Origin of the sequence: Pseudoalteromonas sp. NSLLW24, assembly GCF_015864725.1 — a bacterium.
GTDB lineage: Bacteria > Pseudomonadota > Gammaproteobacteria > Enterobacterales > Alteromonadaceae > Pseudoalteromonas > Pseudoalteromonas arctica.
In genome coordinates, this window is record NZ_JADYWQ010000012.1 from 57,672 (window position 1) to 115,342 (window position 57,671).

The following is a 57,671-nucleotide window of genomic DNA, read 5'->3' on the forward strand; positions in this document are numbered from 1 at the left end:
ATAATAATGAAAACTTCTACATTAACAATTGCAATTCTTTTAGCGGCAGCTAGCCAATCGACTATGGCCGCAGAATTAGACCTAAAAGTTACTAACCTAACCAAGGGTATTCACTTCACTCCACTGTTAATTACAGCACACAACAGCGAAGACACACTATTTGAAGTAGCAACGCAAGCATCTACAGCATTACAAACAATGGCTGAAGGCGGCAATATTGCAGAGCTAGTTGCACAAGCAACTGCAGCGGGCAGTGATATGGCTGCAAATCCAGCTGAAGGCTTACTTGCACCAGCCGCATCTACAACGGCAACACTTACCACTACCGACGGTAACGAGTACCTATCTTTAACTGCAATGATGCTACCAACTAATGATGGCTTTGTAGGCTTAAACAGCTGGAAAATCCCAACAGAAGCGGGTACTTACACAATTAATTTAAATGCTTACGATGCAGGCACAGAACAAAACAATGAGCTTGTAGTTGAAGGCTCTGGCGCTCCAGGTACTCCGGGTATTCCTGCGGCTCCAGGTGGCGACGCTGGCACTGGCGGTACAGGTATATTAAGTGGTGATACAAATACAAGCATCCATATTCACCCAGGTAGCTTAGGTGATGACGATTTAGAAGCGGGAAATAGCGATTTAAGTAATACAGTACACAGATGGTTAAACCCAGTAGCGCAATTAACCGTTACAGTTAAGTAGGAGCATGATTATGTCATCTGCTAACAACCTTAAAAAAAGTCTACTAGTGCTTGCACTTGCAACCACACTTGCAGCGTGTAGCGATAATGATAACGACCCAGTTGTTGAAGAGCCGGTCGTTGTTGAGCCAATTGTTGTAGAACCTGTGATCAGTGAGTTTACTATTACTTTTAGTAACTTAACTGCAGGACAGCCTTTATCACCACTCTCTGTCATTGCTTTTCAAGATGAAGCACCTTGGGAATTCGGCACCACAGCTTCTGTTGGTTTAGAAATGCTTGCAGAAAGCGGTGCAAATGAAGAATACCTCAGCTACGAAAGTGCACTTGCTGCAGTTTCAGCCGAAGGCGCTATTGGCCCTGGTGAAACCACCACAGTAATCATTACTGTTGAAGAGCAAGAAACGCTTAATTTGTCATTTGCTGCCATGCTTGGGAATACAAATGATGCTTTTACCGGTCTTAGTTCTTTAGATGTATCAACATTAGAAGTTGGCGGTTCGTTATCACGCACTACGACTGCTTATGATGCGGGTACGGAAGCAAATACAGAAACAGCTGAAACTGTGCCAGGTCCTGCCGCTAGCGGTGAAGGGTTCAACGAAATACGTGACGATACAGCCGATATAATAACGATGCATCCAGGCATTGTTTCAAATCAAGATGGATTATCTACATCAGCACTTGGTGTTGAACATAAGTTTGATAACCCAGTATCGAAAATAGTAATTACGCGCACGCAGTAACGTTCCAGCTTGTAATGGGGAAGTAAGGGAGCACGGATGCCCCCCTTTTTACGAGGTAATACATGCGTCACGAAAAAATATTAGTAGTAGAAGATGACAGAGAAATAGGTAAGTTAATTACCACGCAGCTAACGTCGCTTAACTTACATGTTGATCATGTTGTAAGCGCAGAACTTGCCTTAAAAAAAATAGCTAAGCATCCCTACGGACTTATTTTACTCGATATAAACTTACCCCAAATGGATGGTTTGAGCTTATGCCGAAAAATAAAAGAGCATTACCCTACTACCTCCGTTATTTTACTCACCGCGCTTAGTAGCGATATGGACAGAGTTATTGGCCTTGAAATGGGCGCCGATGATTATATTTGTAAACCCTTTTTTGCACGCGAATTACAAGCCAGAGTAAAAACCCAATTACGCCACAGAGCACAACTACTCGCTAGCCAAAACAACGACAACTCCCCCGTTGATAGCGAACAAACACTAAATGTAGGCTCACTCCACATTGAGTTTAGCTCTCACCAAGTGTATTTAGGCAAACAAGCTCTTAACCTTACTGCCACCGAATTTGATTTACTCGTTTACTTTGCACGCCACCCTAACCATGTTTTTAGCCGTCAGCAGTTACTCGATAAAGTCTGGGGATACCAACACAGTGGCTACGAGCACACGGTTAATTCACATATCAACCGCTTACGTGCCAAGCTAGAAGAACACCAACAAGCGCCTATCATCGAAACTGTTTGGGGTGTTGGTTACAAGCTAAACCCTAGCCTACTAAATTAAGACACCTATTATGAAATTATCTTTGTATCAAAAGTTAGCTATATCGCTAGTCGTGATTTTTTGTTTTATTTGCGCCCTCGTTTATGGCTGGAGCAAGCAATTAGAGCTCACCTCAAAACACCACGCCGAACAAAACCTGCATTTAGCGTTAGCGGAGCACTTAGTACAAGATAACCCATTAATAAAAGAAGGAGTTTACGACTATAAAGCGCTTGAAAATCTCTTTCATACGTTAATGTTATTAGGGCCTGCGTTTGAGTTTTATTTTGTAGACGAAGCCGGAAAAATTCTTACTTACTCAGCAAAGCCGGGTAAAGTTAAACGCACGCATATTAGTTTAACGCCTTTAAAAAGGCTAATTAACGACCCAAGCGCTGCACCTATTTATGGTGATAATCCTCGTAATAAAGAGCAACAAAAAATATTTTCAGCCGCGCCAGTATTTAATCAAGATAAGCTACAAGGTTATTTATATGTAATTATTGGTGGTGAGGCTTACGATACCTCACTAAGCACTGTAAAAAATAATGATACGTTATGGCTAGCTGCTTTATGGCTTGGCTCTGCACTCGCATTTTTATTTATTGCGATGCTAATTTTACTACGTTTTTTTACCAACCCAATTCAGCGCTTAGCACGCGATGTTAGTAATATTGAAGCCGCTAACTACAGCCTTACCGACACCAAGCTAAGTAATTACTCAACGCAAAAAAGTAACGAAGTGCATAGTTTAGGGCGAAGTATTCAAGCCATGCTTACCCGTATTAACGAGCAGTTTAAAGCGCTTGAACAAGGCGATAAACAACGCAAAGAGTTGCTGACCCATCTATCGCACGACCTACGTACACCACTTGCTTCACTGCAGGGGTTTTTAGAAGTATTAAATCAGTCAGGCGAGCAACTAAGCAAACAAGAGCAAAAAGAATACTTACAAGTATCGCTTAATAATTGCGGGCAATTAAAGCTACTTATAGAGCAAATATTTGAGCTTGCTCACTTGGAAAATGGCGAAATACACATGAATACAGAAACCTTTAATTTAGGCGAACTTATTTACGATTGTATTGCTAAGTTTAGTTTAGCGGTTCAAACAAAAGGTATCAGTTTGTCGGTAGAGCCTGCAATTTGTGATTTTCCTGTGGTTGCCGATATAGCTAAATTAGAGCGCGTGTTAAGTAACTTAATTGACAATGCAATTAGGCACACCCCTCGCGGCGGCAGCATTGCAGTACATGTAAAACGCAGTGACGATAATCAGCTATTTGTGCATGTATCAGACACAGGCGTAGGCATAAAAGAAGATGAGCTGAATGCTATTTTTGACCCGCACTACCAAGCAAGTAATTCTAATAAAGAAGGGCGCCAGCAAGGTGGTTTAGGATTGGCTATTTGCAGAGGGTTATTAAAACTGATGGATAGCGAAATTTACGTACAAAGTGAAATTGGTAAAGGCACTATGTTTAGCTTTAACTTGCCACAAAAAAAGGTGCTTTCTTAAAAAGCACCTTATTGAGTTAAATCTATTTAAATATTAATTACTTCTTAATACCCGCTAAATCAAGCATAAATGCATAGTTTAGCGCGGTATCTTCTAAGCGTTTAAAGCGACCCGATGCGCCGCCGTGCCCTGCTTCCATATCTATTTTAAACAGTAACTTATTGTCATCAGTTTTATAGTCACGCAGCTTAGCAACCCATTTTGCAGGTTCAAAGTATTGAACTTGTGAATCGTGCAAGCCAGTAGTAACTAACATATTAGGATATGCTTGCTTAGATACTTGGTCGTATGGCGAGTAAGACAGCATGTAATCGTAATACGCTTTTTCGTTCGGATTACCCCATTCGCCGTATTCATTTGTTGTAAGCGGAATACTCGCATCAAGCATCGTTGTTACTACATCTACAAACGGTACCGCAGCAACCATGCCTTTATAAAGCTCAGGCGCTTGGTTTGCTACTGCGCCCATTAATAAGCCACCAGCACTGCCACCTAACGCAAATATTTCATCTTTTGCACCATACTTTTGAGAAACCAGTGCTTTAGTTACGTCAACAAAGTCGTTAAATGTATTCTTTTTAGTGAGTAGCTTACCGTCTTCGTACCAAGGACGACCTAGCATTTGCGAGCCACGTACATGGGCAATTGCAAATACAAAACCACGGTCTAACAAGCTCAAGCGCGTGCTTGAAAAAGTTGGATCCATGGTTGCGCCATAAGAACCGTAACCATATTGCAGTAGCGGGTTAGTGCCATCTTTTTTAAACGCATCTTTACGGTAAACTAAACTTACCGGTACTTTTATGCCATCGCGTGCTGTTACAAAAATACGCTCTGAAGCGTAATTGTCAGCATCAAAATCACCTAACACAACCTGTTGCTTAAGAAGCGTTTTATCGCCAGTCGCTAAATCTACATCGTACGATGAGCTTGGAGTGGTCATGCTTGTGTAGTAAACACGTAACGTGCTGCTATCTATGTCGTTATTGCCATAAGTACCAATTGTATAAGCGCTATCGTTAAAGCTCAGTGGTAACTCTTTGCCTGTTTTTAAATTACGCGCAATCAACTTTGATTGGCCCATTTCACGTTCTTGGTAAACTAAGTAGTCATTAAATAAATCAATGCCTTCGAGTTTAATATCATCGCGCGCAGGGATCACACTTTGCCAATTAGCCTTGTCGCCTGCTTTATCAATATCAACTTTCATCAGCTGAAAATTTACAGCATTTAAGTTAGTTACAATGTAGTAAGTATTCCCTAGCTTCGAAATATCATATTCAAGCCCTGCTTCGCGCTCAATTAAACGCTTAGGCATTGCTTTAGCATCATCAGCACTTAATACAGATACGCCTGATGCAGCCGTGCTACTGTGCCAAATATAAATCTCTGACTCGTCTTTACTCTTACTCATACCCATGTAATAGCTGGTATCAGTTTCTTCGTAAATTAGCTCATCATCAGCTTGCGGTGTACCTAACGTATGACGATACACTTGGTAACCTAACAAGGTTTGTAAATCTTTTTTAATGTAGTAAATCGTTTTATTATCGTTTGCCCACACAATGCCACCGTTGGTGCCTTCAAGTGTGTCTTCGAGTAATTTACCGGTAGTTAAATCTTTTATTTTTACGCTATAAATACGACGGCTAACAGTATCTTCGCCATAAGCCATTAAATTGCCATTTGGGCTTACATCTAAACCACTTACTGCATAATAATCATGACCTTTAGCAAGCTCATTTACATCTAAAATAACTTGCTGATCGGTACCTGAAAAATCGCTGCTGCGTAAGTAAGTAGTGTACTCGTTATCGCCACGTGTTTGCGTTGAGTAAAAATAATCACCGTTTTTAACTGGGACTGAATCATCGTCTTTTTGAATACGCCCTTTTAGCTCTTCAAACAACTCGCTTTGCAGTGTTTTAGTATGTGCGAGCATTGCATCAGTATACGTGTTTTCAGCTTCTAAGTAGTTAATTACCTCTGGTGCTTTACGTTCATCATCACGCAGCCAATAGTAATCATCTATACGTGTGTCACCATGAATAGTCATTTCATGTGGCACTTTTTTAGCAACCGGGGCAACAGCTTGGACTACTTGAACCGTTTTAACTTGTGTATTACTTTTTTTGGTTTCTTCAGGGGCTTGATTACAGCCACTTAAAATAGCGAGTGATAGTGCTGCGAGTGCGAATGGAGTACGTTTCATCAGTCAAAGTCCTTGTTGTATTTTTATTTTTTATTAAGTAATTAAATATACCTATAAATTAGAGTTTGTAGTTGTTTAGTTTGTGAAGCAATGTAAAAAGGGAGCCGTAGCTCCCTTTGTATAACTATTAAGTTATAAAATTACTTTTGTTTACGACGACGTATAAATGCAAATGGCGCTACTAGTAATGTTAACCATGCAAGTGAGCCAGATGAGCTCTTTTTGCTTTCTGGTGCTACAGTCTCTACTACTGGTGGTACAACTTTAGTAATACTTACAGTAACTACAGCAGGAGCAGATACATTACCGCGTACATCAATTGCAACAACTTGAAGTTCAGCTGATGAATCACCAGTTAACAATTCAGTATTAGTTACAACCACTTGTCCATCCGCATCAATACCAAAACCTTGGTGAGTACTTGATTGAACGTAGTATTCTGACACATCTAAGTCTTGCTCAGACTCAGTGATAGTTAGTGCACCAACAACCGTTCCGTTAGCAGCATCTTCTGAAACACTAAACTCACCACCAACTAGCATTGGGGCGTCGATTGCAGGAAGCTCTAACTCAGTACTACTCATCACTTTAACAATATCCAAACCAGATGTTTGTGATAATGCAAATGGACCGCTTGCTTCAACAATTGCTTTTTCACCCGGTTTAAGTGAAGTAACTGCTTCGCCAGTTTCCATAGAAGTAAGCGTTACACTTGGAGATGCTCCAAATGTAGTTGAGCCTTCAATACTATCGGTCTGAGTGAATACACCGGTAACATATGAAGGGTAACCCACAGATGCTTTAAAGTTCATATTCTCACCAAGCAATGAACCATCAACGTTTAGTAGCTCACTACAAGTTGAGAAGGTAATAGTATCTTCACCGGCTGAGTGATAAAGCGGAGTAACCCATGCTAACGAATCGTTACCAGCGCCATCAGTTTCACCAATTACTGTACGGCTTCGGCCAGGGAATGCTGTTTCACGACCGCGGTCGTTATAGTTTTGCATAACTTGATCATAAACACCGTCATTATCAGTATCAACTTCTAATCTGTAGCCTGCTTGGAATACATGCGTTAACGGGTCACGTAATTGAATTGATGACGTTACAAAAATACCAGAGTCACAAGAGCTATCTGCAAATGCAGAGAAAGTAGTCGCTAAAATATTAAACTCAGCTTCTTCTCGTGTTTTCTCTGTGCCTGTTGCAACAATGCTTTCTGCAAAAGGAGTAATATCTGTTTGGCCGCTATTTTCAACAATAAGTGCCATTTCGTTATCAATGATTTGAGACGAAACGCTTAATTCTGTCGCAGCTTTTGGCATTGCATGATATACAACGTGTAAATCGTGGTCTGTATCAGTGCTTGCGTCATTAAATACCAATGCACCATCAAACTCTACTGAAGTAAGAGCAGCGCTTCTTGCAGCAATGTCGTCTGCACTAAATGGGTTTTCTAATTCCCACGCTGGTAGTTTTGTTGGATCAACAGTTAGCGTCACATCAAAGTTAATTGACTGACCTGCAGGGATTGTTACCGACTCAGGGAAATCCCAGCTAATTGCAGCTGTATCGTCATCATTTTGGTAGCGAGCTTCAGTACGCAGCGCATACGTTTTAGCATCTGATGAGAAGTTCTTAACAGTCACTGTTTTAGTTAGAGACTCTGTTCCAGCCATTGACACAAGGCCGAATGAAAGAGCCGCTTGTTTAGTATTAAACTGTGTATTATTAACCCATGCAGCAACTGGTAAGTTGACTGCTTTAGTTACATCAACCAAGCCTGAACCAATCATACTAATTGGAGCCAGTTCTGAGTCAGGACTGCTTGCTAAAGGCTCATTTGTTACATTTAAGTCAGCTGCATTCATTATTGTAGCTTTAATCTCAAATGCATTACGTTCAGGGTGAGCTTCACGTACCATTGCAACAGCACCGGCTGTAATAGGGCCTGAAAAAGATGTTCCAGATACAGGAGCTAGCTGATCTTGCGTGCCTGCTGCTGCAACTAATATACTAGTACCAGGGGCAGTAATTTCTGGTTTTAATAAACCATCCATCGAAGGGCCACGAGAAGAGAACGTAGCTACTGCACCTGCTGTAGTTTTAATTTTTACATCAATATCAAATGTTGCCGTATCGCCTGCAGCTAATTGAGCTTTTAAAGCAGCACCTGCAGCAAAATTAATACCTACACTTTTAATAGTTACATTGTCATCACTGCCACCCATTGGTGCAGGAGTGCCATCATCTGTGTTATTTGCAATCAGTACAAATTCAGCACCTTTCTTCTGTGCACTAAGTACTTTAACTGTAAATGCACATGCACCACGGTCAATTAAAACCGCTTTACCAGTAAAATCAACATCATCAGCAAAATCAACACAACCATCTTGGTTTGTGTCAGGGTACACTAAATCAATATCTGCACCTGTAATTACAAAGTCAGTTTGCGGACCAAAGCCTGATGCTTGAATATTACCTTCGATACCAGCAATAGTACCTGTAGCAGTACCAACTTCAGTTGTAGGATGAGTCATTGCGCCTACTGATAACGCATTTGGTGTCGTGCTTGGGCCACCAATACGGAATGGATGATCACCATCATTACCAGCTGAAATAACCATATTCACACCTAAATCAACAGCACGTTGAATTAGGTATTGCGCACCACCACCTGTATATGTATCGCCAAACTCGCCACCTAATGACATGTTCATAACATCTACGCGGTCTGAAATATCACCATCGCCATTTGGATCCATTGCAGCTTCTAATGCCGCAGCTTGAGCGGCACTTGGACAGCCACCACCACAAACAGAGTAAACATATAATTCAACATCTGGTGCAATACCATTTACTGAGTTTGAAGAAGACGTACCATGATTCGTTGCATCACCTGTAGAAGGAGAATTTGCAGCATCATTTTCAATTGGATCAGCATCGTCACGAATAAAATCGTAACCGCCTTGTACAATACCTTGTGGCCAATCAACCGTTGTAGGATCAGCTTGAGCAGCCTCGTATGCTTCTACAGTACCCTCACCACCAAATGCTTTGTGGGTATAGTCAATACCAGTATCTAGAACAGCCACACGCTGACCTTTACCAGTTACAATACCATCAACAATTAAAGGCTTAGCATTAATATATTCAGACGTTGCAGCTACATGTAATTCGTAGTCAAACATCGGTAATACTTTAGCCACTCGTGAATCTTTAGCTATTTTAGCTAAGGCTTCTGGTGTCGCCTGCACAATTAATGTTGGTGCTAATATTTTTGTTTTACCAATTATTTTTGCATCAAAGTCTAAGCTACTAAGCTCGTTGGCCATCGTGTTTTGAAGCAGCTCAACGTTAGCAATCATTTCACGACTGCTTGACGCTTCATAAGTGCCAGAAGCCACAGCATCAACAGAAGTTGCTGCACGTAAAACAATCATATGTGCTGAAGGCTGTTTTTGCTCAGATGCTAATTCTTTCAGCTGCTCTGCAGCTTGAGGTGCAATCGTTGCATTAGGTAAAGTTGCCGCATTAACAAAAGTAGCAAGAAATGCACTTGAGACTGCCGTAGCTATAGCAGTTTTTTTTATTATATTTTTAGCCATGAGTTCCCCTTGGATAGGTTATGTATTATTGTATTTGTATTAATCAAAATGATTATATTGTTGTACTGAATATAAAACTTTTGGTACAACCCAAGCAACACCTTGGTTACAAACACATGACATCAAATCCAAAAAACAAGAAAACACCACCTCAGCAAATTGATTTAAAACAATAAAGTTAAAAAATCATATTTGTGAACTAATGTAAACAACTCTAACTTTTTCTTGAGAAATGAATGAATAACGAAGTAATTAACATTTTAACCATGGCTAAAGTAATTCAAACGGCCGTTGCCCCTGTATTCTTAATCACGGGTATTGCTGCTACTTTAGGTGTTTTATCTAATCGTTTAGCACGAATTACCGATAGGGCACGTCAGCTAGAACGCAGACTAAAAGTAAGTACTGACGAGGACTTTAATAAATCACTCGCTACAGAGCTGCGCGCCCTTTTAAAGCGTTCTCGATGTATACATATTGCTTTTAGTTTAAGTGTATTAAGCGCACTACTTGTATGCGCTGTGGTTATGTTGTTATTTTTATCGCATATTCAATCTATAAACTTAGGCGTTACAATTGCCTGTTGTTTTGTAGCAGCAATGGCATTACTTATATGTGCATTTATGTCGTTACTTGGTGAGGTATTCTTAGCAACTAGAAGCATGCGTCGCGGGATGATATTTGCAGATATTGATATAAACGATTAAGTTTTAGTTAAATCTATCGTATTCACTTGAATAAATACGATGTTAGATACAAGATACCGAATTAAGAATTACAATTTTCAACAGGGGCAAACATGAAATTAAAAAAAGTATTAGCAACAATAGCACTGGCAACGTGTGCATTTAGCGTATCGGCAAATTCTGCATTTAAAGAGCCAAGTGACGCGATTGAATACCGCCAAGCTGCGTTTTCAATGATCTCAGTGCAAATTGGTGACATGGGCGCAATGCTAAAAGGTAAAGTACCTTTTGACGCAGAGCAATTTAAAATGCGTGCTAACAACGCTGCTGCACTTTCAAAAATGCCATGGGAAGCGTTTTACGAAGGAACAGATAAAGGCGACACAGCTGCACTTGCTGCTGTTTGGGCCGAAAATGCAACCTTTGTTGAAAAAGCGAATGCTTTTGCAGCAAATGCAGATAAGCTAGCGTTAGCTGCTCAATCGGGCGATAAAGCCGTAATTGGTAAAGCTTTTGGTGCATGGGCTAAAGGCTGTAAAGATTGCCATAAGCAATTTAAAGATTAATTATTGTTGTAGCCAGTTTAACAACAATAAATAGATAATAAAAAAGCACTGAGCGTTAATAACGGTCAGTGCTTTTTTTATGCTTTATATTTACGAGACTTTAGCAGCTCGGCTTTTAAAAGGGCGCTTAAATAACGCACCAATATCGCCTAGAATAATATATAAACACGGTACTAATATAAGCGTTATTAACGTTGCAAACATAACAGCAAAGCCAAGTGCTACTGCCATAGGTATTACAAACTTAGCCTGCAGGCTTGTTTCAAACATAATAGGTAATACACCAGCAAAGGTTGTTATAGACGTTAATAGTATTGCTCTAAAGCGGGCACAACCAGCTTCTATTACTGCATTTTTAACGCTAACACCTTCGCGGCGAACTTGGTTTACATAATCTGTCATTACAAGTGAATCATTTATAACAACACCTGCTGCGGCAATTAAGCCAAATCCCGACATTAAGCTCATATCTAAATCAAACCAGTAATGACCCCAAATAGCCCCGGTTAAACTAAACGGAATAACCGACATTACAATAAGCGGTTGTGAATAGCTTTTAAGCGGCACAGCTAGCAGTATGTATACTAAAATCATTCCGCCAATAAAAAACATTATTTGCTCATTAGCTTGAGCTTGCTGCTCTTCTATTGCGCCACCAAGCTCTGATTTAACACTTGGGAATTCTTCTATTAGCTGTGGCAGTAGATTTTCTTTTACTTGCTTAACCACTTCGCCTGGCTCAATTTGCTCTTCATCAATATTGCCATAAACATACACGGTACGGTAACCACCTTCGCGGCGTATATAGCTAATACCTGGCGTTTCTGTTAGCTCTACTACATCACCAAGAAGTACTTCTCGCCCTTGTGGGGTAGTAACAACGGTGTGTTTAAGCGATGAAAATGCCTCACGAGTCAGCTTAGGGTAACGTACCATTACGCGTACTTCTTCGCCGTTTCGGATTACACGCTGTGCCTCGCCACCATAAAAACTAGCACCCACTTGATTTGCAATACCGGCTAAATCTAAGCCTAAATCGTAAGCAACAGGTTTAAGGCTCATTTGCACTTCTTTGCTCGCAGGATCTATGGTTGAGCTAATATCAAACAATCCTTTTTGCTGTTGAAGTAATTGAATAAAACGACGACCCGCTTGATTTAAAGTATCTATGTCTGAGCCATACAGTAAATAGCCAAACTCGCCGCCGCCATTACCACCGCCGCCACCAACATCGTCTTGAATAGTTAACGACTTAATACCAGCAATAGTCGGCATAGCCTCACGCCACCGTCGAGAAAGCTCAAATGCATTGTATGGACGTGAATCTTCGTCAACTAATGGAGCTAGTAACTGCGACTCGGTTCTGCCTTGATTAAATACCAATACATCACGAATAATTTTTTGACCAAACTCACGTTCAGTCTCTTCATCGACTCTAAGTACCATAGCTTCTATTTCACGAATAGCAGCAATGGTTTGTAAGTCAGAAACGTTGTCGTTCATTTCTACTTGAATTTGTGGAAAGTCGTGCGGCACTTTAGGAGTTGGAACTGTACGTACTTTATTAGACGTAATAAGTGCAATACTGATTATAAACATTGCAATAAAAGCAAACAAAACAGTCCAGCGCCAATCAATACACTTAGCAATAAAACGTTTGTATGGGCCATTTACGAAACCAAAAAAGCGTGTATTGAAGCGATCGCGCCAGCCACCTTTTTTAATCGGCGAAAAGTGCGTATGAGCAATGTGAGCTGGCAGTATCAGCTTTGATTCAATCAAACTAAATACTAAACACAGCATTACCACAACGGCTATACCATAAAAGAAGGCACTTTCTGGCCCGCTCGACATTGTGAATGGTGCAAATACAGCAATCGTTGTTAACACACCAAAGGTCGCAGGGGTCGCAACTCTGTTAGCACCACGCACAACATTTTCTACACCACCGCCGCTTTTTTCAACTTCGGTGTAGGCAGCTTCCCCTATCACTATGGCATCATCCACCACTATGCCGAGCACCATTATAAAAGCGAATAACGAAATAATATTAATGCTAATGCCAAATAGTGGCATCATCATCATGGCCCCTAAAAAACAAACAGGTAAGCCAATCATTACCCAAAGCGCTAGTTTAAAACGTAAGAATAACGACAACATAATTGCCACCAAAATTGCACCTTGAAACAGGTTAGCTTTCATCATATCAAGGCGAGCATTTAGGTAGTAGGTCATATCCATTAATGGCTCTAATCGAATACCCGGCGGTAGTTGCTTATTTTTTTGATCAATAAACGCTTTAACCGAATCCGCAACGGGAATCATGTTTTGCTCTTGCGTTGCTTTAACCGATAAATACACCGCGTTTTCGCCATTAAACTTAAAGTAGCGCTCACCTTCGATAAATTGATCTTTAATCACGGCAATATCTTGCAGTAAAACTTTAGCGCCATACTCGCCAATTTTTACCGGAATTTGCCTAAACTCTTCACCCGAGTAAAACTGATTCTCGACGCGAACAGAAATAACACCTGCGTCTGTTTTTAGCTGCCCCGCCGAAAAGTTAGCTGAATAACGACGCACTGCATTCATTACATCACTAAGGGTTAGGTTATATTGACGCAGCGTATCGGGCTCTATTTCAATTGCTATTTCATCAAGAGGAACATCGTTTACCACTAACGACACGTTAGATAACTGTAGTAACTCATCCTCTATTTGGTTTGCTATAGGCTTAAGCTCTGTAAGTGGTAAGTCAGCAACGAGCGTCATACCTATTACGTCTTGCCTAAACTCAACCTGACTTATGGTGACCGGTTCCATACCCGCCGGAAAAGTCGCAATGCCATCAACACGCAACTTTACTTTATCAAGCACATCGGTAAGTTTTGCATCGGTATTTATTTCCAGGCTTGCTGTACCGCCATTTCTAAATGCGCGATACACGCCTTTTTTAATTTCGGTTATATCTTTAAGTGACTCTTCAACTTTTATAAGAATACTTTCTTCTATTTCCTGAGGAGAGGCACCTGGGTAATTAGCCTCAATATTAATGTAGTTAATCTCTACATTAGGAAACATTTGACGCTGAATCGTAAAGTAACTTATAGCCCCCATAATAATGATAAAAAACATCATTAAATTAGCGGCTACTGAATTATTAGCAAAGTAGGCAATTAGCCCTGTTTGTTTTTGTTGTATTGACTCGCTCATAACTATTACACCCTACAGCTGTTGCGTGTTTGAAGTGCTCGTTTCTGAGCTTTCAGGTTTTGCAGCTACACCTGCAATTTTAACCTGCATTCCTTTTTGCGGGTATTCAGGTAAAGTAATAACGAGTTTGTCATCGGCATTTAAACCACTGCTAATATAAAAATACTCACCCTCTTCACGAATAACCGTTACTTTACGTGGCTCTAGCTCTTGGTTTTCGTTTACTACCCACACAGTTTGGTTGTTAACCAAAGCTTGCGGTAAACGGTAAATATTATTAAGCATTGCACCTGCAAAATTCACCTGTACGTAGCTGCCAAACTTAATGGCTGGTTGTATATTCTTAAGACCGTATGGGTCTTCTATACGCACTACTAGACTGCTCATACGCGTAGCGTTATCAACAATCCCTAGGTCGCGGTCAATTACACCTTCACGCGTGAAGCTGTTTAGACCTTTTTGAATAATCGTTGCGGTAATGCCTTTAATACGTTCTGGCAAAAAAACGCTATCGAACCCTGCTATAGGAATAATCACTTCAGCAGTTTCAATATTATTGAGCTCAGCAACTTGCGAACCCATAGTGACAAATTGACCAACACCTACATTTCGGCTAATAACCAATGCATCGTAAGGGGCTGTTACTTCACAATTATCTAAGTCACGTTGTGCACGTTTTAATGCAGCTTGCGCCGACTTTACAGATGCCTGCGCACTTAACACTTGAGGCTTACGTAAAAATAAGTCGGTACGAGCTTTACTTGGAAAACGCTTTGCTTCATCTGCGGCTACTTGAGCTTGGGCCTGCTCTTCAATTAAGCCTGCTTGTGCACGAGCAATTTCTGCCTCTGCAACAAGTACTGCTGCTTCGTAGTTGTCTTTTTCGATAGTGAATAACGTTTCACCGCGAGCAACGATGCCGCCGGCTACAAAATTAGGATGCCAACTTAACACTTCACCCGACACCTGCGCCGAAAGCTGTGTACTTTCAAGAGGCTTTACTTCACCGTAGCTATTAATAATAACTTGATGATCGTTTGCAGCCACTGGCTCAACTTGCACTGTTGGACGAGTATCAATTACTTCTTTTTTTTCTGGCTCTTGTGCAATGGCATTTATTCCCATAAAGCCAACAACACCAACAATTAGCGCTACAAATGGAAAAACCCATCTAAGTGAATTTGTTTGCATATCCTATTATCCCCAAAATTCTATTAACGTCATAATACCAGAGCCATATGAAACATTAAGGTGACATTTGTAAGCAACTGTTGCAAATACATATAAACCACTGCTATTTAGGGCTATAAAAATAACTTTGCATGCAGCTCACCTCATTCGTTATATTTTGTTACAAACTTTTGTTTATTAATATCAGTTAATTAGCGTTGTACACTTAAATTTCGTCGCGAAGATGTGCGAAATTAAATTAATTTACGTACAGTCCAATTAAATTAACAAATATTAAAAGTCTCAAAATGAAATTAACGACCATCACCCTTGCGCTTAGCTTAGCGTTTGGCAGCCATGCATTTGCAGCCGATAAAAAAGACGAAAAAGAGCCAAAAACACTTAGCGAAATGATCAAAGGACAAACCGAATTTGCCGGTATATTTAGCCTTTATCAAGATGAAAAAACCGGTAAGCACCTTATGGTGATTAACGAGTCCCAACTTAATACGCCGTTTGTATATTTTGCGCACACTGTCGATGGCGTTACAGATGCAGGCCATTATCGTGGTTCGTACCGTGAAACTAAGTTAATTGAATTTAGAAAATACTTTGATCGTATCGATATCATTAGCAAAACACCTCGCTATAAATTTGACGAAAACAGTGCAATTTCAAAAGCGAGTGATGCCAATATTAGTGAAGCGGTACTTGCGAGCATTAAAATAGAAAAAGAAGAAGACGGTAAAATAGCATTCAACGTAAATAAGTTATTTTTAAGCGAAGCACTTCATAAAGTATCACCTACGCCAAATCCAGCTGATAAAAACGCTAAAAAGCGCTTTAAAGTAGGCAAGTTAGACGATAAAAAATCACGCATTATTAAACAGCGTCCATACCCTAATAATTTAGACGTGGTTGTTGATTACGTATTTACTAACCCAAGCCCAACGGTACGTGGCTCAAATGCAGTAAGCGACCCACGTAGCGTATCTGTAAAAGTTCAGCACTCGTTTGTTGCTCTACCTAGCAATAACTACGCACCACGTATGGACGATGCGCGCATTGGTTATTTTACAAATCAATTTGATCAAATGACATCTACCGATTGGGCACCTTATGAAGATGTTATAAAACGTTGGGATCTACAAAAGAAAGATCCTAGTGCAGCACTTTCAGAGCCAGTAAAACCAATTACTTGGTGGATAGAAAACACCACACCTATCCAATGGCGCGATACTATTCGTGACGCTGTTTTAACGTGGAATACTTCTTTTGAAAAAGCCGGTTTTAAAAATGCCTTAGAGGTAAAAGTACAACCTGATGATGCAGACTGGGATGCGGGCGATATTAATTACAACGTACTGCGTTGGACTTCGTCACCTAAGCCTCCATTTGGCGGATACGGTCCAGCACTTGCTAACCCATTAACAGGCGAAATACTGGGCTCAGACATTATGCTTGAGTTTGTATTTATGAAAAACCGTTGGATTTACGACACACTTTTCACTCAAGGAACAATGAGCCACGGTGAAACAACAAATACCGGTGAGCTAAATTGCTCACTAGGGCATGAGATTCAACAAAATCTAATGCTTGCCAAAGGTCTTGCTAGCGGCGACAAAATTGAAGATAAAGAAATGCTTCGCCAAGGTCTAACGCAATTGGTACTTCACGAAGTTGGCCATACTTTAGGTCTTAACCACAATATGAAATCATCTATTTTGTGGGATGAAAAAGAAGTACACGACAAAAACAAAACCCAAGGCATAGTAACCGGTTCTGTTATGGATTATGCACCGGCTAACATTGCCCCAATTGGTATGCAGCAAGGTGATATTTTTCAAACAAAACCAGGTCCTTACGATGATTGGGCAATTAACTACGGCTACAGCGTAGCACTTGCAGATGAAGCTGCTGAGCAAGCTAGACTTGAAAAAATACTTGCTCGCTCAAGTGAACATGCCCTTGCCTTTGGTAACGATGCAGACGATATGCGCGCACCAGGTCGCCATATCGATCCACGTGTAATGATTGGTGATTTGTCGTCAAACCCTGCTGCCTATGGCGCAGATCGTATGGCGCTAATTAATAAACTATTTACTGAGCTAAAAGATAAAGCAACAGTTAAAGGCGAGTCTTACCAACAGCTTGTTACCTCTGCTAATAGCTTGTTTGGTCAGTACCGAGCTCAAGCGGGTGTTGTTTCTCGCCAGATTGGTGGTGTGTACGTTGAGCGTGCTGTAGTGGGTGATGCAAACGCAGATAAACCATTTACACCGGTATCTCTTGAGCGTCAAACACAAGCGATGGATATACTCGCAAAGTTTGTATTTGCACCAGACGTACTACAAAACATGCAACCTCTATATAGCTACTTGCAACTGCAACGTCGTGGCTTTAATCACTTTGGTAAAAATGAAGACCCTAAAGCACACAAAATGATTTTAGGTATGCAAAAATCTGTACTTGCGCAGCTATTACACCCAGCCGTATTACTGCGTATTTCTGATACTGCTTTGTACGGCAATGAATATAGCCTAACTCAGTTTATGCAAGATTTAACCGCTAATATTTTTGTGAAAAGCAAAGACACAAATTCTATTAGTCACAACTTACAAATTGAGTATGTTAATCAGCTAATCGCAATTGCAGGTCTTGGCAAAGCAAGTAAATACGATAACTTAGCTAAAACAGCTGCGTTATATCAGCTAACTCAAATAGCCGATACCAGTGTTGCTTGGGGTGCAGATACTGCGACTAAAGCGCATAAAAAATATATTGATCGCTTAATTGCAAAAGCGCTAGAAGCGTAAAATATCTCTGCTAATTGAGTAAACCAAGGCCACGTTTAACGTGGCCTTTTTTATAACTTAATTCACAGATCAAATATAAATAGTGCCTTTTAAATACCTTACAGCATGCCCCGTTAAGGTGACGGTTGTATCACCCACTTCACATAGTAAATGCCCGCCTCTGCTTGAAGCCTGATAAGCGCTTAACGTAGTTTTACCCAATTGCTGCGCCCAGTAAGGTGCTAAGCCAGTATGAATAGAGCCTGTTACATAATCTTCGTCGCCACCGCTTGCAGGCCAAAAATAACGAGATATAAAATCATATTCAGCACTTGGAGCAGTGGCCACTACATCAAGTGGATAAAGTGTTTTTAAAAGCTCTGAGCTAGTCTTTAATTCAAGTATTTGATCGGCGTTTTCATAAATAACAAAATAGGCTTGGCGATTTTTAAGCACTTTACTCGGTTGTATAGACAGGCCGTCAAGTAGTTGCTGAGGCACATTTTGCACTTCAACCGGTGCTTGTTTTGGAAAGGTCATTGCAAAGCTACCATCAGCGTTTTTATTAACGATTAGCTCGCCCACCGCATCAGCAATAAAGCGAATTTGCGATATGTTATGCTCTTCACATAAAACATAGGCAGCCGCAAGTGTGGCGTGACCACAAAAATCGATTTCCATTAACGGCGAAAACCAACGAATAGCAAAACTGCCATCGTCTTGCAGGCAAGTAAAAGCAGTTTCAGATACGTTATTCTCAGCGCCAATCTTTAGCATTAAATCGTCACTTAACCACGATTCTAGTGGGATCACTGCCGCATAGTTACCTTTAAATAACTCATTCGTAAACGCATCAATTTGATGAATAGCTAATTGCATTGTTTAAACTTTGTAATGATTAGTAGCTTAAAACTGCCATACCTAAACTAAATTAGCACTTTTATTTTGGCTTTAAGCCATTACAGGCCGCATTCTATAATATTGCATACAACCAAATTGCACAGCATTGGTAAGCAACAGCATAATAAACATAAGTAAGTGCGCCGTGCTTGGAGCCGCTGTTGTAAGCTCAACAACTAAGCCGCAAATACCAGCAATAAACTGCAAGCTAAAGTAGCGCGCGCTTAAATTACTCACATTACCCGTACGCAATGTTTTATAAGTTTGCGGCATAACACGTACCGAACTCATCACAAGGCCAACATACGTTAAAGCGCTTAATACCGTTGCAGTATCAAGGCTTGAATTTAAAAGCAGTGAAAAAGGCAGTAACGAAAAACCTAGCATAGTAACCAGCTGTACACGTTCTCGTTTAGCTGCGTTATAACGTGCAAAAAAATATAAAATAAGCCCGCTTAACGCACCGGTTACAATAAATGGTAACGCAATATAAAAACGCTCAAAATAAATATTGTAGGTTATAAAATAAAGGCTTTGTGCTAACCCAAACGTCATCATCAATAGTGATAAACCTGAGACACTACGATTTTTTCGAATTTTGTTTAGTAATGGTAAAAAACTAAAAACCAGAATAAATGAAGACAATATAGGCAAATAATGCGCCAAAGCAACCTCGCTCGTTACATAAATGTTAATTAAAAGCAGAAATAAAAACATTTAATAAACATTTGTTTTAAAAGGCTTTTACTATGAGCGCGGCATTGTAGAGCCGCGTAAATTTAACTCAACTAAATAAGATATTCTTGTTTTAGGTACTGGCAAGCTAGGTATACAAAAACCGTAGAATTAAGTTCACGGTTTACCGGTTTAATAGAAAGCCTCACCGCTAAACTATTAAATAAAAATGATAGTTGTTATCATGCGCAAGTCATTAGCTGCTGTATATAAAACTACCTATGAGAAAAACTCTTTTTAAAATTCACAGTTGGATCGCTCTAATAGCTATCATTCCATTGATTGTTATTAGTATTACAGGGAGCGTATTAGTTTTTAAAAGTGAAATAGATGGCTTACTTATGCCAAGCAGCCACTTTGTTGTAAATGCACTGCCAGAGCGCATGCCAATCGACACGTTAATTGCCAAAACAGAGCATGCTTACCCTGAATATGTAGTAGGTAGTTGGGAAATATTTAACGATGATACAGCTGATCGGGTTTACTTAGTCAAACGCGGCACAGAGCAATGGTATAAGTTTCATTTAAACCAGTATACGGGTGACATTTTGTCTGAACCTGTTGGTACCAGCCATTATTTTACCGATTGGTTTTTAGAACTACATTACACTTTTTTACTGAACGACTTTAAAAACCTGCCAGGGCAAACAGGCACTGTACTAGGCTTCTTTTTTGCTCTGTTTTTATTGGTATTAGGTATTACTGGGCTTATTATTTATCGTAAATTTTGGCAGCGTCTATTTAGTGTGCGCTGGCGTGCAACACTGCAAATTGTACTTAGCGACATTCATAAAATGACGGGGGTTATAGGATCTCCCATCATTATTATTTTAGCTATCACAGGTGGCTACTTTAACTGGGCGGTGTGGTATCACGAAGTTATTGAACACGCAGAGGAAGAGCACTTTGTACTAACCAAAAACCTACACAGTAGCGATATTTCATTTCAACACATACTCAATGACAGTAAAAAACAAATACCCACTTTTAACGGCACGTTTTTAGTTATGCCACTCGAGCCTGACGAAAACATTACCTTATTCGGCGAAGTCGATACCGCCAACCCACTTGCTAGTGAGTATGCCAATACTGTTAGCTATAACAAGCTAACAGGCGAGCACATAGCTAACTGGGATATTCGCGAAGTAGGCGTTGGCTGGCAGGTAATTGATAGTTTTAGAAAGCTTCATTTTGGCTACTTTGCAGGGCTAATAAGTAAAATACTGTGGTGCGTAATTGGTTTAAGCCCAGTGTGGCTAGCAGGTACTGGTTTTTACTTATGGTTTACTCGCCGAAAACGTAAAAAACAATCACAAAAAAACCGCTTAAGTAAACGCAGTACAGCAAGTGCTTGATTAAAAACCCACCACATTGTAATGTAAAATTTAACAATGGAGTGGGTTTATGATGTTTTATAAAATAGCAGTCTGTATTACTTTTTTATATTTAGTTGGATGTAACACAACCAAGGTTCAGCAAGTAGAACAACAAATAGAGCTTGAACAACTATTAAACCATTCTTTGTTTAATAAACTCGACACTCCTTCTGAGTACAGTATTTTCGAGCTGCCAAATGCTGAAAAAGAAAAATTTTTAGCCTATGCCGAAAAACAAAAACAGTCTGAAATCCGTCATGACCGCATTATTTACAACTACCTCGAAAGCAACTTAGCTAACTTTAAATACCACGGCGATACACTTACTTCAGCCCAAGCCTTAAAACTTTCGCAAGGCAACTGTATTAGCTTAGCTGTTTTAACACAAAGCTATGCACAAACTCTCGGACTAGAAACGAGCTTTCAAGAAGTAACAAGTCAGCCTGTATACGCAAAAGAAAATAATGTTGTTTATGTAGCAAGCCACTTTAGAACAAGAGTATACGCCCCAAAAGTAGAGAAAAAAGATGATAATATTGTTGAATTTTTCAGAGCGGGCACCTTAATCGACTACTTTCCTACCCGTCGCAGTTTTTATTCAAGCAGTGCAGATTATAACGATTTAGTTTCGAAGTTTTACAGTAATTTAGCTGCAACAGCGCTAGCAGACAAACAGCTGGATATTGCTTACTCGCTTATTTTACAAGCAAACAAATACACTCCCAATGATCCTGAATTATTTAATCTAGCGGGCATTTTGCATCGTCGGGCTGGTGATTTACAAAGCGCTAAAAACATCTATCAAACAGCACTTAGTAATAATGAAATAAGCATTAATTTAATCAGCAACTATCAGCTTTTAGCTAAAAAATTAGGCGACAAAGAGCTTGTTAAAGAGCTCACTTCACAATTAGTTAATAAAGAAAAAGACCCATACGAATTACTAGTAATCGCTAAAAACGACTTACAAGCTGGCCACGCTCATCAGGCTAAAGCACACCTTGAGCAAGCTATTACTAAAGCGCCTTACATTGCTGAGCTATACTTGGAACTCGCAAAAGTTCGCTATCAACAAGGTAATATTAAACAAACACAAACCTTACTTGAGAAAGCAATTGAACTAGAACGTGATAATCAAAAACTCGATGTATATCAAGCTAAGTTACTATCCTTGCAGATGGATAAGTAACTTAGCCAATTGATATTTATAACGAATAATAAAAGCTCAGCCAAGCACGCATTTCATCATCAAAGCTACTGCCCTCAACCCGCGACACACCCATATTAAATGTTAAATCATTTACGCCTGCAGGCCCCATTCCAAAACTAAAATCACCTTGGTATTTTAAACCGTAACTTTGTGCATATACGGTGCCGTCGAGTTGATGTTGCTTATAATAAAGCCACGGCATGCCTTCTTTAAAGCTAAAGCCGCCACCGTAGCCTTGATAGCGCTTTGCAGTTGCGCTGTAAAAAGGCAGCTCCGATGAAAGTACATATTCACTATTTTGCTGCTGATTAATAAGATTTGAGCTAAAGCCACCTAATGCAAGGCTGCCATCATCACGCTGCTTTTGATCAAAGTTTGCATAAAGAGAAATACCAAACGCTTTACCAAAAATTTTGGCGGCTAAATCGTAACCTTGCCAATTATTATTTTTGGTGCTGCCATCGTACCAACTCGCATAAAGGCTCTGGCCTATCACAAAGTCTTGACGATCATATTGCCAATTTTGAGCAACGCCTAAACGCGTCCAATTTTTATGGCTTTGCTTATAATCAGTGTAATTGTAGGCAAGCTCTGGCGTTAAACTTAGCTGCCCTAATTTAACAGGGTAATTTATTGCAGCAAAACCACCACGGGCATCCATGTCTGCATTTAGGCTTTGCTGATACTGGCGCGATGTATTTAAATTATAGTCAAACAATACTAGTTTCAGTTTTACATCAAGCGCATTATATTTTGCCTGCACATAACCACCGTGCAATGCCCCATCGTGTAAATCAGTGCTATACCCCGCCTGTAAGTCGAGCTGCTTTAATAAGTCGCTACTTTTAATGCTTAAATCTAACAAACTGGTAGAAGCCGAATAATACTGCGTTCCTAGTGCAAAGGTAGCGTGCTGGTCGAGTACGTTGTAATTTGTTTGCTCTGTAGTTTCGTGCTTATATATTTTAGCTTTTGGAAGTGTATGTTCGTTTACTATTAGCAGCGGTGCTTTTTTGTTAGCTGCAAACTCAGTAACTACAGTGCTTTTTATAGCTTTTGGCAGTGTTTTTACATTTGGCCCATCTGCAGTTATCGAAAAATAGAGTAACGAGCCATCGGCCATTTCAATTGGGTGGGCAACTGCCTCTTGCCCTTGGGTTAACTTGGTGAGTGTTTTACTCTCTATGTTGTAGTTATAAATATCGGTGGCGCTATTTAAACCTGCAACAAAGTAAATTGACTCGCCATTAAGACTAAAGCTCGGCTGACTTAAATATTGATACCCGTTTGGCATAGGTACTAATTGCTGCTGATTGCCGCCTACACCTTGTATATACAATTGCCAGTTTTCATTTAATGATGTTGATAAATAAACTAATTTAGTTTCGTCAGGACTGAGAATTGGGTAATCGTAAGTTGTCTCAAGGCTTTTTGTAAATAATGGTGTGATGGTTTGCGTATTGAGATCAACCTTTACTAATTCAGAGTAGCCATCTCTTATTTGCTCGCCATACAAGGTTTCACCGTTACTGGTTACGCTAAATCGTCGTATACCAGCAAGTTCGGTAAGCTGTTTAATATTTCCAGTGTCAGTGTTATAGCTAAATATGTCAGACACTTTGTTATAAATACCCGACTCTTCATTGCTGTACGCATTGAAATACAACGTTGTGCTATTTACCCATTGAGGATTTGCAATACCGGCTCGGTTAATTTGATTAAGCACTTGTTTTTGTTCGCGCTTAAATACACTTGGCGCTGTATCGGGAATGTCTTGTGCATCGTTTTCGAGTAGCTCTTTTTGCGCTTTAGTAAACTCTTCTTGCGCTTTAATGTTGTCATCAGTGCTATAAATTATAAGCTTGGTATTACTCTCTTTATCTCGCTCAACAATCGCAATTTTACTACCATCTTTTGAAAGTACTGGGTTACTTGCATATAAGTTAAGCTCAAGCCAAAGCTCACTATTAAGTAACGACTCCCCTTGCTCTATTTGCATTGCTTTATAGGTATATTCAGCTATAAATCGGCGATATAACTTGGCTGCACTTTGCCCAAACACACCGCTAAATGCCTCATCAAAATTCCGCGTTTTTACGCCTTGCATTCGCGTCCAAACACTATCGAGTGTTTGTTCTGAATAGTTTTTCTCTAACCAATTTAAAAAGCGACTACCCATTAAATACGCCATTGAGCCGCCCATAAAGCCCTGCTCGCCATTTAACTGCCCATAGGTTGGCAGTGCGCCCTGTTGAGCAAATTCTCGCAGTGTTGACTCTGAGTAGTTATCAAACAAACGTCCACGACCCGTCATTTTAGACTCAATCAATGTGGCATAACCTTCGGCTACCCAGCGCGGCGTATCACTGTAGGTTAAGTCGTATAAATCCCATATACCACGTACTTTCTGCTGCCAGTGATTGCGTGTAGGCTGTGCTAAGTGCACTAAGTGAATATATTCATGCAACACAAGCAACTGCTGCCAGCCAGAGCTGTTTGATATAACTGTGTCGGATTGTGGTGGGGTTGTAAAAAGTGCCATTACAGGGTTACTTGAGGTGGGTAGCGCAAAGCCGTTTGCTGCATTTAGGGGATCAAACACCACTACATCAACTGTTTTATCAAGTGCTCTGTTTTGCTGCCCAAGCACTTTGGTGCGTACTATTTCAAGCTCTGTTGCAGTTGATTTAGCAAAATCAGCATGCTCAACACTGTAGTGAATATTAAAATGTTCAGTATGAATAGTTTGCCAATCGGCTGCAAAGCTTGGTGCTGCTAGTAATAAAGCTGATGCGATAAGTGTTTTTTTCATGAGCGTCCCTAAAAGAATTCCTTAATACCATCTAGGGTATTATTAAATGTCTTTCATGGGCAGTAAGAAAGTGTAATAAAGCATGTGCAAATGTGTATTTACACATGTTTTATCAGGGGAGTTTACATCCAGCTGCGAGTATCTGACTCAATCTGCTTAATTGTAAAATCAATAATAAAGTCAGCATCTTGCTGCTTTATGTAGGGCATAAATGCAAACCCTGAAGCAAGTTGTATATACAGGCTTTTTAAGCCTGATTTTCTCATTAAGTACGTACTTATACTGCGTGCACTTTGCGCTTTATAAAGCTCAAAAACACGGTAATGAACGCCAATCATACCTTTGCGTACAACCATGTAAAATCGGCCATTATCCTCATGCATGTAATAACCATAACGCTGATACGATAAAGTTACCAAGCCAGAAAACACCACCAAAACACCAAGGCTTATCAAAGTATTAATATCAGCAATAAAACAAAAGCCAAACACGAGTGCACTCGGTAGCAATGAATAAAAGCCTAAATTTTTATACAAAAGCGCTCGTTCTGCGCGCTTAAAAGCGAGCTCTTTACTATTAAACCACGGGTAAATCCATTGGCATACACTATCAACTTGTTCGCTATTTAATACAGGTAATACTAAGGTTTGTTTATTTTTTTTAGCCGCAACACCGGCTGCTATTCCGCCGCTACTTGCTTGCAAGCACTCAACGGTAAATCGCTTTAGCAATCGCCCCATTAGGTTTTGCTTAATAACAATAGATTGCACTTTATCCATGCTCATAGAAAGCTGATGGCGCTCTAACAAGCCAGCAATACGTTTAAACTTTTGACCTTTAAAATAAAGCTCAAAGTTATAAAAACGAATAAGCGACATAGTCACCGATAGCATTACAGCCACCAAAACTAGCAAAACAATTAAGGTGATCATCGCAAAGGTAGCAGCACTTGCCAGCATACCAAGCTCTTGTTGATAAAAGCCTTCTACTTTCGCAATAATTTGCTTCTCTAAAAAATCAACAATTAGGTTTATAAAAGGGGCAAAAGCAGCGATTGCTAAAATGGCCATATTCGACATTAAACCAAATTTGGCTATTTCTTTATTGCTAATGCTTAGGCTGTTTTCGATAGTGTCTGTTTCGCTTTGTTCAGTATTTTGTATTTCTTGCTGTTGCTGCGCTTTAAAATCAAATATTTGTTTACGCATTTGCTGTGCGTAATCTTTAGTGACGCCAGGTAAAACAACTTCTTGCGACACACTGCCAGCTGCATCAAAAATACAATTAACTAAGTTTACAGGGGTAAAATAAAATGGCTCGGCAATATTAACGTTTTGCACACGGCTAAATTTAAGCGTAAGTCGCTCTTTTTTAAATACACCTTTGTTAAGCAATATTTCGTTGTCGCTACTAATACAAAACTTAAAATTTAAATAATATAAAAATGAGTAAATAAGCAACGAAATTAGCGCAATCCCACCTGCAACCTGCGCCCAAAACAACTTATTTTCTACTTGAGTAACAAACACGACAAGCATAGGCAGTAAGTTTAAAAGGCCATCTTTTACAAAGCGCACACTAAAGTGCACAACAAAGTATAAAAGCGCCCAGGCCGATACTTTCTGCCAGTAAATAGGGCTCGCTTTATCTTCGATAGTTGTATTACTCATCGACTAAAGCTGCCTGAGTAGTTGCGTCGTCTTGGCGGTAGTTTTGTACAAATTGGCGCATATTTTTACAATCGTCATGGGTTAGCCCACTAATTTGTAAATCGGCACTTACACCACCAGCGCTAAATAATTTAATACTCGCAAGGCTAAGTTTTCGCTCTATTGGCCCTTGGTGTATTTCCATATGCTGTACACGCGCTAAAGGTAATACCGTCACTTGTTGCCAAATAACGCCTTTTTTAAAAGCAATGTCATGATTTCGCACTGCAAAACCTCGCAACCTCACACTTATCATGTTGTACAGCATAGATACGGCCACCAAAATAGGCATACCAATTAGCAAATACGTTTGCGCATTATTAGCAAAGGCTTCATTAAAATAACAAACAGCAATAAGCGCTCCAATTAGCGGTATATAAAACAGAAGCGAGCTAAGCTGTGTATGTAATAAGGCTTTATCAGCCAATGGCTTAAAGCTAATATCACTATGCTTTGGTAAATCCATTATTTGTTGATTGTTAAACACTATTTGTCCCTATTCCTGCTTTTAATTATGGCTAGCTTACCAACTAATGGTGGTTATTAAGGTGTGGCTTTGTTTTGGCTCAAGCGTTACTTTATCTGTCAGTACATTAGCAGCCTCTAAGCAGAGCATTGTTTTATACTCATCGTTAGCAAAGTTAGATAAGCGTTTTGATTTTTCTATCCATGGGTTCCACAGTACACACGAACTTGAGTTTTCGCGGCTCACATTAATAACACCTTCTGGCGTATTAATGGTTTGCATTGTATTTGCTTGTGTATAAACCATGTCGGTTTCGCGATTAAAGCTTACAACATCGTTTTGTACAAATGGCCCTTCGCTAAACTCAATATATTGGGCGCCTTGCAAACCATTTACATGGGTATTTGTAATGTCTGATGTAGGAAAATAGGTATGCAGCGCTTGGGTAAAGCTAAATGGCGCACTCCCTAAGTTAGTGGTCGTTAAGCTAACCTGTAATTTATCGCTTAATACAAACTCAACTTTTAATGCTGACTGATATGGCCAATACGTTGTATTAACAAGCTTCATGGGTAGCTTTAAACTAACTGTAATTTTCTCATCAGATTCGTGTACTTCATCAGCTTGCCACACGCTTGTGCGCGCAAAACCATGGGCAGGCCACCCATCATTAGCGTGTGTACCAAACCACGGCCAACAAATAGGAATACCACCTCGAATACTTGCCCCTTCTTGATAGGTTTCGTCTTGTGATACCCATATAAGTGGCTTGTTATTTTTAGGGATAAACTCGGTAATTTGCCCACCTTGCAAAAATATTTTTGCATCGCACTTTGAGCTAGCTATTTTAATAAACTCAAGACCGGTTTCGCTTTGCTCAATGCTAACTGATGGCGATAATTTCATACCTTCCCCTATAATACTGATACTAAAGATTTTTAATATTTGTGCAGAAACAATAATGCATGCTTAAAGTATACGCTATTGATATTAAATATTGATTGCTGAATTTGTTCATTGCCGATTAATACATATACAGTAAACTCACAAACAATTACTTTGTACTAACAGCTGTAAATGAATAATACTAAAGTCTATACAATAAGACTTGCCAATTATTCACAACATACGTACTGTGCGCAACTTAATGCACACAAGATGCTAAGAAAATTTACTATAATTTAAACAATATAATTTTACATTAGTTACTGCTCTAACTATTAAAAACCAATAAAAGCGGCCTAATGTGCAATATATTGTTTGAATTCAATTTATTTGATGTGTAACATTTCGCGATTACGGCAAACTACCGCCCCATCGATGAGATAAGCAAATGCAAAAATATGACGAGTTATTGGTTTCTTTACGTAAAGTGATCCGCGCGATTGACTTACATTCTAAGCAGCTAAATAAAACTTCAGGTTTAACTGGGCCACAACTGCTTATAATGCAAGAAGTTGAAAAAACCGATGGAATAACGGCGAGCCGTATAGCTCAGAACGTAAATTTAAGCCCGGCAACGGTCACCAATATTCTCGACAGAATTGAAAGCAGAGATTTAGTAACACGCGTACGCAGTCAAATGGATAAACGCAGAGTGAGCTTATACCTCACCGAAAAAGGAAAAGAGTTACTTGATAAAGCACCTCAGCCATTGCAACAACACTTTATTGAAAAGTTTTCTGCGCTTGCTGAGTGGGAACAGAGCCTTTTACTCTCATCAATGCAGCGTGTAGCCGCGATGATGGATGCAGATAAATTAGATGCATCGCCCCTTCTAGAAGTTGGTGCACTTACTCAAGCTCCTAAAGAATAAACAATAAAAAAAATACATAGTTTTGTACTTACTCTAAACGTAAGGCGTTTTTTGACGTCTTGAATTTTTTATTTTTTAATCACAAGCAGAGCGGCTATTATGACTAAACTCTCAAAATTAACACTAGCACTAGTTCTAGGTGGTGTTACAAGCACTTCTTATGCGTCTGATGATCTAGACACACTACAAAGCCAACTTAAACAGCTAAAGCAACAAATGCAATTGCTTGAAAATAAGTTAGCTGATGAAAAAACAAAACAGCAACAAATTAATAAGCAACACGAACAACAAGTTGCAAACATCAGTAAAAAATCTGATCAAAAAGTAGTTGAAGTTGCCGCAGCTGAACCTGAGAAAAAAGATGAAGGTATTAAAGTTGGTGGAGCAATACGCTTTAATTACAGCACCAACACATACGATGAAGATACCCAAGATCGCGGTGGCGATTTTGATTTTGATATTTTCCGTATAAATGTATCTGGTGAAATTAACGATATTTCACTTAACGGTGAAGTACGTTTTTACGATTATATGACCGTTGTTAAATACGCTTACTTAGGTTACGAGTTTGCAGATGGCTGGGAAGGACAAGCAGGTATTGCACCTGTGCCTTTTGGTAATGGCCCATACAACTCGCACAGCTACTTTTTCAGTACTAACTATTACGTAGGCCTAGAAGACGACTATGATTTAGGTGTAGTAGTAAAGCGTAAACTTAAAGATAACTGGAAACTAGACCTAGGCTTTTTCAAAAATGATGAGCTAGGTGGCATAGACGGTGGCTCTTCAGATATTAACCATCGTTACTCTTACGACATTATTGGTAGTCGTTCAGCAGAGGAAGGTACATACGATGCACCAGGCTCTCGCATAGGCGAATACAATACGTTTGCCGGGCGTGCAACATATCAAATTGAACACAGCAAAAATATAACTACCGATGTGGGTGTATCACTATTAAGTGGTGGCTTACATGACGGTAACGATCGTGCTGGTAACTACGGCGCATGGGCATTTCATGTTGATAGCACAATTAACAACTGGAATATCCAATTTCAACACGGTGAATACGACTACGACCTAGACGACAGCAGCGACAGCTTTGTTGTTGGTGCGTATGCTTATTACGACACTGTATCTAGCGAAGCAACTATGACTAACTTTAACGTTGCTTATAATTACTCGCTTGATTGGGGCCCAGTTACCGACATTCAATTTTACAACGATTACGGCATTATTTATGACAAGTCTGACGATAGTGCAGATACATGGATGAACGTAACGGGTATGAGTGTTGCTGCAGGTGGTTTCTTTAGTTACTTCGACTTTATTCAAGCACGTAACCAGCCATTTATTGGCGGAACAATTATTGGTGATGGCGATACAGAACGTCGCTTCAACATAAATATTGGTTACTACTTCTAAACTGTTAACCGCATTTATTTTTTAAAAGGGCAAACTTAGTTTGCCCTTTTTTATTGATTTTAAGCTTCGAATTAATAGCTATTTAGCCTACAATTAGAGATACCATAACACGCCTAAAAAGAGCCTAAGTGAATATAAAAGCAGTGTTTATTTGTTATAAAAACTTATGGTTTAAAGCGCTTGGCTTAATACTTGTAGCCTTGGGTATTATTGGCATTGTGTTACCGGTCATGCCTACCACTATATTTTTTATTTTAGCGCTCACCTGCTTTACTCACTCATCACCCGCGCTTGAACAATGGCTGTTAAACCACCCTCGTTACGGTGTAACTTTGCAGCAATGGCAAGCCCACAAAGTAGTGCCTGTTAAAGCCAAATGCTACGCCGCCATTGGCATGTTAATTGGATTTATATTTTTACTGTATTCAGCCGCCCCTATTTGGGTTATTTATCTCGTTGCAATAATAGAAGTATCGGTAATGATTTACCTTATTTTAAGACCCTCTAGCCCCCCTAAGCATTAAATATTCATTTTTTACCTGCATACACCTTTGTTTTAAAGTTTTATGTAAAGATAAGTAAGTAAATTTGTAATAGCTAATGCAAATCATTATCATGTTGTAAATTTGATTTATTAACTGTTTTTATGTCATTTATTAATAAGCGGGCTTTGTATAGTACAAGCCGCGCTCTACATATTTATATTTCTACAGCTCTGTTTTTTTTGCTTATTTTATTTTGCGTTAGCGGCATTGTGCTTAATCACGTTGATTGGCTTAAAAACGATAAAAATAACGGTCAAGTAAATGCAACAATTCCAGTAGAGCTAGTTACTAAAGCAAATGAACAGCTAAATACGCTGCCAACGCTTTACCCAGAAATAGAAGCTTACTTAGCTGAGCAATATGCACTTACAAAAGTAAAAAGCATTGAGTGGGAAAAAGAAGACGCGCTAGTAATGCTCGACTACCCACTGCCTGCAGGATTTGCCTACGCAGAGCTCGACTTTACAACTGGCGAGCTAAATCTTGATTACCAAACAGGTGGCTTTTTAAGCCTTATTGGCGACTTACATAAAGGCCGCCACAGCGGTGAAGTATGGAGTTGGGTAATTGATATATCTGCCGTACTAATGATTTTATTTGCCATCACCGGCATGATTATTTTGTTTCAAAATAGAAAAAAACGCTTAGCAGGAATATGGATAACCTTACTAGGAGTCGCAACTCCAATGGTTATTTATTTATGTTGGGTTCCACAAATAAAAGGAGTGTCTTAATGGTTAAATTTAAATTATTTATAAGCGCCGCATTACTGCTCGTAGCTGCGTTTTTTCAAACAACAGCGCATGCACAAACACCACAGCTAGAGGTTGAATTAACGCTTCCCGACTTAGAAGCACAACCGTATCACCGTCCATACGTTGCAGTTTGGCTTGAAACACCAGAGCGCAAACACGTTACAACGCTTGCACTTTGGGTGCAAAAAGCAGAATGGTTTAAAGACTTACGCCAATGGTGGCGTAAAGCCGGTAAAAGTGACGCCAACTTTGACGGCATTAGCGGCGCAACAAAGCGCGCGGGTACTTACACTATAAATTGGCAAGGTAACGATTTAGACGGTAACCCAGTAAAACCAGGTAAATACTTACTAAATATTGAAGTTGTACGCGAAGAAGGCGGCAGAGATTACACCCGCGTTGAGCTCGATTTAACCAAATCAGGCAAGCTGACAATTGATGGTAAAAACGAGTTTTCACAAAGTTTCGTCACTGTAAGCACTAAGTAACTGCTACTTAATTATTTGAATTTAAGGAAATACAATGAAAATTAATTTATTAAAAACTGCATTAATCGGCGCATTGAGCTTATCTGCTTTAGTGTCAACTTCAGCAAATGCACACGGACGTTGGTTACTACCTTCGCATACATCTTTATCAGGCGATAAAGCGCATTACGTAATGATTGACGCAAGTATTTCAAACGAAATTTTTGCACCTGACAAAGCCTTTAAACCTAAAGAAAAAGGCGCCGAGTACGACGACACATTATTAATGGCACTTGCGCCTAATGGTGAGCCAGTATCTGAAACGATCCGTGCTTACTACTTAAAACGTAAAAGCTCAGCTGCGGTAAGCTTAACAGAGCAAGGCACTTACCACATTGCAATGACCCAAAAGCCAATGTACATGACCTTCTATAAAAACGAAGAAGGTAAGCGCAAGCGTGTATTTGGTAAGAAAACAGACGCCGAGTTACCTAGCAATGCAAAAGATGTAACTACAACGAAGGTTGTTTCAACAGTAGATACATTTGTAAGCCGAAATGGCACCACAAAGCCAGCACAGTTAGGTTTAGGCTTAGAGCTTAGTGGCCCAACGCATCCAAACGATTTATTTGTAGGTGAGCAAGCACGTTTTCAATTACTACAAGATGGTAAATCTGCTGGTGAAGGCATTGAAGTAAGCATTTTAAAAGGCGACACACGCTACCGTAACAACCGTGGCGAAGTAAAAGTAACGACCGATAAAGAAGGTATGTTTACAATTACATGGAAAGAGCCAGGCCTATACCTAATCGAAACTTCTAACAAGGTTACCGTAAATGAAGAAGGCGTAGATGCAGGACGTTATGCATTATTTACAACGCTTGAAGTTGCCCCTGAATAATTTAAATCACTAAATTTAAAAAATTGAAAGGCCAAGCATTTGCTTGGCCTTTTTACGTCTTACTAACTTTTATCTAAAATTCCCTTGAATTCGCAACCATTCGACACAAGATTGCAACTACAACGATCCAAACGCCTATATCGCGCGTAAACAGTGACCTTATATGTTAACAACTTAGAATATCTTAGATAGTTTTTATCTTTGCACTAGGGTAGTCGCTTCTATATGATGCGCTCCTTTTCGACTAGCAGCTCTTGGGGAACAATTAATGACTTTTAAGCGTTTATCTGCAAATAAACTAGCACTTAGCTTGGCCGTTACCACTGCACTTAGCACACCTTACTCTATGGCCGTTGCCGCAGAGCAAGATAATCAAGCAGAAAAGAATATCGAAGTAATTTCGGTTACCGGTACTCGCAGAAGCTTACGCAGTATTGCCGAAAGTACGGTACCCGTAGATATTATTACCAGCGGTGATATGCAAAGTACGGGTCAGCTAGAAATAAGCCAAATACTAGCAAACCAAGTACCTAGCTTTAACTACCCAAGTGCCACTATGGGTGATGGTACTGACCATGCAAAACCAGCTGTTTTACGTGGATTAGCACCCGATCACACATTAGTACTTATAAACGGTAAACGCCGCCATGCCGGTGCGCTATTAAACTTAGCCGGTGTTGTTGGCCGAGGCTCTACAGCTGTTGATTTGAACATGATTCCAACCTCTGCAATTAAGCGTGTTGAAGTACTACGTGATGGCGCAGCCGCACAGTACGGTTCTGATGCAATTGCTGGGGTAATTAACATTGTACTTAAAGATGCCTCAGAAGGCGGTAGCGTAAGCGTAACGTACGGTAAATACGATACTCAAATGGCTGGTGTATCTCAACTAGAAAGCACCTATGCAGATGCAAACGGCGACTTAGCCTTTAATACCGGTGGCGACAGAGAAGTAAACGACGGTGCAACACGCACTGTTAGCGCAAACTCTGGTTTTGCGTTATCTGATAACGGTTTTGTAAACGTATCCATTGAGTACCGCGATAACGACTCAACTCAGCGCTCAGGTTTTGACCCTCGCGAACAATACAGCCGCCTTGATGATGGCAGCCTAGACCCACGCGAATTTACTATCGATCGTTACAACCACCGCTTTGGTAAAGCAGACCTTGAAGATTACGCGTTGTTTTACAACATGGGTTACGATTTAGATAACGGCTTAAACCTTTATTCATTTGGTAGCTACTCAAAGCGTGAAGGTAATTCAGGTGGTTTTTACCGCCGAGCAAAAGACAGCCGTAACGTTTTAGAAGTGTACCCAGATGGCTTTTTACCGCAAATTGAAACAGACGTACAAGATTACTCATTTGCATTGGGCTTACAAGGCGAAACTAACGACTGGACATGGGATGTAAGTACCAACTACGGCCGTAACGACTTTGGTTTCGGTGTTGTAAATAGTATTAATACATCACTAGGTGCCGACAGCCCAACCGAATTTGACAACGGTGCATTGGTTTACGATCAGTTTTTAGTAAACGCAACAGCCAATACCACTCTCGATTTAGGCTTACCTGATGACGTATTTTTTACCGTAGGTACTGAATATCGCCACGAAAGCTACAAAATAGAAGAAGGCGAAGAAGCGTCTTACATCACCGCACTTGATAGCGATGGTAACCCAATTGCAGCCGGTGGCGCGCAAGTACTTGCTGGTTTTGGACCAGAAAGTGCGACTGACGAAAGCCGTCATAACATCGCTTTATTTGTTGAGTTTGATACCTACTTAACAGAAAAATGGAACGTCGTTTTAGCGGGTCGTTATGAAGATTACAGCGACTTTGGTGACACATTTACTTCTAAGCTTGCTTCGCGTTACAGCATTACTGAAAACCTATCGCTGCGCGGTGCAATTAGCACAGGTTTCCGTGCACCATCTTTAGCGCAAAGCTCGTACCGCCAAATATCAACAGTACTTGAAAACAACCAACCATTTGAAGTGGGTTTATTCCCGACCGATTCAGCCGCAGCGCAAGCACTTGGTGCTCAGCCGTTAGATGCTGAAGAGTCAGTAAACGTTACAGCGGGCTTTATGTACACGCAAGGCAGCTTTAGCTTAACGGTTGATGCATACCGTATTGATATTGATGACCGTATTGTATTGTCTGAAAACCTAGAAGGCGATGCAGTTGTTGAAATACTACAAAATGCAGGTGAGCTAAATACCGAAAGCGTACGTTACTTTACCAACGCTATCGACTCACGCACGCAAGGTGTAGATATAGTTGCCACTTATAACCTAGATTTAGACAACTTAGGTGATTTACGCCTAAACGTAGCAGCTAACTTTAACGACACCGAAGTAACGCACGTAAACGACAACCCAGCACAGCTAAACTCACTAGGTGACGACTACGTAGTGTTTGCACGTCGTGAAGTAGGTCGCTTTGAAGAAGGCACGCCAGATAGCAAATGGAACCTATCAGCAGTGTGGAACTTTAACGAATGGCAAACTACCCTGCGTGCTACACGTTATGGTGAAGTCGCTGATATTTCAACTACAGCTGACCGCGATGAATACCTAGACCCTAAGTGGATCACCGACCTAGAAGTGGCATACCGTCCAGACGAATATTGGAAGTTTGCCGTTGGTGCAAACAACTTGTTCGATCAGTACCCACAAGCCACAGTGGATAACATTGGTTACTCTGACTTTGGCCAAATATTCCCGTACACACCGTATGCGCCTTACGGATTAGACGGACGTTTCTTATACGGTAATATTACTTACAGCTTTTAATTAGTTCCCTAATAAAAGCAGAGCAATTATAAAAGGATGCATCGCGCATCCTTTTATATTAATAATTAGTTATTTTAACCACTTATTAGTATTTCAACTTTCATAAAAAACCACCACCCCATATAAAACAACAGCTTACATTTCGGCCTCATTTTTGCTCTATATTGTTTATATAAATACAAACAAAAATACAAAGGACTAAACATGAGCTCATCAACACAATTAAGCATTGCAAAACCACTTTCGCTTATTGGCGGCATTTTATTATTAAGTGGTTGTGTGTTTCACATATCGCCAAGTGTGGCTTCTGTAAAACAAACCAAGCAACTTACATTACCTAGCAACAATCTTGAGTATTTAAATGTATTAAGCGGCGCAGGTAGCCTTGAAATAAAAGGCTCAGAGACTGCCACCAGCATTAGTGTTGATGCCACTATTTACACAGCCGACATTGAAGACGAATACGAGCTAACGCTCGAGCAAGACGGTAAACAGGCAAAGCTTGTTGCCCAAAATAAAAGCCGTAATGGTATTAGCTTTTACAGTGGTCAATCTCCAAGTATTAATTTAGTGGTTACTGTGCCAAGTAATCTAAATTTAGATATTGATGATGGCTCTGGCGACATTTTTATAAATGCTATGCAAAGCAATATTAATGTAAAAGACGGCTCGGGGGACTTAACTATAAGCGGTGCTAAAAACCTAACTGTTGACGATGGCTCAGGTGAAGTAAACTTTGAAAACATCGCAGGTAATTTAGAATTAACCGACGGCTCTGGCAGTATTCATATAAACAACGTAAGTGGCAATGCAACTATTGACGATGGTTCTGGCGAAATGCACGTGAGCAACATAACCGGTTCGCTAAACGTTGAAGATGGATCGGGTGATATAGTAATAAGCCATATTAGCGGTGCTGTTAATGTTGATGATAACTCTGGCGACCTGCTTATTGAGCATATTGGTTCAAGCGTAACAATTGAAGACGGTTCGGGTGATATTCGCGTTAATCATGCAAAGGGGCTGACTATTACTGAGTCGGGCTCGGGCGATGTAAGTATCGATAATATTAGCGGTTCAGTAAAAGTAGCTGACTAACAGTATGAGCTAAAAATAACGTATTTTCAGCCACATGAATTATTGTATTTTATAAGAACCTAAGTCATTCTATTTATGCTCAAATACCTTGAGCATAAATAGACCTAGGATAAACGCGTGTTAGAAATTGCTTTAATTTATTTAGCAGCAGCCATAGTAGCTGTCCCTATTGCAAAACGAGTCGGACTTGGCTCTGTGTTAGGTTATTTAATTGCCGGCATACTCATTGGCCCTTATGCGCTGGGTGTTGTGGGCGATCAAACCGATGTAATGCACTTCGCTGAATTTGGCGTAGTAATGATGCTGTTTTTAGTGGGCCTTGAACTACAACCTTCGCGTTTATGGACATTACGCCACTCTATTTTAGGGCTTGGCGGCTTACAAGTTGTGTTATCGGCAGCGGCTATATTTGCATTTTGTTATTGGTTTTTTGCCATGCATTGGCAAACCGCACTCGCCATTGGTTTAATGCTGGCGCTCTCCTCTACCGCTATTGTACTACAAAGCCTTGAAGAAAAAGGCTGGCTAAAGCAAGAAGCCGGACAAAACGCATTTTCGGTATTGCTGTTTCAAGACATCGCCATTATTCCTATTTTAGCCCTATTGCCACTGCTTGCATTTGCCCCGCAAACTAGCACAAAAGAAATCAGCGATTCGATTATTGCAAGCTGGCCTGTATGGCAACAAGTATGTGTATCGGTGGCGGTTATTGCCGCTATTATTGCCGGCGGTAAATATGTATCGGCCCCGTTATTTAGATACATTGCTCAAACACACATGCGTGAAATATTTACTATTTTTGCACTGTTTTTAGTGGTCGCTATTGCGCTAGTTATGCAAAGTATTGGTTTATCGCCTGCTTTGGGGACTTTTTTAGCCGGTGTTGTACTTGCCGAGAGTGAATTTAGACACGAATTAGAAGCCGATATAGAACCCTTTAAAGGCTTACTTTTAGGATTGTTTTTTATAACTGTTGGCGCATCAATTAACTTTGAACTGCTATTTAACGAGTTTAGTACTGTTATTGGCTTAGTGGTTTTACTTATTGTAGTTAAAGCCTGCATTTTATTTGCCCTTGCCGTTACCTTTAAAATTAACAGTAAACAGCAGTTATTATTTGCCCTAGCCCTTGCCCAAGGGGGTGAGTTTGCCTTTGTACTGCTAAGCGTAACCACAACCTTAAGTATTTTAACGCCCGAGCAAACCAGCCTTGTTACCTTAGTTGTCGCAGTATCAATGCTAATAGCGCCGTTATTACTTATGGTTTATGAGCAAATACAAAAACGCAGCAGCAGTGCTATGCCTGAGTTTGATAAGCCAGAGCAAATTAGCACCGCTAAACACGTAATTATTGCGGGCTACGGACGTTTTGGCCAAATTATGGGGCGTTTACTGCACGCGCAAGGCTACGAAATTACCGTACTTGACCACAGCCCTAGCCAAATAGAATTACTACGCCGTTTTGGCAATACCGTATTTTATGGCGATGCCGCACGCCAAGAACTCCTTGAAGCCGCAGGCGCGCACACCGCGCAAATGCTGGTAATTGCAATTGATAACCCCGATAAAACTATTGAGATAATTAAGCTCGCGCATAAAAACTACCCGCAGCTTAAAATAGTTGCTCGCGCAATCGACCGCCGCCATGCGTATCAGTTACTTAATTTAAAAGTAGATGCGTTTAACCGCGAAACAGTCGACTCAGCTATTAACCTTGCCGTAGAAGCACTCGAGTTACTAGGTAACACTAAGCAAGATGCAGAGCGCGCCGGTAAGTTATTTAGAGACCACGACCGCGCTGCAGTACTGCAACTTGCTGCATTATGGGGAGACGACGCCAGCTACGGCGTAGCAGTTCGCCAACGCATGGAAGATTTAAAACAAGTGCTACAACAAGATAAACAAGCACAAAGCGATTTAAATACCTGCGACAGCGGCGATTGCGAAGACGGCTTAACAGAAGTAGCGAGTAAACCTAAAAAGCCTGATGATGCTCATCTTGAGTAATTTAGGTAGTTGGTTTTGTAGTGTCTGCTGATAGTGCTAAAACAGCATTAAATGGACTAAAATAGTGGATTGCGATGTATAAACACAATCCACTGTTTTAGATTATTTTTAAAGTTCTTATTATAACTCTACTTCAACTTTTCAAGGTACTTAGCAGCAGACCTTGTCACTGTGTATATAGGTAAACTTGTACCAACTTCGCTTATAAGTAGCAGATTTAATTTGACCAATGTATTCAAATCATCGGGTAAAAATTTAGGCTCTTCAATTTTAATAACACCAGGTTCATCAACAAATCCCATTGAAATTTTAGGAACTTCATTATCGTTAGCTCCCCAAGCAACATCAAAGAAATTTATTGAATTCATTTGAATAGAAGATGAGGTGGAAGAAACAATGCTTTTTAATATATGAATAGCTTGATCTGAAACTCCCTGAGTTGGATCTATTTCTTTAGCTATTTCTTTAAAATCATCAACTTGAGAAGCTAGCTGTAATAGCATAGCATCCAGATTAGCTAAACTTTTTTCAAGTTCTGTGTGGTTTTTAGTTAAAAGTTGCTTAATTTTCAAACCCAACAAATGATTGCTTTCTAGGCTCTCGATTAACCTACAGTGCCTACTCTCACTAAGCCATTGAATAAAATCATTATAATCCTCTCCACTACGAGCTCGTCCCTCTGACTTCCATACTGAAACGAGCCCAATAATTGTCGCTAATGAACTAAAAAGCTCCATAGTTACTCCATATTGATATCTAATTTTCTCAATTATCGCATGATTCTTTCATGCAGAAACTTGGCTTGAGTTATAACCACTCTATCAGGGGCGTTTTCTTATTTTCACGTCAAAACGTCCCTATTATATGAACTTCTATTAATATCAAATAGTGTAAATTATTACCAACTATAAATATTATGTGGCTGATGGTGTAGGTTTTATAAAAATAGGAAAGTGTTTGTTATATTACTGGGGTGGGAATGGCTTAAATTAATCTATTTTTGAAAAATTGGCTTGTAGCTCACAGCCGCCTGTCATTCTTTCAGCTATGAGCTACAACATTTAAAAACCTAGTGGTGGTGCCCGCCTTGAATAGCCTCGCCCTGCTGGTTGTAAAAACCTGTCGCGCTGTGCTCAATAAAACCAAGGTTTATCATTTTCGCTAAAAACGGGTCGTTTTCGTTATCGCCTATATCGGCGTAATCGGTGGTTTGAAAGCGGTCCCATTGTGCAAATTGAGCACTAATTAATGGCTCATCAGTGCTTACATTATTAAGGCTAAGTAAGGTAGTTGTTTGGCTTTTTTTATTACTAATACTAAATGTTTTAACTAATTTTGAATGCGTTAAAAAGGCGAGGTTAAAGTCGTTGCCATTTTCGCTCAATGTATAGTTTTTTACTTCATCGCAGCCTGTGCCTTGTGTGCTTACTAGGGTCATTTTTTCGATTAGGTGGTTATCCACCAGCTGACTTTTAGCACTCCAATTTTGTACGCCGCGTACCTCAGATGGTTGGTATTCAATGCCGCGTTGCTGGGCGTTAAAGTAACGTATTGGTCGTATTTGATTATTGGCTAAGTGCTGCCAAAGCTCGGTTATTACTTCACTTTGGTGCGCTACTTGCTGATTGTTTCGCCAAAGAGTAAGTGACTCGCTACTTTGCTGTGCTTTATGGCTGTTGGTAATTTTATAATCGGCTTTTAAATGCTTGGCATCAATATCACATTGCGAGGCAAAGCTACTTGTACTTACAAGCGTGGCAATTATTAATAACGCTTTTTTCATTTAGCTATCTCTTATTTATATTTCAAGTTTATGGCAATAACATAACGATTATAAATGTCAGTTTAATGACAAAAACCCCGCAAAGTAGGCGGGGTTTTTTATTTAGCTGTATTTAACTAAATTTATAACTAGCGAGTATTTATTGCGCTAGTTTTTCGTCTGCTGTTTTTACAAAATCAGCTGCAAAGTCCATTACATGGAATAAAAAGCTTTGCTCGTTTGTGCCTGTTACCAAGTGTGCACCTGGCCCCATTGCATAAACGCCTACGTCTTCACCGGCATGTGTTTCTGAGCCCATTGGTACCAGTGCTTCTTGATGAAAACCAGGTGTTGTTGTATCAACATCTGTTAAATCAACACGCCCTGTAACAGGTGCAAACGCATAACCTGCATCGGCATCGGTCTCGCTGCCTAGGTTTCTAAAGCCACCACCATTGGTGTAACCAACCGTTGTATAAGGCATATCGTCGGCAGCTAAACTTGGCTCAGTTGCGCCTACTGCAACCACTTTACCTAAAATTGGGTTACCGCGTTTAGGGTAACCAGCAATGGTAAATACATGGCTGTGATCGGCAGTTACAACTATTAATGTTTCTTCTGGGTTGGTGTTTTCCATCGCCACTTTAACGGCTTTAGCAAGCTCAATAGTGTCGTTTAACGCGTTATAAGCGTTACCCGCATGATGCGCGTGGTCAATTCGACCCGACTCAACCGTTAAGAAAAAACCTTGCTCGTTGTTATCAAGTACGTTTATTGCTTTTTCGGTCATTTGTGAAAGCGAAGGCTCGCCTGCTACATCGTTTGCGCGGTCAGCTTCGTACTGCATGTGGGATTCGTTAAATAAGCCAAACACTTTAGTGGCGTCGTTACTTATTGCATCAAAACCGGTTTGATCCATTACGTACGTGCCATTTGGATATTGCGTTTTCCACTCTGCGGTTAAGTCGCGGTTATCTGTTCGATCCCCTTCAACAGCACTTACTGCATCGGTTGAATTAAACGCGGCATCTTTTGGTAAAAAGTGACGACGACCGCCGCCCATTACTACGTCAATACCGTCTACATCAACACCACTAAAGCGTGCTTCTAGATTGGCTTCAAAGTTAACCAGTTGCGATGCAATGTCTTCACATGTTGCGGCACTTTCTGGCATATCGGAGATATCTTCCCAGTTACGCTCTGCCGATTTAGCATACGTTGCAGCTGGTGTTGCGTGAGTAATACGCGCTGTCGAAATAATCCCTGTTGCTTTGCCTGCAATTTCAGCAAGCTCTAACGAGGTAACAAGTTCGTGCCCTTTGCCTGATGCACAATTACCACGTTCAACTGCTTCATCAATACCAATAACGCCTGCGTCGGTTTTAACGCCCGATGCCATTGCGGTCATAGTTCCTGCCGAATCTGGCGTTTGCGCATCTACGTTGTATGTTTTTACAAAGCCTGAAAAAGGCATAGTTTCAAAGCTTAACTGGTGATCTTCACCCATTTCGCCCTCTAACTGACCCGCTAAAATACGTGCTGCGGTTATGGTAGAAATACCCATACCATCGCCCACAAATAAAATAACGTTTTTAGCTTTGCCTGATTCAGTAACAATGTTGCTACTGGCTGTTTGTGCAGCACCTAATTTTGTTTGTGCTTCACTAAACCACGTATTGCTAGTGAGCGAGGCTAACTGCTCGGTAGTTAACGACGTTGCAGGTGCATTACACACTAAATTAGTTGAGTTAACTTCGTCGCTATCTAGCACGTCGTTATTATTGGTATCTGCGCCTACTTGCGTCTCTACACCGCCATTAATGCACTGCTCAGAGCCCACTGCAATAGCGTTATCTACTGCGATAATATTGTTTTCATTTTTGTTATCGTCACTCGAGCAACCTGCTAGCGCGACCATTACTGCCAAAGAAAGTACCGTTAATTTGTTCATGTTAGCCGCCATTATTGCTGAGTTAGTTCAAGAGCTTGATTAATTAGATGAAACACTACGTTTTGTTCAATTACGCCTTGTGCTAGCTGAGCACCAGGACCTTTTGCATGTAAAGATATGTCTTCACCTGCGTGTGTTTCTGAGCCCATTGGTACAGTTGCTTCTTGGTGAAAACCTGGGGTTGTTGTATCTACGCCATTTAGCTCAACACGCCCTGCTACAGCAGCACTTGTGTAACTTGCATCAGCATCAGTCTCGTCGCCTAGATTTCTAAAACCTAAGCCATTTGCGTAACCTACTGTGGTGTACGGCATATCGTCGGCGGCTAGGCTTGGTGTTGTTGCACCTACTGCAACTACTTGACCTAAAATTGGATTACCACGCTTAGGGTAGCCTGCAATAGTAAATACATGGCTGTGATCGGCGGTTACTAAAATAAGGGTTTCTTCTGGGTTGGTGTTATCTACCGCAGCTTGTACGGCTTTAGCAAACTCAATCGTGTCGTTAAGCGCATTGTATGCATTACCCGCGTGGTGCGCGTGGTCAATTCGACCCGACTCAACCGTTAAGAAAAATCCGTTATCGTTTTTACCAAGCACTTCAATTGCTTTAGTGGTCATATCGGTAAGTGAAGGCTCGCCCGCTACATCGTTTGCGCGGTCAGCTTCGTACTGCATGTGGGATTCGTTAAATAAACCAAATACTTTAGTGGCGTCGTCTGCTATTGCATCAAAGCCTGTTTGATCCATCACGTACGTAGCATCTGGGTATTGTGTTTGCCACTCAGTTACTAAGTTGCGCTCGTCAGTACGGTCGCCTTCTATAGCGCTTACTGCATCTGTTGAGTTAGCCGTTTCGTCTTTTGGTAAAAAGTGACGACGACCGCCACCCATTACAAAATCAAGGCCGTCTACGTCGGTACCTACAAATCGTGCTTCTAGGTTTTTTTCAAAGTTAACCAGTTGCGATGCAATGTCTTCACAGCCACCCGTTACGGCATCTTCTGGCATATCTGATACGTCTTCCCAGTTACGGTCAGCCGATTTAGCATATGTGGCAGCAGGAGTTGCATGAGTAATACGTGCTGTAGAAATAATACCGGTAGATAGCCCTTTAATTTCAGCCAATTCAGTTGCGGTAATTAGCTCGTTACCTGCCACTGTTGAACACACGCCGCGTTCAATATCTTCGTCTACACCAATAACGCCCACATCGGTTTTTACACCCGAAATAATAGCCGTCATCGTGCCTGCTGAATCAGGAGTTTGCGCATCTACGTTATACGTTTTAACTTGTGCAGAGTACGGGAACTCTTCAAAACTTAAATAACCTTCTTCGCCAGATTGATTATTACGCTGCCCTTGTAAAATGCGCGCGGCGGTAAGTGTAGAAATACCCATGCCATCGCCAACAAATAAAATGACGTTTTTAGCTTTAGTGGCTTGTGTAGCCTGCGCTTGTGCTGTTTTTGTTGTTAGTTTAGTTTGCGCAGCGCTATACCAGCTGCTGTCTTTTTGGCTTTGCGGTAGTACATCAGCATGGCTAACTGCGCTAAACGCAAATGTTAGCGCGATTGCCGCAGCGACTTTTTTAATTTTCATCCGTAATTCCCATTGTTTAGTGGTTATTTTTTGAAATGTGTAAACACAAAAAAGATCAACCGCTGCACTATAGAAAACAGATGTGACTAATAAAGGTAATTTTGATGAAAGTAAGATGACTAAACTATTACAAAAATAAGTCATAAAAAAAGCGCAACGTGTTAAACGTTGCGCTTCTAAGGGAAATTATTGAGGGAGTTATTTAAATATTAAAAACGTGCTTTAAACGATACCCCAAAGTAGCGCTCTGCATCGCGCGGTATTTGGTAACGGAAGTTATCGCCACTGTAGGTAGTTACGTAGCTTTCGTCGGTTAAGTTTTTAGCAATAAGTGATACTCTAAACGCGTCATCTTTAAACGACAAACCCACACTTGCGTTTAAAATACCGTAATCTGGTAATAAAGCAGCTGGGTTAAATTCACCTACGTTGTCTGGTAGGTCTGAGTATTGCTCATCGGTGTAAATGTATGAGCTGTTTATGTGTACGTTAAAACCATGGTCGGTTTCAATAAAGTAATCAGCCGTTAGTGAGTATTTAAGATCTGGCGAAAATGGTACATCTAAACCTGAGCGGTCAGTACACGAGCCAGCGGCTACCTCTGCCGGACAATTAAACTCGTCAATTTCAGCTTTAATGTAAGCAACACCACCGGTAAGCGTTAGCGACTCTGTTGCAGCCCACATAAAGTCAACTTCAACACCTTGTGTGCTTACATCGCCCGCATTGGTTAAGCGGGTAATACAGGTGCCGTCTGAACAGTCAAAGTTGTTAGCTTGAAAGCCTTCAATTTCGGTTCTGAAAAGAGCCATGTTAAATACAAATTCGCGGCTTGCGTATTTGTAGCCTATTTCATAAGCGTCTGACTCTTCAGGTGCTATTTCGCGGCTGTCGTTATCTGGATTAAAGTTATAATAAATATTAAAACCAGGGCCTTTGTAACCTTGCGAGTAAGTACCGTATACCATTTGGCCATCGCCTAAATCGTATTGCATACCTAGACGACCCGATACGTTGGTTTCTTCGGCTTTGCCTTCATCATCTGTATTAAGTGTTGCTGGGCGCACGCCTACACCGGTGCGGCCATATACATCATTACTTACACGGCGATGCGTGTAAGACACTTCATCGTCGGTGTAACGAATACCAAATAAAACGCGTAAATCTTCAGATAAATCGTAGGTACCATCGGCAAAGGCTGCCCAGTTATTAAATTCTGTGCTCATAAAAGCAGTGGCCGATACAATATCGTTTGCGTTACAGCTAACGCCTAGGCCTTGTGTGTAACCTTCTAAGTCAGCAAGTGCTGTATCAAGCTCAGCGCCCGATAAGTTATTTTGCGCGTAAAAAGCCATTGCGCTATCAAGCTGGCCACCATTATTTTGGCAACTTGCATCGCGAGTAAAGTTACGTTGTGAATCCATGTTCCAATAAAATAAGCCGGCAACATAATTAAATGGCCCAGCTAGGTTTGATGTAACTCTAAACTCTTGTGAAAACTGATCCCATTGCTGTGCACCAATATCATGTAACTGAAACGGCGCTCCAAATACCGGCTCGCTGCTGTCGCCAGCAATAGAGGTAAAGTCGCCTTCGCGGTATTCTGTGTTATCCCATGAACGCTGTGCTGTAATTGAAGTATACGTATAGTCGCCAATTGTTTTATCAACTTGCACCGAAAATGCGCTATGTTCGTCAATTGTGCGCGACTCGTAGTCATGGTCAACTTTGCGCTGGTCGAGGTCAATATCGGCTACACCATCCACAATGCCGTTACTGTTTGGCGCTGCTTTTGAATCAGGATTACGGCCACTTGGCAGGGCTTCTAAATCGGCACAACAGTCGTCATCTGCGTTATAAAACTCAGCTATAAATTTTACGCTTAAGTCGTCCTCTGGCTCATATTTAAATACAGCACGTGCACCTTCGCGGTCATAACCGTTTACTTTTTCGTTGTTGTAAACGTTATCAATGTAACCGTCAAACTTGCCTTTAAATACCGTTAAGCTAGCGGCTAAATCGTCGGTTAAACCGCCGCTTATAACACCTTTAAAACGGTATTCGTTATCTTGATAAAACGAGGTTTCTACGCTGCCGGTTGTGTCGTACGACGGATCTTTAGTGGTAATATTTACCACACCTGCTGAGGCGTTTTTGCCAAATAACGTACCTTGTGGCCCGCGTAATACTTCAATGCGGTCTACGTCGTATAAATCGGCAAATGCTTGACCCGAGCGGCCAAGTACCACGCCATCAACAACAGTTGCCACACTTGGTTCGGCAGCAATACTAAATGAAATAGTACCAATACCGCGCACTGTTAGCGCTGAGTTACGTGTTGTGGTGCCTTTTCTAAAGCTAACCGAAGGAACAAGTGACTGTAAGCCTTCCATGTTATTAGCAAAAGCTGAATTAATTTGATCGCTATTAAGTACCGATACCGCAACAGGTACTTCGTTTAAACTTTGCGTTCTTTTTTGTGAAGTAACGACTATTTTTTCAAATGTATCGTTTTTAGCTGTTTCTGTTTTTTGTTGTTCTTGTTCGGTTTGCTCTTGCTGTGCATGTACCTGCGCGCTAAGCGCTAAACCGGTTGTCATTGCTAACGTGACTGCCAAGCTTAAGACGGACTTTTTAGCTCTCATGTCATTCTCCATATTGTGCGTGTGCTGTGTGGTACCGCGCTAGCAATTGTGTGAGTTGCTAAAAAGCGGTGTCAGTGTGTGTGATACTTTCCTTAAAGCTCTTATATCTTATATAAGAGCTTTAAATTTAAACAAACTATCTTACTAATGCAAACATTATGTGAATTAAATGTGATTTAAGTTTGGTGTATAGAATATGGCCGCACGTTATGCGGCGTTTTTAGCCCCAATACGCGCTAAGCTATTTTCGTAACGAACCTGCCAACGACGTACACTCCACCAGCTAAGCACTAAAACAGTAGACCAAACAGCAACTAAACTTGGTACAAAGTACACACTGGTTCCACCCACTAATCCGAGCGGCGAAAACAATATATACAAGCTAACAATCAAGCCTACTAATACAATTGCGCAAGGTAATGCGTATTTCCAAGGATTAAGGTCTACCTCAGCTTTGCGTGTAAATTGCCATGGTGTTTTAAGTGGTTTGTAGTAACCAATACCCAGCATTATTGCCAATTCAATTATGAACAAAATGGCGTAAATATGAATAAAGTTAATGTCTACATCCCATACAAATTTAAGCAAGGTGTAGGCAATAATATGGAATATAATCGCGACTTTAGCGCCCAGTGCAGGCACTTTTCGAGTAAATAAACCAACCAATACAATTGTGATGACCGGAATGTTGTAGAAACCTGTAAACACACGAATAATGTGCCATAAACCTTCAGGCGCAAACATCAATAATGGCGCAGTTATAAACGACAATATGGCAATAACAATACTGGTAATTTTGGCTACTTTTATAAGTTGGCTGTCTGTTACTTTATTTTTTTTCATTGGCTTATAAACATCTAAGCAAAATAAGGTCGCCGCGCTATTGAGCAATGAATTAAATGAGCTAAATACAGCACCTAGCAATACGGCCAAAAAGAAGCCAGATAAATACTGTGGAAGTACTTCTTTTACCAAATGTGGGTAAGCTAAATCGATAGTTGGCAGGCTTTCGTGTTTATAAAGATGGTAAGCAATAACGCCTGGGATCATCATCATAAAGGGCACTAGCACTTTAAAGTACCCTGAAAACAACACCCCTTTTTGGCCTTCAACTAAGTTTTTAGCGCCCAGTGTACGCTGGATCACGTACTGATTGGTGCCCCAATAAAACAAATTAGCTAAGATCATGCCTGTAAAAATAGTGCCAAATGGCACAGGATCGTCGCTGCTGCCAATAGCGTTGAGCTTTTCTGTATCGGTATTTACAAGGGTGCTTAATCCTTCTGAAAAACTCCCGTCACCCAATGCAATTAAACCCAGTGTTGGCACTAAAATACCAATAATAAGTAGCCCAACACCGTTAATAGTATCCGACACCGCAACCGCCTTTAAACCACCAAATACAGCATAAATAGCCCCAACTGAACCCACTGTAATAATGGTCACAATTAGGCTTGCTTGGTAGCTCATATTTAATAAGGTGGGTACATCAAAAAGTCTAAGTACGGCAATTGATCCTGAGTACAAAACAGAAGGGATCGTTATAAAACAATACCCTACCATAAATAAGATCACCGTCATGCGTCGTACGGTATCGTCAAAACGATCCCGTAAAAATTCAGGTAAGGTAGAAAACGCGCCCGCTAAATAACGAGGCAAAAAGATCAACGCCATAATAATGGTTGAGATCCCTGCGGTTACTTCCCACGCCATTGAGCTTAGGTTGTAACCATAAGCTGAGCCATTAAGGCCAATTAGTTGCTCGGCCGATAAGTTAGTGAGGATCATCGACCCTGCTATAAATGTACCTGTTAACCCACGACCCGCTAAAAAGTAGCCATCTTGGGTGTTAACTTCCCCTTTGGTTTTTTGGTACGAGATATATCCCACCAGCGCCATAAACGCCAAGCACGATAGCAGTGTCATGGTAATGTTCATACCTTCCATCTTGCGCCCCTTTTAGCTTACTTTACTCGGTAAAAAGCAAGCTAATATCTTTATTATTGTGTGTTGTATGTGTGTTGTGTGTGTTTTTTATTAAGCCGAGTTTTATTTAGGCCATGCTGTTAATTGGCTCATGTCTTGTTCTGTGTGTTGAACCTCTGGGCCAAGCATTAGGCTGTCGCCTTCGCGTACAAATACTGCCATTTCTTCAAGTGCGAGTGTGTGCTCGTAGTACTTACCACCTTCGTAAGATTGTTTATCAGGAAAGCGAATCCAATTGCCTTGCGGTAAATAAAACTTAACTTTACCGTTTGGTACTACACACGGCACAACCAGTAATTTTTCACCGCACATAAATTGCTGATCAAAACTATGTGCCAGTACATCATCAGGAAATGCCAATACCATGGCACGCTGAATCGGCAAGCCTGTTTGCTGCGCTTGCTCTGCACATGTTTGTAAGTACGGAATTAACTGGTAGCGTAATTTAAGTGCTGCAAATACCGCATCACTTGCTTGCTCGGTGTAAGACCACGGTTCGCGAGGACCAATACCGTGTAAGCGCATATGTGCGCTAAATACCGACGCTTGTGCCCAGCGCACGTAAAGTTCTGCGTCGCGGGTGTCTTTGTAAAAACCACCAATGTCGGTTGCAAAAAATGGCCCACCCGACATACCCCACGCTAAACTGCCACGAATGCTTGCCGCTAAACCCTGCCAATCGGCTTGCGGGTCGCCGCCCCACTGTGCAGGAAAACGTTGGCTGCCCGTCCATGCTGAACGGCTAAACAAAAATGGCCCAGTTTTACAGTATTTTTCGGCGGCCTCAAAAACGCAGCGGTTGTACAACATGCTGTAAACGTTGTGCAGCCTAATACCGCTATCACCACTGTGAGATATCATATTGTCGTCTTCTAGCTGCTCGCCAAAATCCGCTTTTATCATATCTACGCCAAGCTCAAACAAAGGCTTATGCGACTCAAGCCAATATTCGTAAGCATCAGGGTGCGTAAAATCTAAAATACCCGACTCAGGTAGTGGCGTAAGTACTTCGCCAAATGGGCTTAAATCCCACTCGTATTGATACGCTTTACCTGTGCGTTTGTCTTTTATTAGCCAACCGTTTTCAGCCGCTTTAGCAAATAATGGGTTATTTACCGAGATCATCGGGTATTCCCACACACAAATTTTAAAATCCATCGCTTTTAATTCATCAAGCACAGGTTTTGGGTCGGCGTAGCGTGTTGGGTCCCATTCAAATGCAAAGCGGGTGTCGGTGTCTTGCCATGCACGGCCATCAAGAGTAATTACGTCGCACGGCATATTTTTAGCGCGTACTTCGCGGGCAACACTGAGTAATTCGTCAGCATCTTTGTAATACGCTTTTGATAAAATAACACCAAAGCTCCACTGCGGTGGTACCGGTGCAAAACCTGTTAGCTCGCAGTAACGGTTGATGCTTTGGGCAGGTGTTTGTTCTTGATATAAAAATACATCTAGCGCGTCATCTTCAACTAAACATACATATGCACGTTGCGACCAAAGTGCATAACCTACGCCATGAGTTACCGGTGCGGGTGTATGTACAAATAAATTCCAGCCTTCTGGGCTCCATGCATACGGGGTATTTTTATAAGACTTTTCGGCGTTAACACCTAGCGCATCGTGGTTGTATGAACGAATAAGTTGGCCGCGTTTATCAAGCTTGCCCCATTTTTCGCCAAGACCATACACGGCTTCGTCGTAGTTAAGCTCTAGGCTTAATATCCAGCCGTTATCGGTTTTAGCCAGTGGCGGTAAACGGTGCTGGCGTACAAAGTGACCATCAGTTGCTGATTGCTGTACTAGCTCATCGTTTTTATAAAGTTTGAAATGAAAAGGCTCGCTGTAAAATTCTAGGCGGTATTCGCCACCACTTACGCTGTAATCATTATTGTTTTTGCTAAGTGTTAGGGGGTATTCTGATGGGGTTGTGGTTAATATTTTAAATTGCTCGTCATGCGTGGTGCCTGCATTTAAACGTAAACCAAACTGGCTTATCGTTACGCTAATATCACCAAACTGAGTGGGCAAAACCAGCACATTACCTTGCAACTTTGGCTGTGCGGTTAAGCGTGCTGGCTCTATTGCGTTCCAGTCTGGCTCACGTAATTCAAATGCATTCATGGGAGTTCCTTAACCAATTATTAGTCTTGTATAAGACACAAGTTAAATAATTGTAATCCCCATGTCAACGTAAATAAACTCAAGATGAATTATTTACATCGCGATTTTTAAAATATACCCGGCGCCGATGTTGCCACCAGCGATACACCACTTAGGCCAAGCAATGCAATTGCTATAATACGTACCCATTTAGCGTCAACGTAGGGCGTTAATTTACGAGCAAAATGCGTAACTAGCAACACTAAAGGAATAGCCGCTGCAATTAAAAACATAATGTCGAGCCCAGGCAAAGTACCAAATAAAGCGATACCTACACGTACTAGTCCACCAATAGTAAATACCGCTAATAACGTACTGCGAATAGCTTCAATAGACCAACTTTGCTTATAACATTGAAACACAAGCGGCGGCCCTGAGGTTGAAAACAACCCACCAAGTAACCCACTTACTCCACCGGCTATTAAAAATGAACGAGGACGACTTTGTTTATTTGTACGCTCGCGGCCAATCAGCATTAAAGCGCAGCAAAGCAAAATGCTTACACCTAAAGCAAAGTTTAAATAGTGTGTTAAATGTGACGACATATATTCAAGTAGTACAAAACCTAACAGCATTAGCGGAATACCGGTATACAACATAAGTTTTAGCTCGGGTACTTTTACCGAACTGCGGTTTTTAACGACCACGGTTGTTGAATTAACTAACCCCAGCAAACTCACTAAAAATGTAGTTGCCGTGAGTGGCAATACATCAAGTAACGTAAAGCTTGCAACCACCAGCAACCCAAAGCCAAACCCGCTAAGAGTTTGCATTACAGTGGCAAGGCTTAGGCACAGCGCCATAAGCAAAATGAGTTCAAAAGAAATACTGAGCACTTTTAATTTCCTAAGGGTGAGCTATTGTAGTGTAACGATTTGTTTTTAGGCATAATGTATATTTTGCGCCTATTAAACATTACAGCAGTAGTTCACGTTTAATTGAGCTAGCGCAAATATGCGTAAAAGGTTTCACCTATGCTATAACTACAGGTGGATTAAATTTAATGGTAAATAATAATGAGTAACTCTATGTTTGATCACAAATTAAGTGGCCCAAGCTTGGCTTTTCAACCACTTTACTTACAAGTGGCTGATTATATTAAACAGCTCATTGTTGAAAGACGTTGGGTACCTGGCGAAGCACTACCAAGCGAATTTCGCCTTGCTGAAGAATTTAACGTAAGCCAAGGTACAGTTCGTAAAGCACTAAACTTATTAACCGACAATAAAATAGTAACTCGTCGTCAAGGCGTTGGTACGTTTGTATCGCAACATACTGCGCAAGATGCCTTATTTAGGTTTTTTCCGTTACAAGCAGACGGTAAAGGTGCCGATTTGCCAAAGGCTGAACTGCTATCGGTTGAGCTTTGTGCAGCGCCAGTTGAAGTAATAGAAGCGTTACAACTCAATAAAAAAGACAAAGTTACCAAGCTTGTTCGTAGGCGTATTCTTGATAACGAATTTTGCATGAGCGAAACTATATACCTACCACAAAGCTACTTTCCTGATATACATCAAAGTAGTGATATTCCGCATACATTGTACCATTACTATCAGACCAAATTTAACCAAACTGTACACAAAACCCAAGACAGTATTAAAGCCGTACTTGCTACAATGGATGATGCCAAAATGCTTGCTATAAAAGCTGGCGATCCACTGCTGTTGGTATCACGCATTACCGAATCAATCGAAGGTAAACGTATTGAATACCGCCAAAGTAAATGCCGTAGCGATCATTACCACTATCAAATTGAACTTGATTAATTAAAAGCGTGTTTAGTGCTAAAAACCCACTTTAGCGCATAATAATTAAATATTTTTTAAAGGCAGCAAACGCTGCCTTTTTGCTGCCTGTAGGTTTTTTAACTGAACCATTTACTGCTTTGCTGTTAACACAGTATTGACACTGTTTGATTCGTATAATAACTTATGTCTTATACAAGACCTAAGTCATTATGCATTTTTAACAGGAATTCCCAATGAGTTCATTAAATAATATCCCTCCAGTAGGGTTCGGTTTATGGAAAGTCGCGCAAGAAGATTGTGCACAAACGGTATACCAAGCCATTAAGGCAGGTTACCGCCATCTTGATTGCGCATCAGACTACGGTAACGAAGAACAAGTAGGCGATGGCATCGCCCAAGCAATAAACGATGGCTTATGTACCCGTGAAGAATTATGGGTAACATCAAAACTGTGGAATACCTTTCATGCACCAGAGCATGTTGGCCTCGCGATTGATAAAACACTGAGTGATTTAAAGCTAGATTACCTAGACTTATACCTAATTCATTTTCCGATTGCGCAAACATTTGTGCCAATAGAAACGCGCTATCCACCAGAGTGGTTTGTTGACCCTACGGCGCAAAACCCACAAATGGAGCTTGCAAAAGTACCACTGTATTTAACGTGGCAAGCAATGGAAGAACAAGTACACAGCAACAAAGCAAAACGCATTGGGGTATGTAATTACTCAAGCGCACTGCTTCACGATTTAATGACCTACGCAAATATCAAACCCGCTATGTTGCAAATTGAGTCGCACCCTTATTTAACGCAAGAGCGATTAGTAAGACTCGCAAAGCAGTACGATATTCCGGTTACTGCGTTTTCACCACTGGGTGCGCTTTCATACCTTGAGCTAGAAATGGCTGATAAAACTGAATCAGTTCTTGAGCAAAGCGTTGTTAAAGCGGCCGCACACAATCATGGCAAAACGCCAGCACAAGTAGTTCTTCGCTGGGGCGTGCAACGCGGCACTGCCATTATTCCTAAAACCTCAAAACTTGAACGCATGAAAGAAAATCTCGCACTGTTTGATTTTGAATTAACAGAGCAAGAAATGGCGCAAATTTCTGCGCTTAACAGTAATCGCCGATTCAACGACCCTGGGCACTTTTGTGAAGCTGCCTTTAACCGTTTTCACCCAATTTACGATTAGGAACATACAATGTCAGCTACCGAAATTAACTACGCCTCAGTGCCAACTCAATTAACATTCGATGATTCGGTTTTTCCGTGCATTGTTGTTAATAACAATAACGCCAGCACCGTTGAAGAAGCGGTAGCTTTCATTCGCGCAAATAAAAGTGAATTGGCTACAAAACTTCGCAGCTCAGGTGCTGTGTTGTTTCGTGGCTTTCCTGTAAATAGCGCCGAAACATTTGATACTTTTTCAGCCGGGTTTGATTATGACAATTTTACTTATAAAGAGTCACTGTCTAACGCGGTACGTATTAATTTTACCGAACGTGTATTTACAGCTAACGAAGCGCCAAAAGATGTAGAAATATACTTACATCACGAAATGGCGCAAACGCCTATTTCGCCAAGTAAATTATTCTTCTTTTGTAAATCGGCCGCAGAAGAAGGCGGTGCAACACCTCTTTGCCGATCAGATAAATTATTTAGTGCATTAAAAGAATACGACAGCAAGCTTGCCCATGACTTTGAACACAAAGGCCTAAAATATACCACCTATATGCCAGCCGCTGACGACGCAACATCAGGCCAAGGCCGAAGCTGGAAAAGTACGCTAAGTGTAGAAACCAAAGACGAAGCACATAATAAATTAACCGAACTTGGTTACCAGTGGGAATGGCTTGAAGACGGCTCACTAAAAGCCGTTACACCAGTACTGCCTGCTGTAGTAACTCTTGAAAACAACGTACAGGTTTTTTATAACCAACTGATTGCCGCTTACATGGGCTGGAAAGGTGTACGCGATAATCCATCAATTGCCATTACCTTTGGTGATGGTAGTGCGATTCCTAAAGTTGGACTTGATAAAATTGTGGAGCTTTCTAAAGTATTTACCTTTGATCTTGCATGGCAAGACGGTGACGTTGCTTTAGTTGATAACGAAATGGCTATGCATGGTCGTCGCCCTTTTACAGGTGAACGTAAGCGCCAAGTATTAGTAGCACTTACCGCAGCTAAAGCGTAATGCAGCGCTTAAGTAGTAAATTAAGCTGTAAAATATCACCTTTATGGCAAGGTGCCAGCATTGCTGCAATGACTGGCCTTGCCGCCTTATTTTTAAGCGAACATTATGGTGCGCCAGCCATGTTGTTTGCTTTGTTACTGGGTATGGCAGTCTCATTTTTGTATCAAAGCGATAGCCCTTGCGCCAAAGGTATCGATTTTACCGGCACCACGGTTTTGCGTGTAGGTATAGTACTGCTAGGCACACGCATAGCGCTGGGAGATTTAGTAACACTGGGTTGGCAAACAGCACTTATGTTAGCGGGCGCCATATTTACCACTATTATTTTAGGCGTAGTGCTAGCGCGCGCATTTGGCCTACAAAAACGCTTTGGTGCACTAACAGGTGGCTCGGTTGCTATTTGTGGAGCGTCTGCTGCGCTGGCTATCTCGTCTATTATGCCAAACAGCGAACATAAAGAGCGCGACACCTTATTAACCGTTATTGGCGTAACAGCTATGTCGACCCTTGCTATGATCCTCTACCCTATTGTGGTTAATTATCTTGAGTTTGACGCCCATAATGCAGGCGTATTTTTAGGTGGCACAATACATGATGTAGCCCAGGTAGTGGGTGCAGGTTATTCGGTATCACCAGAGACAGGCGATATCGCAACTCTAACTAAACTTGTACGTGTTGCCATGCTACTACCTGTTGTACTTATTATGATGGTCGTTATTAATCGCTCAAAAAAAGAAAAACACGGAGAATTACCTAAAGTACCTGGTTTTTTAATTGGCTTTGTAATACTCATGATAATAAATAGCTGCTTTTCACTTCCTACAATAGTACTTGAAACCGCTAACGAACTTTCGCAGTTCTTTTTAATTGCGGCTATTTCAGCTATAGGAATGAAAACTAATTTAGGAAAGCTTACCGAAGTAGGTATGAAACCCATTATTTTAATTGTGGCTGAAACACTTTGGATTGCATTATTAATACTTGGATTTGTAATTTGGAGCTAATGAATCAAGTTATTTAAGGTATATATCAAAAAAATCAGTAGGTAATTAGGTCATGTTTTAACCACTTAAAACTTGCATTTTACCTACTCTAGAACCGCGTGCCAATACAAACATAAAGCATTGATTAAATTAAAATTAACTTAAATTAAGACGCAAAAAAGATCACCTTAATCATGACTAGTTAGTTAAAAAACAAACAAACTAATAAAGCACTTACTCTAAAATAAATTTACAATAGGGCTTGGTATATAGCTCAATTTGCTGTTATCCTGCTTGGCATCGGGTTGACAGAAAACCCTATTTATTTGTAAGTACCACGTTGTTTTAGTAATAATCCTTCGCGTTATCCTCAGTTAAATGTATGTTTTCTTCCTGTTAAATTGCCTAATTTAAGGCGCACTTTTATTAATTCTTAGGATACTATTATGTCTAATACTACAACTGGTACAGTTAAATTTTTCAACGAAGCAAAAGGTTTTGGTTTTATCGAGCAAGAATCTGGTCCTGATGTTTTCGCACATTTCAGCGCAATCTCTGGCGACGGTTTCAAAACTCTTGCTGAAGGCCAACGTGTACAGTTTACTGTTACTCAAGGTCAAAAAGGTCCACAAGCTGAAAACATCGTTAGCATCTAATTGCTTTCGTTAAAATGGGTTAGCAATAACCCATTTTGAATACTAGTTTGAAAGAAGTTTTGTTTTATTTGTTAGTACCCCGTTGTTTTAGTAATAATCCTACGCGATATCCTCAAGTTAACTATTTTTTCCGGCTCAATCGCCTCTTTTCAGGCACACTTATATTAATTTTTTAGGATACATATTATGTCTAATACAACTACTGGTTCAGTAAAATGGTTTAACGAAGCAAAAGGTTTTGGTTTTATCGAGCAAGAATCTGGTCCTGATGTTTTCGCACATTTCAGCGCAATCTCTGGCGACGGTTTCAAAACTCTTGCTGAAGGCCAACGTGTACAGTTTACTGTTACTCAAGGTCAAAAAGGTCCACAAGCTGAAAACATCGTTAGCATCTAATTGCTTTCGTTAAAATGGGTTAGCAATAACCCATTTTGAATACTAGTTTGAAAGAAGTTTTGTTTTATTTGTTAGTACCCCGTTGTTTTAGTAATAATCCTACGCGATATCCTCAAGTTAACTATTTTTTCCGGCTCAATCGCCTCTTTTCAGGCACACTTATATTAATTTTTTAGGATACATATTATGTCTACTACAACTACTGGTTCAGTAAAATGGTTTAACGAAGCAAAAGGTTTTGGTTTTATCGAGCAAGAATCTGGCGCAGACGTGTTCGCACATTTTAGCGCTATCTCTGGCGACGGTTTTAAAACTTTAGCTGAAGGCCAACGTGTACAGTTTACTGTTACTCAAGGTCAAAAAGGCCCACAAGCCGAGAACATTGTTAGCATCTAATTGCTACACAATTTAATGGGTTAGAGATAACCCATTAATATATTTACCTTTATAATTATTTAGTCGAATATCTTCAAAACCTCCTCTGTAAATATTTTCCAAGCGCAATCTCATTTGTATACACAACTCATTAATTAGTACATTTTTAAACACATTTACTACTATCTCT

Annotated in this window: 43 protein-coding genes; 25 read left to right on the top strand and 18 right to left on the bottom strand. The window is 40.6% G+C overall.

Annotated elements, in window-relative coordinates; genetic code table 11:
- Positions 1 to 6: 6 nt before the first annotated feature.
- The 4 genes from I6E72_RS13360 to I6E72_RS13375 all read left to right on the top strand — a co-directional run bounded on the left by I6E72_RS13360 (position 7) and on the right by I6E72_RS13375 (position 3,739).
- Positions 7 to 708, top strand: a complete 702-nt coding sequence (locus tag I6E72_RS13360) for a spondin domain-containing protein (RefSeq protein ID WP_007580506.1) — start codon at positions 7 to 9, stop codon at positions 706 to 708.
- Between the two features lie 10 nt (positions 709 to 718).
- Positions 719 to 1,453, top strand: coding sequence for a spondin domain-containing protein (locus I6E72_RS13365; RefSeq protein ID WP_197112609.1), 735 nt, complete (start codon positions 719 to 721; stop codon positions 1,451 to 1,453).
- Between the two features lie 62 nt (positions 1,454 to 1,515).
- Positions 1,516 to 2,241 carry a response regulator transcription factor gene (locus I6E72_RS13370; protein ID WP_197112611.1) on the top strand — a complete coding sequence of 242 codons (726 nt, stop codon included), beginning with the start codon at positions 1,516 to 1,518 and terminating at the stop codon, positions 2,239 to 2,241.
- 10 nt (positions 2,242 to 2,251) lie between these two features.
- Positions 2,252 to 3,739: a sensor histidine kinase gene (locus tag I6E72_RS13375; RefSeq protein ID WP_197112613.1), complete on the top strand. Its 1,488-nt coding sequence runs from the start codon at positions 2,252 to 2,254 to the stop codon at positions 3,737 to 3,739.
- 37 nt (positions 3,740 to 3,776) lie between these two features.
- Here I6E72_RS13375 and I6E72_RS13380 read toward each other — a convergent pair whose 3' ends face one another.
- Positions 3,777 to 5,951: a S9 family peptidase gene (locus tag I6E72_RS13380; RefSeq protein ID WP_197112615.1), complete on the bottom strand. Its 2,175-nt coding sequence runs from the start codon at positions 5,949 to 5,951 to the stop codon at positions 3,777 to 3,779.
- A 140-nt stretch (positions 5,952 to 6,091) separates the two neighbouring features.
- Entirely contained in the window at positions 6,092 to 9,562 is a 3,471-nt protein-coding gene (locus I6E72_RS13385) for a S8 family serine peptidase (protein WP_165722686.1), read from the bottom strand.
- Positions 9,563 to 9,798: 236 nt separating this feature from the next.
- On the opposite strand from I6E72_RS13385, the gene I6E72_RS13390 reads away from it, so the two are divergent.
- Together I6E72_RS13390 and I6E72_RS13395 are read left to right on the top strand one after the other, a co-directional pair.
- Positions 9,799 to 10,269, top strand: coding sequence for a DUF2721 domain-containing protein (locus tag I6E72_RS13390; RefSeq protein ID WP_007377300.1), 471 nt, complete (start codon positions 9,799 to 9,801; stop codon positions 10,267 to 10,269).
- Positions 10,270 to 10,361: 92 nt separating this feature from the next.
- Positions 10,362 to 10,814, top strand: coding sequence for a c-type cytochrome (locus tag I6E72_RS13395; RefSeq protein WP_007580483.1), 453 nt, complete (start codon positions 10,362 to 10,364; stop codon positions 10,812 to 10,814).
- A gap of 90 nt (positions 10,815 to 10,904) precedes the next feature.
- Here I6E72_RS13395 and I6E72_RS13400 read toward each other — a convergent pair whose 3' ends face one another.
- Positions 10,905 to 14,027: an efflux RND transporter permease subunit gene (locus I6E72_RS13400; protein WP_197112617.1), complete on the bottom strand. Its 3,123-nt coding sequence runs from the start codon at positions 14,025 to 14,027 to the stop codon at positions 10,905 to 10,907.
- 12 nt (positions 14,028 to 14,039) lie between these two features.
- Positions 14,040 to 15,218: an efflux RND transporter periplasmic adaptor subunit gene (locus I6E72_RS13405; RefSeq protein ID WP_007580481.1), complete on the bottom strand. Its 1,179-nt coding sequence runs from the start codon at positions 15,216 to 15,218 to the stop codon at positions 14,040 to 14,042.
- Between the two features lie 287 nt (positions 15,219 to 15,505).
- Here I6E72_RS13405 and I6E72_RS13410 point away from each other — a divergent pair, with 287 nt between their 5' ends.
- Positions 15,506 to 18,013, top strand: coding sequence for a zinc-dependent metalloprotease (locus tag I6E72_RS13410; RefSeq protein WP_197112618.1), 2,508 nt, complete (start codon positions 15,506 to 15,508; stop codon positions 18,011 to 18,013).
- 69 nt (positions 18,014 to 18,082) lie between these two features.
- Here the strand turns inward: I6E72_RS13410 and I6E72_RS13415 are convergent, their stop codons facing one another.
- Together I6E72_RS13415 and I6E72_RS13420 are read right to left on the bottom strand one after the other, a co-directional pair.
- Entirely contained in the window at positions 18,083 to 18,871 is a 789-nt protein-coding gene (locus I6E72_RS13415; protein ID WP_024589622.1) for a PhzF family phenazine biosynthesis protein, read from the bottom strand.
- A 72-nt stretch (positions 18,872 to 18,943) separates the two neighbouring features.
- Positions 18,944 to 19,558: a PQ-loop repeat-containing protein gene (locus tag I6E72_RS13420; protein WP_024589621.1), complete on the bottom strand. Its 615-nt coding sequence runs from the start codon at positions 19,556 to 19,558 to the stop codon at positions 18,944 to 18,946.
- A gap of 290 nt (positions 19,559 to 19,848) precedes the next feature.
- On the opposite strand from I6E72_RS13420, the gene I6E72_RS13425 reads away from it, so the two are divergent.
- Both I6E72_RS13425 and I6E72_RS13430 read left to right on the top strand, forming a co-directional pair.
- Positions 19,849 to 20,982, top strand: coding sequence for a PepSY-associated TM helix domain-containing protein (locus tag I6E72_RS13425; protein WP_024589620.1), 1,134 nt, complete (start codon positions 19,849 to 19,851; stop codon positions 20,980 to 20,982).
- A gap of 49 nt (positions 20,983 to 21,031) precedes the next feature.
- Positions 21,032 to 22,192, top strand: a complete 1,161-nt coding sequence (locus I6E72_RS13430) for a tetratricopeptide repeat protein (protein ID WP_197112620.1) — start codon at positions 21,032 to 21,034, stop codon at positions 22,190 to 22,192.
- A gap of 16 nt (positions 22,193 to 22,208) precedes the next feature.
- On the opposite strand, the gene I6E72_RS13435 is transcribed toward I6E72_RS13430, so the two are convergent.
- The 4 genes from I6E72_RS13435 to I6E72_RS13450 form a co-directional block, all read right to left on the bottom strand.
- Positions 22,209 to 25,025, bottom strand: coding sequence for a TolB family protein (locus tag I6E72_RS13435; RefSeq protein WP_197112622.1), 2,817 nt, complete (start codon positions 25,023 to 25,025; stop codon positions 22,209 to 22,211).
- Positions 25,026 to 25,147: 122 nt separating this feature from the next.
- Positions 25,148 to 26,695: a PH domain-containing protein gene (locus I6E72_RS13440; protein ID WP_197112624.1), complete on the bottom strand. Its 1,548-nt coding sequence runs from the start codon at positions 26,693 to 26,695 to the stop codon at positions 25,148 to 25,150.
- Positions 26,688 to 27,221 (bottom strand): PH domain-containing protein, encoded by a 534-nt coding sequence (locus I6E72_RS13445; protein WP_024589616.1) that lies wholly within the window; start codon positions 27,219 to 27,221, stop codon positions 26,688 to 26,690. The genes I6E72_RS13440 and I6E72_RS13445 overlap by 8 nt, the downstream gene beginning before the upstream one ends.
- A 36-nt stretch (positions 27,222 to 27,257) precedes the next feature.
- Positions 27,258 to 28,106, bottom strand: coding sequence for a D-hexose-6-phosphate mutarotase (locus I6E72_RS13450; RefSeq protein WP_197112626.1), 849 nt, complete (start codon positions 28,104 to 28,106; stop codon positions 27,258 to 27,260).
- 427 nt (positions 28,107 to 28,533) lie between these two features.
- On the opposite strand from I6E72_RS13450, the gene I6E72_RS13455 reads away from it, so the two are divergent.
- The 9 genes from I6E72_RS13455 (at position 28,534) to I6E72_RS13495 (ending at position 39,014) form a co-directional block, all read left to right on the top strand.
- Positions 28,534 to 29,016 (top strand): MarR family winged helix-turn-helix transcriptional regulator, encoded by a 483-nt coding sequence (locus I6E72_RS13455; protein WP_024589614.1) that lies wholly within the window; start codon positions 28,534 to 28,536, stop codon positions 29,014 to 29,016.
- Between the two features lie 99 nt (positions 29,017 to 29,115).
- On the top strand, positions 29,116 to 30,441 hold the full coding sequence (locus tag I6E72_RS13460; protein WP_101217651.1) for a hypothetical protein: 1,326 nt from the start codon (positions 29,116 to 29,118) through the stop codon (positions 30,439 to 30,441).
- A 128-nt stretch (positions 30,442 to 30,569) separates the two neighbouring features.
- On the top strand, positions 30,570 to 30,965 hold the full coding sequence (locus tag I6E72_RS13465) for a YbaN family protein (protein WP_101217650.1): 396 nt from the start codon (positions 30,570 to 30,572) through the stop codon (positions 30,963 to 30,965).
- 122 nt (positions 30,966 to 31,087) lie between these two features.
- Complete coding sequence (locus I6E72_RS13470) at positions 31,088 to 31,720, top strand: PepSY-associated TM helix domain-containing protein (protein WP_024607261.1); 633 nt, start codon at positions 31,088 to 31,090, stop codon at positions 31,718 to 31,720.
- Positions 31,720 to 32,229: a DUF2271 domain-containing protein gene (locus I6E72_RS13475; protein WP_197112628.1), complete on the top strand. Its 510-nt coding sequence runs from the start codon at positions 31,720 to 31,722 to the stop codon at positions 32,227 to 32,229. The genes I6E72_RS13470 and I6E72_RS13475 overlap by 1 nt, the downstream gene beginning before the upstream one ends.
- Before the next feature lie 34 nt (positions 32,230 to 32,263).
- Entirely contained in the window at positions 32,264 to 33,109 is an 846-nt protein-coding gene (locus I6E72_RS13480) for a DUF4198 domain-containing protein (protein WP_197112630.1), read from the top strand.
- Positions 33,110 to 33,377: 268 nt separating this feature from the next.
- A complete protein-coding gene (locus tag I6E72_RS13485; protein ID WP_197112632.1) occupies positions 33,378 to 35,909 on the top strand; it encodes a TonB-dependent receptor plug domain-containing protein in 2,532 nt (843 codons plus the stop codon).
- A 204-nt stretch (positions 35,910 to 36,113) separates the two neighbouring features.
- Positions 36,114 to 37,007, top strand: coding sequence for a hypothetical protein (locus I6E72_RS13490; RefSeq protein ID WP_197112634.1), 894 nt, complete (start codon positions 36,114 to 36,116; stop codon positions 37,005 to 37,007).
- Between the two features lie 117 nt (positions 37,008 to 37,124).
- Positions 37,125 to 39,014, top strand: coding sequence for a monovalent cation:proton antiporter-2 (CPA2) family protein (locus tag I6E72_RS13495; protein ID WP_197112636.1), 1,890 nt, complete (start codon positions 37,125 to 37,127; stop codon positions 39,012 to 39,014).
- 128 nt (positions 39,015 to 39,142) lie between these two features.
- On the opposite strand, the gene I6E72_RS13500 is transcribed toward I6E72_RS13495, so the two are convergent.
- The 8 genes from I6E72_RS13500 to I6E72_RS13535 all read right to left on the bottom strand — a co-directional run bounded on the left by I6E72_RS13500 (position 39,143) and on the right by I6E72_RS13535 (position 51,958).
- Complete coding sequence (locus I6E72_RS13500) at positions 39,143 to 39,751, bottom strand: hypothetical protein (protein ID WP_197112638.1); 609 nt, start codon at positions 39,749 to 39,751, stop codon at positions 39,143 to 39,145.
- 332 nt (positions 39,752 to 40,083) lie between these two features.
- Positions 40,084 to 40,797, bottom strand: coding sequence for a hypothetical protein (locus I6E72_RS13505; RefSeq protein ID WP_197112640.1), 714 nt, complete (start codon positions 40,795 to 40,797; stop codon positions 40,084 to 40,086).
- A 139-nt stretch (positions 40,798 to 40,936) separates the two neighbouring features.
- Positions 40,937 to 42,727: an alkaline phosphatase gene (locus I6E72_RS13510; RefSeq protein ID WP_197112642.1), complete on the bottom strand. Its 1,791-nt coding sequence runs from the start codon at positions 42,725 to 42,727 to the stop codon at positions 40,937 to 40,939.
- 11 nt (positions 42,728 to 42,738) lie between these two features.
- Positions 42,739 to 44,328: an alkaline phosphatase gene (locus I6E72_RS13515; protein ID WP_007580433.1), complete on the bottom strand. Its 1,590-nt coding sequence runs from the start codon at positions 44,326 to 44,328 to the stop codon at positions 42,739 to 42,741.
- Between the two features lie 209 nt (positions 44,329 to 44,537).
- Positions 44,538 to 46,973 carry a TonB-dependent receptor gene (locus I6E72_RS13520; RefSeq protein WP_101217640.1) on the bottom strand — a complete coding sequence of 812 codons (2,436 nt, stop codon included), beginning with the start codon at positions 46,971 to 46,973 and terminating at the stop codon, positions 44,538 to 44,540.
- Positions 46,974 to 47,180: 207 nt separating this feature from the next.
- A complete protein-coding gene (locus I6E72_RS13525; RefSeq protein ID WP_180961364.1) occupies positions 47,181 to 48,920 on the bottom strand; it encodes a solute:sodium symporter family transporter in 1,740 nt (579 codons plus the stop codon).
- A 102-nt stretch (positions 48,921 to 49,022) separates the two neighbouring features.
- On the bottom strand, positions 49,023 to 51,083 hold the full coding sequence (locus I6E72_RS13530) for a glycoside hydrolase family 31 protein (protein ID WP_197112644.1): 2,061 nt from the start codon (positions 51,081 to 51,083) through the stop codon (positions 49,023 to 49,025).
- A 107-nt stretch (positions 51,084 to 51,190) separates the two neighbouring features.
- Complete coding sequence (locus I6E72_RS13535; protein WP_331458561.1) at positions 51,191 to 51,958, bottom strand: sulfite exporter TauE/SafE family protein; 768 nt, start codon at positions 51,956 to 51,958, stop codon at positions 51,191 to 51,193.
- Positions 51,959 to 52,138: 180 nt separating this feature from the next.
- On the opposite strand from I6E72_RS13535, the gene I6E72_RS13540 reads away from it, so the two are divergent.
- The 7 genes from I6E72_RS13540 (at position 52,139) to I6E72_RS13570 (ending at position 57,502) form a co-directional block, all read left to right on the top strand.
- Positions 52,139 to 52,888 carry a GntR family transcriptional regulator gene (locus I6E72_RS13540; protein ID WP_024589596.1) on the top strand — a complete coding sequence of 250 codons (750 nt, stop codon included), beginning with the start codon at positions 52,139 to 52,141 and terminating at the stop codon, positions 52,886 to 52,888.
- A 215-nt stretch (positions 52,889 to 53,103) separates the two neighbouring features.
- Entirely contained in the window at positions 53,104 to 54,066 is a 963-nt protein-coding gene (locus I6E72_RS13545) for an aldo/keto reductase (protein WP_197112646.1), read from the top strand.
- A 9-nt stretch (positions 54,067 to 54,075) separates the two neighbouring features.
- Positions 54,076 to 55,071, top strand: a complete 996-nt coding sequence (locus I6E72_RS13550; RefSeq protein WP_165726271.1) for a TauD/TfdA family dioxygenase — start codon at positions 54,076 to 54,078, stop codon at positions 55,069 to 55,071.
- Positions 55,071 to 56,075 carry a YeiH family protein gene (locus tag I6E72_RS13555; RefSeq protein WP_197112648.1) on the top strand — a complete coding sequence of 335 codons (1,005 nt, stop codon included), beginning with the start codon at positions 55,071 to 55,073 and terminating at the stop codon, positions 56,073 to 56,075. The genes I6E72_RS13550 and I6E72_RS13555 overlap by 1 nt, the downstream gene beginning before the upstream one ends.
- A gap of 425 nt (positions 56,076 to 56,500) precedes the next feature.
- Complete coding sequence (locus I6E72_RS13560; protein ID WP_006792548.1) at positions 56,501 to 56,710, top strand: cold-shock protein; 210 nt, start codon at positions 56,501 to 56,503, stop codon at positions 56,708 to 56,710.
- Between the two features lie 186 nt (positions 56,711 to 56,896).
- Positions 56,897 to 57,106: a cold-shock protein gene (locus I6E72_RS13565; protein WP_182672130.1), complete on the top strand. Its 210-nt coding sequence runs from the start codon at positions 56,897 to 56,899 to the stop codon at positions 57,104 to 57,106.
- Between the two features lie 186 nt (positions 57,107 to 57,292).
- Complete coding sequence (locus I6E72_RS13570; protein ID WP_010554515.1) at positions 57,293 to 57,502, top strand: cold-shock protein; 210 nt, start codon at positions 57,293 to 57,295, stop codon at positions 57,500 to 57,502.
- The last annotated feature ends 169 nt before the right edge of the window (positions 57,503 to 57,671 follow it).

What these genes read in the sequence shown, in the direction of transcription:
- I6E72_RS13425 (WP_024589620.1), top strand. Translation starts at nt 19,849, where the DNA reads ATGAGAAAAACTCTTTTTAAAATTCACAGTTGGATCGCTCTAATAGCT.
- I6E72_RS13380 (WP_197112615.1), bottom strand. Translation starts at nt 5,951, where the DNA reads ATGAAACGTACTCCATTCGCACTCGCAGCACTATCACTCGCTATTTTA.
- I6E72_RS13500 (WP_197112638.1), bottom strand. Translation starts at nt 39,751, where the DNA reads ATGGAGCTTTTTAGTTCATTAGCGACAATTATTGGGCTCGTTTCAGTA.
- I6E72_RS13485 (WP_197112632.1), top strand. Translation starts at nt 33,378, where the DNA reads ATGACTTTTAAGCGTTTATCTGCAAATAAACTAGCACTTAGCTTGGCC.
- I6E72_RS13435 (WP_197112622.1), bottom strand. Translation starts at nt 25,025, where the DNA reads ATGAAAAAAACACTTATCGCATCAGCTTTATTACTAGCAGCACCAAGC.
- I6E72_RS13360 (WP_007580506.1), top strand. Translation starts at nt 7, where the DNA reads ATGAAAACTTCTACATTAACAATTGCAATTCTTTTAGCGGCAGCTAGC.
- I6E72_RS13415 (WP_024589622.1), bottom strand. Translation starts at nt 18,871, where the DNA reads ATGCAATTAGCTATTCATCAAATTGATGCGTTTACGAATGAGTTATTT.
- I6E72_RS13440 (WP_197112624.1), bottom strand. Translation starts at nt 26,695, where the DNA reads ATGAGTAATACAACTATCGAAGATAAAGCGAGCCCTATTTACTGGCAG.
- I6E72_RS13540 (WP_024589596.1), top strand. Translation starts at nt 52,139, where the DNA reads ATGAGTAACTCTATGTTTGATCACAAATTAAGTGGCCCAAGCTTGGCT.
- I6E72_RS13475 (WP_197112628.1), top strand. Translation starts at nt 31,720, where the DNA reads ATGGTTAAATTTAAATTATTTATAAGCGCCGCATTACTGCTCGTAGCT.
- I6E72_RS13395 (WP_007580483.1), top strand. Translation starts at nt 10,362, where the DNA reads ATGAAATTAAAAAAAGTATTAGCAACAATAGCACTGGCAACGTGTGCA.
- I6E72_RS13400 (WP_197112617.1), bottom strand. Translation starts at nt 14,027, where the DNA reads ATGAGCGAGTCAATACAACAAAAACAAACAGGGCTAATTGCCTACTTT.
- I6E72_RS13405 (WP_007580481.1), bottom strand. Translation starts at nt 15,218, where the DNA reads ATGCAAACAAATTCACTTAGATGGGTTTTTCCATTTGTAGCGCTAATT.
- I6E72_RS13570 (WP_010554515.1), top strand. Translation starts at nt 57,293, where the DNA reads ATGTCTACTACAACTACTGGTTCAGTAAAATGGTTTAACGAAGCAAAA.
- I6E72_RS13505 (WP_197112640.1), bottom strand. Translation starts at nt 40,797, where the DNA reads ATGAAAAAAGCGTTATTAATAATTGCCACGCTTGTAAGTACAAGTAGC.
- I6E72_RS13365 (WP_197112609.1), top strand. Translation starts at nt 719, where the DNA reads ATGTCATCTGCTAACAACCTTAAAAAAAGTCTACTAGTGCTTGCACTT.
- I6E72_RS13490 (WP_197112634.1), top strand. Translation starts at nt 36,114, where the DNA reads ATGAGCTCATCAACACAATTAAGCATTGCAAAACCACTTTCGCTTATT.
- I6E72_RS13525 (WP_180961364.1), bottom strand. Translation starts at nt 48,920, where the DNA reads ATGGAAGGTATGAACATTACCATGACACTGCTATCGTGCTTGGCGTTT.
- I6E72_RS13385 (WP_165722686.1), bottom strand. Translation starts at nt 9,562, where the DNA reads ATGGCTAAAAATATAATAAAAAAAACTGCTATAGCTACGGCAGTCTCA.
- I6E72_RS13430 (WP_197112620.1), top strand. Translation starts at nt 21,032, where the DNA reads ATGATGTTTTATAAAATAGCAGTCTGTATTACTTTTTTATATTTAGTT.
- I6E72_RS13545 (WP_197112646.1), top strand. Translation starts at nt 53,104, where the DNA reads ATGAGTTCATTAAATAATATCCCTCCAGTAGGGTTCGGTTTATGGAAA.
- I6E72_RS13375 (WP_197112613.1), top strand. Translation starts at nt 2,252, where the DNA reads ATGAAATTATCTTTGTATCAAAAGTTAGCTATATCGCTAGTCGTGATT.
- I6E72_RS13370 (WP_197112611.1), top strand. Translation starts at nt 1,516, where the DNA reads ATGCGTCACGAAAAAATATTAGTAGTAGAAGATGACAGAGAAATAGGT.
- I6E72_RS13450 (WP_197112626.1), bottom strand. Translation starts at nt 28,106, where the DNA reads ATGAAATTATCGCCATCAGTTAGCATTGAGCAAAGCGAAACCGGTCTT.
- I6E72_RS13555 (WP_197112648.1), top strand. Translation starts at nt 55,071, where the DNA reads ATGCAGCGCTTAAGTAGTAAATTAAGCTGTAAAATATCACCTTTATGG.
- I6E72_RS13510 (WP_197112642.1), bottom strand. Translation starts at nt 42,727, where the DNA reads ATGAACAAATTAACGGTACTTTCTTTGGCAGTAATGGTCGCGCTAGCA.
- I6E72_RS13390 (WP_007377300.1), top strand. Translation starts at nt 9,799, where the DNA reads ATGAATAACGAAGTAATTAACATTTTAACCATGGCTAAAGTAATTCAA.
- I6E72_RS13460 (WP_101217651.1), top strand. Translation starts at nt 29,116, where the DNA reads ATGACTAAACTCTCAAAATTAACACTAGCACTAGTTCTAGGTGGTGTT.
- I6E72_RS13560 (WP_006792548.1), top strand. Translation starts at nt 56,501, where the DNA reads ATGTCTAATACTACAACTGGTACAGTTAAATTTTTCAACGAAGCAAAA.
- I6E72_RS13480 (WP_197112630.1), top strand. Translation starts at nt 32,264, where the DNA reads ATGAAAATTAATTTATTAAAAACTGCATTAATCGGCGCATTGAGCTTA.
- I6E72_RS13515 (WP_007580433.1), bottom strand. Translation starts at nt 44,328, where the DNA reads ATGAAAATTAAAAAAGTCGCTGCGGCAATCGCGCTAACATTTGCGTTT.
- I6E72_RS13455 (WP_024589614.1), top strand. Translation starts at nt 28,534, where the DNA reads ATGCAAAAATATGACGAGTTATTGGTTTCTTTACGTAAAGTGATCCGC.
- I6E72_RS13410 (WP_197112618.1), top strand. Translation starts at nt 15,506, where the DNA reads ATGAAATTAACGACCATCACCCTTGCGCTTAGCTTAGCGTTTGGCAGC.
- I6E72_RS13565 (WP_182672130.1), top strand. Translation starts at nt 56,897, where the DNA reads ATGTCTAATACAACTACTGGTTCAGTAAAATGGTTTAACGAAGCAAAA.
- I6E72_RS13470 (WP_024607261.1), top strand. Translation starts at nt 31,088, where the DNA reads ATGTCATTTATTAATAAGCGGGCTTTGTATAGTACAAGCCGCGCTCTA.
- I6E72_RS13520 (WP_101217640.1), bottom strand. Translation starts at nt 46,973, where the DNA reads ATGAGAGCTAAAAAGTCCGTCTTAAGCTTGGCAGTCACGTTAGCAATG.
- I6E72_RS13530 (WP_197112644.1), bottom strand. Translation starts at nt 51,083, where the DNA reads ATGAATGCATTTGAATTACGTGAGCCAGACTGGAACGCAATAGAGCCA.
- I6E72_RS13550 (WP_165726271.1), top strand. Translation starts at nt 54,076, where the DNA reads ATGTCAGCTACCGAAATTAACTACGCCTCAGTGCCAACTCAATTAACA.